Source organism: Rufibacter immobilis (assembly GCF_003721565.1).
Taxonomy (GTDB): Bacteria; Bacteroidota; Bacteroidia; order Cytophagales; family Hymenobacteraceae; genus Nibribacter; species Nibribacter immobilis.
The window spans coordinates 458,763-516,433 of the sequence record NZ_RJJE01000009.1 but is presented as its reverse complement, the minus strand read 5'-3'; the positions used below and the strand labels follow the sequence as shown (position 1 = coordinate 516,433).

The 57,671-nt window shown below is 51.3% G+C and carries 45 protein-coding genes (2 of these 45 cut by a window edge); 13 read left to right on the top strand and 32 right to left on the bottom strand.

Annotation, left to right across the window (positions count from 1 at the left end; translation table 11 throughout):
- The 5 genes from bglX to EFA69_RS09365 all read right to left on the bottom strand — a co-directional run.
- A protein-coding gene (bglX, locus tag EFA69_RS09385) for a beta-glucosidase BglX (protein WP_123132833.1) crosses the window boundary here: on the bottom strand, positions 1-1,449 show its 5' portion. Its footprint begins 825 nt before the window's first position; only the first 1,449 of its 2,274 coding nucleotides appear in the window; it begins with the start codon at positions 1,447-1,449; its stop codon lies beyond the left edge, outside the window.
- A gap of 88 nt (positions 1,450-1,537) precedes the next feature.
- Complete coding sequence (locus EFA69_RS09380) at positions 1,538-3,649, bottom strand: family 16 glycosylhydrolase (protein ID WP_123132832.1); 2,112 nt, start codon at positions 3,647-3,649, stop codon at positions 1,538-1,540.
- 65 nt (positions 3,650-3,714) lie between these two features.
- Complete coding sequence (locus EFA69_RS09375; protein WP_148041316.1) at positions 3,715-5,124, bottom strand: PKD domain-containing protein; 1,410 nt, start codon at positions 5,122-5,124, stop codon at positions 3,715-3,717.
- Between the two features lie 26 nt (positions 5,125-5,150).
- A complete protein-coding gene (locus EFA69_RS09370; RefSeq protein WP_183906734.1) occupies positions 5,151-6,728 on the bottom strand; it encodes a RagB/SusD family nutrient uptake outer membrane protein in 1,578 nt (525 codons plus the stop codon).
- Between the two features lie 10 nt (positions 6,729-6,738).
- Positions 6,739-9,831 (bottom strand): SusC/RagA family TonB-linked outer membrane protein, encoded by a 3,093-nt coding sequence (locus tag EFA69_RS09365; protein WP_123132829.1) that lies wholly within the window; start codon positions 9,829-9,831, stop codon positions 6,739-6,741.
- A gap of 281 nt (positions 9,832-10,112) precedes the next feature.
- Between EFA69_RS09365 and EFA69_RS09360 the strand changes: the two genes are divergently transcribed.
- Positions 10,113-12,986 carry a triple tyrosine motif-containing protein gene (locus EFA69_RS09360; protein ID WP_221175700.1) on the top strand — a complete coding sequence of 958 codons (2,874 nt, stop codon included), beginning with the start codon at positions 10,113-10,115 and terminating at the stop codon, positions 12,984-12,986.
- A gap of 116 nt (positions 12,987-13,102) precedes the next feature.
- Here the strand turns inward: EFA69_RS09360 and EFA69_RS09355 are convergent, their stop codons facing one another.
- The 5 genes from EFA69_RS09355 to EFA69_RS09335 form a co-directional block, all read right to left on the bottom strand.
- Positions 13,103-14,176 carry an NADH:flavin oxidoreductase/NADH oxidase gene (locus tag EFA69_RS09355; protein WP_123132827.1) on the bottom strand — a complete coding sequence of 358 codons (1,074 nt, stop codon included), beginning with the start codon at positions 14,174-14,176 and terminating at the stop codon, positions 13,103-13,105.
- Positions 14,177-14,360: 184 nt separating this feature from the next.
- A complete protein-coding gene (locus tag EFA69_RS09350; RefSeq protein ID WP_123132826.1) occupies positions 14,361-15,056 on the bottom strand; it encodes a hypothetical protein in 696 nt (231 codons plus the stop codon).
- Positions 15,057-15,123: 67 nt separating this feature from the next.
- Entirely contained in the window at positions 15,124-15,591 is a 468-nt protein-coding gene (locus EFA69_RS09345; RefSeq protein WP_123132825.1) for a MaoC family dehydratase, read from the bottom strand.
- Positions 15,592-15,894: 303 nt separating this feature from the next.
- Positions 15,895-16,890 carry an OmpA family protein gene (locus tag EFA69_RS09340; RefSeq protein WP_183906733.1) on the bottom strand — a complete coding sequence of 332 codons (996 nt, stop codon included), beginning with the start codon at positions 16,888-16,890 and terminating at the stop codon, positions 15,895-15,897.
- A 281-nt stretch (positions 16,891-17,171) separates the two neighbouring features.
- Positions 17,172-17,882: an OmpA/MotB family protein gene (locus EFA69_RS09335; RefSeq protein WP_123132824.1), complete on the bottom strand. Its 711-nt coding sequence runs from the start codon at positions 17,880-17,882 to the stop codon at positions 17,172-17,174.
- A 509-nt stretch (positions 17,883-18,391) separates the two neighbouring features.
- On the opposite strand from EFA69_RS09335, the gene accD reads away from it, so the two are divergent.
- The 3 genes from accD (at position 18,392) to EFA69_RS09320 (ending at position 21,038) form a co-directional block, all read left to right on the top strand.
- Entirely contained in the window at positions 18,392-19,258 is an 867-nt protein-coding gene (accD, locus tag EFA69_RS09330; protein ID WP_123132823.1) for an acetyl-CoA carboxylase, carboxyltransferase subunit beta, read from the top strand.
- A gap of 216 nt (positions 19,259-19,474) precedes the next feature.
- The gene (locus EFA69_RS09325; RefSeq protein WP_245964531.1) at positions 19,475-20,185 is read left to right on the top strand and encodes an OmpA family protein; all 711 of its coding nucleotides are present in this window, start codon (positions 19,475-19,477) and stop codon (positions 20,183-20,185) included.
- 244 nt (positions 20,186-20,429) lie between these two features.
- Positions 20,430-21,038, top strand: a complete 609-nt coding sequence (locus EFA69_RS09320; protein WP_148041314.1) for a hypothetical protein — start codon at positions 20,430-20,432, stop codon at positions 21,036-21,038.
- A gap of 68 nt (positions 21,039-21,106) precedes the next feature.
- Here the strand turns inward: EFA69_RS09320 and EFA69_RS09315 are convergent, their stop codons facing one another.
- Positions 21,107-21,754 (bottom strand): DUF2238 domain-containing protein, encoded by a 648-nt coding sequence (locus tag EFA69_RS09315; protein WP_123132821.1) that lies wholly within the window; start codon positions 21,752-21,754, stop codon positions 21,107-21,109.
- Between the two features lie 98 nt (positions 21,755-21,852).
- Complete coding sequence (locus EFA69_RS09310; RefSeq protein ID WP_123132820.1) at positions 21,853-22,572, bottom strand: MBL fold metallo-hydrolase; 720 nt, start codon at positions 22,570-22,572, stop codon at positions 21,853-21,855.
- 106 nt (positions 22,573-22,678) lie between these two features.
- Between EFA69_RS09310 and EFA69_RS09305 the strand changes: the two genes are divergently transcribed.
- The 5 genes from EFA69_RS09305 (at position 22,679) to EFA69_RS09285 (ending at position 28,880) form a co-directional block, all read left to right on the top strand.
- Entirely contained in the window at positions 22,679-23,386 is a 708-nt protein-coding gene (locus tag EFA69_RS09305; RefSeq protein ID WP_123132819.1) for an endonuclease III domain-containing protein, read from the top strand.
- Between the two features lie 408 nt (positions 23,387-23,794).
- Positions 23,795-26,242 (top strand): TonB-dependent receptor, encoded by a 2,448-nt coding sequence (locus EFA69_RS09300; protein ID WP_123132818.1) that lies wholly within the window; start codon positions 23,795-23,797, stop codon positions 26,240-26,242.
- Positions 26,243-26,686: 444 nt separating this feature from the next.
- Positions 26,687-27,667 (top strand): radical SAM protein, encoded by a 981-nt coding sequence (locus EFA69_RS09295; RefSeq protein WP_123132817.1) that lies wholly within the window; start codon positions 26,687-26,689, stop codon positions 27,665-27,667.
- Positions 27,668-27,943: 276 nt separating this feature from the next.
- Positions 27,944-28,471, top strand: a complete 528-nt coding sequence (locus EFA69_RS09290; RefSeq protein ID WP_123132816.1) for a gamma carbonic anhydrase family protein — start codon at positions 27,944-27,946, stop codon at positions 28,469-28,471.
- A 124-nt stretch (positions 28,472-28,595) separates the two neighbouring features.
- The gene (locus tag EFA69_RS09285) at positions 28,596-28,880 is read left to right on the top strand and encodes a hypothetical protein (protein ID WP_123132815.1); all 285 of its coding nucleotides are present in this window, start codon (positions 28,596-28,598) and stop codon (positions 28,878-28,880) included.
- A 47-nt stretch (positions 28,881-28,927) separates the two neighbouring features.
- Here EFA69_RS09285 and EFA69_RS09280 read toward each other — a convergent pair whose 3' ends face one another.
- The 6 genes from EFA69_RS09280 to EFA69_RS09255 form a co-directional block, all read right to left on the bottom strand.
- Complete coding sequence (locus EFA69_RS09280; protein WP_183906732.1) at positions 28,928-30,337, bottom strand: glycoside hydrolase 5 family protein; 1,410 nt, start codon at positions 30,335-30,337, stop codon at positions 28,928-28,930.
- 18 nt (positions 30,338-30,355) lie between these two features.
- A complete protein-coding gene (locus tag EFA69_RS09275) occupies positions 30,356-31,693 on the bottom strand; it encodes a DUF2254 domain-containing protein (RefSeq protein ID WP_183906731.1) in 1,338 nt (445 codons plus the stop codon).
- 196 nt (positions 31,694-31,889) lie between these two features.
- Positions 31,890-32,474, bottom strand: a complete 585-nt coding sequence (locus EFA69_RS09270) for a Pycsar system effector family protein (RefSeq protein WP_123132813.1) — start codon at positions 32,472-32,474, stop codon at positions 31,890-31,892.
- A gap of 170 nt (positions 32,475-32,644) precedes the next feature.
- Positions 32,645-33,202: an NUDIX hydrolase gene (locus EFA69_RS09265; RefSeq protein WP_123133435.1), complete on the bottom strand. Its 558-nt coding sequence runs from the start codon at positions 33,200-33,202 to the stop codon at positions 32,645-32,647.
- A 134-nt stretch (positions 33,203-33,336) separates the two neighbouring features.
- Positions 33,337-34,152 carry a TIGR04290 family methyltransferase gene (locus EFA69_RS09260; protein WP_123132812.1) on the bottom strand — a complete coding sequence of 272 codons (816 nt, stop codon included), beginning with the start codon at positions 34,150-34,152 and terminating at the stop codon, positions 33,337-33,339.
- A gap of 202 nt (positions 34,153-34,354) precedes the next feature.
- A complete protein-coding gene (locus EFA69_RS09255; protein ID WP_123132811.1) occupies positions 34,355-35,158 on the bottom strand; it encodes a class I SAM-dependent methyltransferase in 804 nt (267 codons plus the stop codon).
- Between the two features lie 285 nt (positions 35,159-35,443).
- Here EFA69_RS09255 and EFA69_RS09250 point away from each other — a divergent pair, with 285 nt between their 5' ends.
- Positions 35,444-36,190 carry a polysaccharide deacetylase family protein gene (locus tag EFA69_RS09250; RefSeq protein WP_245964530.1) on the top strand — a complete coding sequence of 249 codons (747 nt, stop codon included), beginning with the start codon at positions 35,444-35,446 and terminating at the stop codon, positions 36,188-36,190.
- A gap of 73 nt (positions 36,191-36,263) precedes the next feature.
- Here the strand turns inward: EFA69_RS09250 and EFA69_RS09245 are convergent, their stop codons facing one another.
- The 13 genes from EFA69_RS09245 to EFA69_RS09185 form a co-directional block, all read right to left on the bottom strand.
- Positions 36,264-36,833 (bottom strand): transposase, encoded by a 570-nt coding sequence (locus EFA69_RS09245; protein ID WP_123132809.1) that lies wholly within the window; start codon positions 36,831-36,833, stop codon positions 36,264-36,266.
- A gap of 96 nt (positions 36,834-36,929) precedes the next feature.
- Positions 36,930-37,805, bottom strand: a complete 876-nt coding sequence (locus tag EFA69_RS09240) for a 3-keto-disaccharide hydrolase (RefSeq protein ID WP_123132808.1) — start codon at positions 37,803-37,805, stop codon at positions 36,930-36,932.
- 20 nt (positions 37,806-37,825) lie between these two features.
- Positions 37,826-39,283, bottom strand: a complete 1,458-nt coding sequence (locus tag EFA69_RS09235; RefSeq protein WP_123132807.1) for a P-loop ATPase, Sll1717 family — start codon at positions 39,281-39,283, stop codon at positions 37,826-37,828.
- A 159-nt stretch (positions 39,284-39,442) separates the two neighbouring features.
- Positions 39,443-40,570, bottom strand: a complete 1,128-nt coding sequence (locus tag EFA69_RS09230) for a CgeB family protein (RefSeq protein ID WP_123132806.1) — start codon at positions 40,568-40,570, stop codon at positions 39,443-39,445.
- 520 nt (positions 40,571-41,090) lie between these two features.
- Positions 41,091-42,221, bottom strand: a complete 1,131-nt coding sequence (locus EFA69_RS09225; RefSeq protein WP_123132805.1) for a CgeB family protein — start codon at positions 42,219-42,221, stop codon at positions 41,091-41,093.
- Positions 42,211-43,350: a CgeB family protein gene (locus tag EFA69_RS09220; protein WP_123133434.1), complete on the bottom strand. Its 1,140-nt coding sequence runs from the start codon at positions 43,348-43,350 to the stop codon at positions 42,211-42,213. Before EFA69_RS09220 ends, EFA69_RS09225 begins: the two co-directional genes overlap by 11 nt.
- A 485-nt stretch (positions 43,351-43,835) precedes the next feature.
- Entirely contained in the window at positions 43,836-44,957 is a 1,122-nt protein-coding gene (locus EFA69_RS09215) for a glycosyltransferase (RefSeq protein WP_245964529.1), read from the bottom strand.
- Positions 44,947-45,993, bottom strand: a complete 1,047-nt coding sequence (locus EFA69_RS09210; protein ID WP_123132804.1) for a Gfo/Idh/MocA family protein — start codon at positions 45,991-45,993, stop codon at positions 44,947-44,949. The genes EFA69_RS09215 and EFA69_RS09210 overlap by 11 nt, the downstream gene beginning before the upstream one ends.
- Before the next feature lie 434 nt (positions 45,994-46,427).
- Positions 46,428-47,432 (bottom strand): MDR/zinc-dependent alcohol dehydrogenase-like family protein, encoded by a 1,005-nt coding sequence (locus EFA69_RS09205; RefSeq protein ID WP_221175699.1) that lies wholly within the window; start codon positions 47,430-47,432, stop codon positions 46,428-46,430.
- 4 nt (positions 47,433-47,436) lie between these two features.
- Entirely contained in the window at positions 47,437-49,506 is a 2,070-nt protein-coding gene (locus tag EFA69_RS09200; protein ID WP_123132803.1) for an SDR family NAD(P)-dependent oxidoreductase, read from the bottom strand.
- A gap of 45 nt (positions 49,507-49,551) precedes the next feature.
- On the bottom strand, positions 49,552-50,670 hold the full coding sequence (locus EFA69_RS09195) for an NAD-dependent epimerase/dehydratase family protein (protein WP_123132802.1): 1,119 nt from the start codon (positions 50,668-50,670) through the stop codon (positions 49,552-49,554).
- 27 nt (positions 50,671-50,697) lie between these two features.
- Positions 50,698-51,411: an SDR family oxidoreductase gene (locus tag EFA69_RS09190; protein WP_123132801.1), complete on the bottom strand. Its 714-nt coding sequence runs from the start codon at positions 51,409-51,411 to the stop codon at positions 50,698-50,700.
- 836 nt (positions 51,412-52,247) lie between these two features.
- A complete protein-coding gene (locus tag EFA69_RS09185; protein ID WP_123132800.1) occupies positions 52,248-53,558 on the bottom strand; it encodes a hemolysin family protein in 1,311 nt (436 codons plus the stop codon).
- A 222-nt stretch (positions 53,559-53,780) separates the two neighbouring features.
- Between EFA69_RS09185 and EFA69_RS09180 the strand changes: the two genes are divergently transcribed.
- A complete protein-coding gene (locus EFA69_RS09180; protein ID WP_123132799.1) occupies positions 53,781-55,997 on the top strand; it encodes a cytochrome c biogenesis protein CcdA in 2,217 nt (738 codons plus the stop codon).
- 88 nt (positions 55,998-56,085) lie between these two features.
- On the opposite strand, the gene EFA69_RS09175 is transcribed toward EFA69_RS09180, so the two are convergent.
- Positions 56,086-56,616, bottom strand: a complete 531-nt coding sequence (locus EFA69_RS09175) for a DUF4385 domain-containing protein (RefSeq protein ID WP_123132798.1) — start codon at positions 56,614-56,616, stop codon at positions 56,086-56,088.
- 68 nt (positions 56,617-56,684) lie between these two features.
- On the opposite strand from EFA69_RS09175, the gene EFA69_RS09170 reads away from it, so the two are divergent.
- Positions 56,685-57,242 carry a hypothetical protein gene (locus tag EFA69_RS09170; protein ID WP_148041313.1) on the top strand — a complete coding sequence of 186 codons (558 nt, stop codon included), beginning with the start codon at positions 56,685-56,687 and terminating at the stop codon, positions 57,240-57,242.
- Positions 57,243-57,536: 294 nt separating this feature from the next.
- A protein-coding gene (locus tag EFA69_RS09165) for an isoaspartyl peptidase/L-asparaginase family protein (RefSeq protein WP_123132796.1) crosses the window boundary here: on the top strand, positions 57,537-57,671 show its start. 909 nt of this gene lie beyond the right edge of the window; the window shows 135 of its 1,044 coding nt (coding positions 1-135); the start codon lies at positions 57,537-57,539; its stop codon lies off the right edge, out of view.

Genomic DNA, 57,671 nt, shown 5'->3' with positions numbered 1-57,671 from the left:
GGCGGCTACGGCCTCCGCGAACAGCGCGGTAGAGTTGCTGTAGAGTTCGCAGCCCTGGGCATAAGTCACCTGGGCGCCTTTGGCGTATTTCTGAATGCCCTCCAGAAAAGACACCGGGTGCTGCTCCTCCCCGAAGAACGACCAGGTACCGTTCATGTCTGCTTTACTGTTGCCCAGCGGACCAATCACAGCAATCTTCTTGGTGCCCGACGTAAGCGGTAACACGTTGCCCTGGTTTTTGAGCAACACAATAGATTTGCGCGCCATGTCAAAGGCGGCGGCCAGGTTCTCTTTGCTTCTGATCTCTTTTTTCTCGCGCTTGGTGTCTGAGTACAGGTACGGGTTGTCAAACAGGCCCAGCTTGAACTTGAGCCACAGCACCCGCCGCACCGATTCATCCAGGATTTTCTGGTCCAGCTTCCCGCTACGCACCAGTTCCGGCACAAATTTGAGGTAAGCCTCGCCCATCATGTCCACATCGGTTCCCGCGCGCAAGGCTTGTTCGGCGGCTTGGGCGTGGTCTTTGGAGTAGCCGTGGTTCACCATCTCGGTGATGTTCTGCCAGTCTGAGATCACGGCCCCGGTAAAGCCCCATTCTTTTCTCAGGATCTGCTGCATGGTGAACATGTTGCCCGTGGCTGGAACGCCGTTCAGTTCATTAAACGCCGACATCAAAGTAGCAGAACCCGCATCTAAGGCTGCTTTGAACGGCGGCAGATAGACATCGCGGAGCAGGTACTCAGACATATCAGTGGTATTGTAATCACGCCCGGCTTCGGCAGCGCCGTAGGCTACAAAGTGCTTTACGCAAGCCGCCATGGTTCTGGGATCAGCTAAGTCTTTGCCCTGAAAACCTTTCACGCGGGCAGCCGCAATCAAAGAACCCAAGTAGGTGTCTTCACCGGCGCCCTCGGCGGTACGGCCCCAGCGCGAATCACGGCTAATATCTACCATGGGCGCGAAGGTAAGGTTGATGCCGCCGGCTGTAGATTCAATGGCCGCCACCCGTGATCCGTTCTCAATAGCCGCCAAGTCCCAGCTGGCAGATTCGCCCAAGGGAATGGGGAACACCGTTTTGAACCCGTGGATGATATCAGCGCCAATCAAGAGCGGAATCCCCAACCTTGACTCTTTCACGGCCAGTCTCTGCAGTTTGCCAATGTACTCGGCCCCGTGGATGTTGAAGATGCCCGTGATCTGGCCTTTCTTGATGCCCTCGTTGAACTTGTCTGACTGCGACGTGCGTACGGTGGGACCGGTGTTGAACAGATCGCCCACCACAAAGTTGAGCTGGCCCACTTTTTCCTCCAGGGTCATTTTGGCCAGCAGGTCTTCAATGCGTTTTTCTATGGGTACTTTCTGGATTGGCTTAGAGGGAGGATTGGTGAAGGAGGTAAAAAAGAAAAGGGTAAACGCAAGTACTGAAAGGGTGACGGTAAATCTTTTCATGAGGTTGACATTTGGTACATAGATGAAAATACTATCCCTGTTTCTCCCGCAAAGGAGAAAGAGTAGGAGAGGGCAAGGGTTCTAGTGACTAAGGGAGGCGTTGCAAGAAGATCCGTTTTACCAGCAGAGCGTCTTCCGTCTGGATGTGGCAAAAGTAAAGCCCTTCCGCTAATGCGACGGCTGGTTGCACTTCAGCGGTGTTCTTTGCCACCTTCTGAAAAGAAACCAGCAGCGGCACTTCCTGCCCGGTTGTACTGAACAGGCGCAGTGATTTTACCTTGTATTGTGCCGGGTAGGAAACGGTGAACTTTTGCTGGGCCGGGTTTGGATACACTAAAAACTGTCGTTCCAGCCATTCTTCCTGCGCTGCGCTCAGAACGCCCGCAACAGTGGCGCTATTGGAGTAGTCAGAAACGCCAGCTGCATTATAGCTCTGCACTTTGTAGAAGCTTTCGCGGGTACCCGCTACATCTGTAAAGGTGATAGCATTGGCTGGTAAAGCAGCGATTTCTACATAGGTGCCCTTGAATTGAGAACTCCGGAAAACTTTAAAGCCTTCTTCATTGCCGGAGCGGTCTTGCCAGTCTATTTTAACGCCAGAAGCCGCCATGGAGGCGGCGGCATGGGAGGCTCTGTTGGGAGTGGCCGGTATGGCCTTGAGTACACTCAGGTGGTCCAGCCAAAGAGAGTCCTGACCCGGTTTCCCAAACAGGCCATAATTGATGAGTATCCTGATCTTATTGATAGATGCCGGGTCTACTTTTCCGGCTCCGGTTCCAAAGGCCTCTTTGAAATCAAAGTAGTAGGTGTAAAACTCCCCATCATCTATTAACGGCGACAGAGTGAACACCTGATTGCCGCCGGTGAGGTTACCGGCGGCATCTAATAGGTCTAATCGTAAGGCTACGGTTTTGCTTCTGTTCAGGGTTTTCACAGCGGCCGCCAACACAGGGTACTCCGTCATGTCCAATGGGTTTTCCAGGGTATAGACAATATTGGGCAAATTGGCAGGGGCTGTGATGTTGTACTTTATTCTAAGTGCATCCTGCGCCTGACTCATGTCAAAGGTGCCGCCAGTGGGGGTGAGACGATCTGCCGGGAACGGGGAAAACCCTTCAATAAGATAAGAAGAGCCAGATGGCACCGCTTTGGTTTTCACCTCCATGGTTTTGCTGTACGTTTGGCCGTTGTGCTGCATCTCTACCTTTACCTGCCCAGAGTTGGAGCCCCAGTTAATGATTACCTCAGGGGAATTATGGCCGTCTACCACGGTAGCGCCCGCTGGTAAGGTCCAGGTGTAGGTGGCGTTGGCCAGGCGGCTGGCTTTAAACGTGAGGTTCTGAGCCAACGGTTTCACCAGCGTGGGGCCTGTGAGCTTCAGGTCCTGGAACTGCTGATACACCCGCACATAGTCTACTTCCATTCGGGTATTGGTAAGCGACGGATCAACCCCGTTCTTCTGGCCATTGGTCTCCAGAGTGGGTTCGCTGCCCATGTTACCCCCCACGGCAATGTTCATGATAAGGAATTGGTCTTCCGTAAAAGGCCAGGTTCTGGCGTCTCTAACGGCTGGGGCGTAAGTGTAGTAAAGCGTGTTGTCTACATAGAACTTAATGTCCTTGTCTGTCCACTCTGCCGCGTACACGTGGAACGCGGTAGTGGCGTCTGGTACCTGGGTGGAACCTACATTCTGGGTGTTCCCATAACTGGAAGGAGTGTGCAGGGCAGCCTGTACCTTACCCGGCAGCCGGTCTATGTATTCCATTACGTCTACTTCGCCGCAGGCAGGCCAGCCTTTGGTGGTGATACTTTCGCCCAGCATCCATAGAGCGGGCCAGGTGCCAACGCCCGGGGCAAGTTTTGCTCTGAACTCTACCCGCCCATAAGTGAAGTTGAATTTGCCCTGTGTTTTCACACGTGCCGAGGTCCAGCTTCCGTTTTGTTTGAGGGCTTCAATGATCAGATTGCCGTTAGATTGGCGCACATTCGCCTGCTGGTTAGTATACGTTTGCAACTCTCTGTTGCCCCAACCATTGTCGCCGGTGCCTAGGTCAAAGCCCCACCACTGTGGGTCAATGGCGCCGTTCCCGTTAAACTCATCGCTCCAGACCAGTTCATTGAACTTGCCATTCTGCGCCAGTGTGCCAAAGGACACTAGAAGGCTAAGGCACATGAATGCCAGATATTTTACTTTTTGCATTTTAAAGGAGATTTAGGAAAAATAGCCCTAAACAGCATGTCTTGGGGCTATTCCCTTTTGAAATATTATGGCTCTAGTCTAAAGTCATCCAAAAAGAAAATGCCGGGGTTCCAGTGTGCTTCCCCACCAAACTGAATGACAATCCGGTCATAATCCTGGCGGGTGGCTGCGGCACCAAAATCAAAGGTAAGCTCTACCCATTCGCCCAACTGAGTAACCTGCTGAATCACTTCTGTTTGGGTGGTATAGGCATTACCTCCCAACTCAGAGTTCTGCAATTTGACAGAGAGCTGTTTCTGTAAGGTCTTTACTGGTGACCAAGATTCTGCTCCGCCCATAGTAGTATAGTCATTATAGCTGGGAACCAAAACTTTTATCTTGAATACATGGCGTTGCGACAAGTCTAGCTTATGGGTATATTGGATGTAAGCATTTCCATACTGATTGGCCTGTCCGCCTTGGCGGGTATACAAGGCCACTTTCTTAGAGGTATTAATGCCTGTTGGAGCCGGGTTGTCATAGCTCTCATTCAATAAAATGTTCTCTAGGTTCCAGGTGACATTGCCGTTGTCATCAAAGTTGTCATTGATATTGACAGACTTGATTGGTTTTGGGGTAACTGGCCGCTGGTAGCCTTTTCTAATGAAACGTTGATACCAAGCATTGGCGGGGGTTGCCGCGTCTAAATGGCGTACGTATAGTTCATCATTGGTAATGCTCAGAATCTCATATGTAGAGGTGCCGGTATAAAAACCCATAAATCCTCCTTTACTGATCACGATCTGGTTCTTAGCCCCTTCTACCAGACTCCAGTTCATATTGGCAGGAGGGGTATAGTCTAAAGTTACGTCATCGCCGGCTGTTCCTCCTAAGCCAGGTGCATTGGCACCGTTAGAGAAGCTTTTCCCATTATTATTGTAGATATAGCTGAAGCCTGCTAGTTTAAAGGTCATTTCATCATCATAAAGACCTTCACTGGCTTTGTCATTGGGAGGCGCTTGCCACCATTCTGGTGTAGTGCCGCCAACTGGGCCAACTCCCATGTGCCCGTAGGTGTTTCTGTCTACTATCCAGGTTTTTCCTTCCAATTGGTTGGGGCCGCCGGTTAACATGGTGTAGATTGGTCCTTCCAGCATAAGCGGGTTGGTAGTGGCAATGGTTACTTTCTGTGATTTAGTAACTACCCCGCCGTTGGTTAGGAGGGTAAGGGTAACGGTGTACTCATTGGCAATAGGGTAGGCGGCCTGAACCTCAGTGCCTTTGCCCTCTGCACCATTGCCAAAGTCCCACATGGCAATACCTGTTGAGGTAGACCTGAAGTGAAGAATATTAGAGTTCTCCGGATCTGGGGTAACTGTGAAATTTATCTGGTCAGCGGTAGGGACAGGATCTAGCTCTGGATCATCCATTTCGCACCCTGCCCAACTAAAGGTAAGCAAACAGAGGGCTGTTATATAGCTTATATATTTTCTCATGGTTAAAGTGTCAGTTAATTGGTGAATTAGTAGCCTGAATTTTGAGTTAATGTACCAGCAGACAAATCAATTTCGCTTTGCGGAATAGGCAGGAATCCTTTCCGGGCAGTGTTGAATTGGATGTTGAAGTCACTGAGAGAACCAACATAGTTAGCAGGTAATGAAGACCTGTTAACAGTAATTGCGGCATTGGCGTCGTTCAAGCCATAGCGGAGCAGATCCCAGTAGCGTATTCCCTCTAGTGCGAGCTCCAGCCTGCGTTCTTGTCTAATGTTCTCCAGAGTGGCGAGCACTGGGTCCAGGTCTACTCTTCTTCTTACCCTGTCAAGGTAATCTTGGCCATCTGTGCCAGTCAGGACACTTAATTCAGCAGCCATGAGCAGTACGTCTGAGAATCGGATAGAACGGTAATTGTTACCCCAGTTTAGTTCTAGCTGGCCATCCTCCCTGAGGTATTCTACAGAAGTAGTATATTTTTTGCTGAAATAGCCGGTGTGTTGGTAGCCTAAATTCAAGTTGCTCCGTCCGCCTACTTCCTCTTCGGTTAAAATAGTGGCTTCGCGTCTTGGGTCATCATTTGAAAAAGCGTTATACAGCTCTTGGGTAGGAGTAGCCGTACTCCAACCTGCCACATAATTTAAACCAGTGGCTTCTCTAATGCGTGGCCCTTGTTGCTGCGGTTGCATGTTACCTTCGCCGCCATGGATATAGCCCCAGTCCCACCAAGGATTTTCGTCTGAATATGAAATTTCCCACACAGACTCAATACTGAACTCATTGGCTCTAGTGAAATTGTCTGCGTAGTTATCCAGCAGGGCATGGCCACTCTGGGTAATAACTTCTTCTAATTGTTGGCGGGCGTACTGAGCGTCTACCGTAACATCACCAGCCTGCATTTCTTGGTTGTAGACACCTTTATAGAAAAGATAGGCTCTTGCTAGCAGAGCTTTCGCGGCCCATCTGGTGGCTCGTCCGCCGCTGGCTCGCAAATTAGAAGAAGGCAGATCTGCCATGGCTTCCACTAAGTCTTTGGCAATCTGGTTATAGACTTCTTTAGGGGTAGCGGCAGGCTGGTTATACTCACTAGGCGCCAGCGGTTCCAGGATCAATGGTACATTTTCATAGAAGCGCACTAAATCTAAATAGAAGTGGGCTCTCAGGAATTTGGCTTCGGCTTTGGTCCTCTTCTTGAAATCTTCTGGGGCTTCAATAGCGTCAATGTTTGAGAGTAGGGCATTTGCCCGGCTAATCCCTACGTAGTGTTTTTTATACAGGCCCCATACTTCACCATTGGTAGTGAGTACCCGGTGGCGGTCCATCTCTAGAAGAGAAGGTTCTGAGCTTGGCTGCCCGCCAGAGTAGGAGTCATCAGATAGAATGTCCAATACCAATGGAGTTGTATGATAGCCGCTCACAGTGTTCCATTGCAGTACATCATATGTACCAATCAATGCTTCTGTGGCCTGGGCCTGTGTTTTGAAGAAGTTATTTTCAGTTAAGTCTGCCAGGGGCTCTTTGTCTAGAAAATCCTCACAGCTCAAGGTGCCGTAGGTGAGCAGCCCCATTAGTAGGAATCTGGAAGTTTTTATGGCTATATTTTTCATGGAATTCACATTAGAAAGTAACATTGAAACCAAATCTGAAGGTTTTAGACTGTGGATACACACCTCTGTCTACACCAATGTCAATTGACCCTCTGGCACCAATCTCCGGATCAAAACCGCTGTAGTTGGTGAAGGTGAGCAAGTTGTCTGCTGATACATATACCCGCAGTTTCTGAATATGCAATTTGGTGAGGACAGAGCTCGGCAGGTTGTAGCCTAATTGCAGGGTTTTCAGCCGTACGAAATCTCCGTCCTCTATGTAAAGATCAGACGGTCTGGTGTAGTTGCCGTTGGTATCGTTTCTTGTAAATCTGGGATATTCATTGGTAGTGCCCTCGCCGGTCCAACGGTTAAGGAATCTGGTTTGCATATTGGCGTCAGGCAGATCATACCGGCGTGTACCGTTAAAAATCTGGTGGCCAAAGGCACCGTAAAAGAAGGCACTCAAGTCAAAGTTTTTAAAATCTAAACCCAGATTGAAGCCACCTACCACTTTAGGAGTTGGGTTTCCTATGCTCGTGCGGTCTTTGTCGTCAATGGTGCCATCATTGTTTAAGTCCACAAATCTGGCATCGCCGGGCTGGGCGAGTGGCTGGATCAAGCTTCCTTCTTTGGCGTGGGCTTCAACCTCTGACTGGTTCTGGAAGATGCCGTCTGTTTTATAGCCATAGAAGTAACCAATTGGGTAACCGGGTTCCGCTCTGGAAATAACTCCGTATGTGGAGTAGCTGCCACCAGTCAGTAGTTGCTCGGCATTGTTGATATAGAGAACCTCATTCTTGTTGAGGCTACCATTTAGCCCAAGTGAATAGCCTAGGCCTCCAACTTTATTTTGGTACGTAAGGGCCAGCTCAAGACCTGAGTTCCTAACGGCACCACCGTTAGCGGCATAAGGATCAAGCCCTACAGAGGCTCTGATGGGTGCGAAAATGAGCAGGTCTTTCGTCGTCTTTACATAATAGTCAGCGGTGAAGGTGAAGGCATTGTTCAGGAAAGAAAGATCAATCCCTACGTTGGTCTGCTCCACCGTTTCCCATCTTAAGTCTGGGTTTTCATTTCTTATCAAGGAAGAACCACTGATGTAGCCGCTACCATTTTCGGTATAGAAGGTATAGCCTCTGCCTACACCAACCGGTGATGACGTAGGATAATCCCCATTGAGCTCTTCATTGCCATTCTGCCCCCAAGATGCTCTGATTTTGAAAAAGTTAATTGAAGCAATTTGTGGGAAGAAAGGTTCTTCAGACAAGATCCAGCCTACTGAAACTGCTGGATAAGTGGTATATGGGTTGTTTTTTCCTACACGTGAAGAACCGTCCCGCCTTAAGCTGGCAGACAATTGGTATTTCTCTTTGAAGGAATAGTTTACCCTTCCAAATACCCCCACCAAAGATCTTTCAGAGGCTCCCCCGGTAGCTCGGGCACTCTCAGTGTCTGTGGCAAGGTTGAGGTAAGCTTTTCGTGGATCTGTGGTTACCAAGCCGGTGTTGGAGCCATACAACCCTTCGTCTCTTCCTTGAAGGAAGGTAGACCCAACGGTTGCTTCTACTTTGTGGTCGCCAAAGGTTTTGTTGTAGCTGAAATAGTTGTCGTTTTGCCAGGTGTAATAGCGATCTGTACTTCTTGAGACGCTGGAGGTAGAATTCTTCTGCGCCTCATTTAAATAGTAGATTGGGCTATAGCCAGTTGTATTCACATAGGCCAGGTCAATAGAGAAACTGGAGCGGAAGCTAAGGCCTTCTATGATTTTTATCTCAGCGTAGCCATTACCCACAAATTTATCTACTGTGGTTACGCCATTCATGAGATGCAGACGGGCCAGCGGGTTCACTACTTCCTGTGCCACATTGCGTGAAATAGCAAAGACACCATTCGCATCCCTCACTACCGGATTAGAAGAGTAGGGGGCATTGTTTAGAATATCGGGATCTGTCTCGTAGATTGGGGTAAGAGGGTCTAGATTGATTGCATTGCTTAAAATGCCCCCAAACTCCTGGTTAGCATCAAACGATCTGCGGTTAATATGAGTGTAAGACAGATTAGTACCCACCTTCAAAAACTCTTTTACTTGGTTGTCAGCATTGATGCGGGCTGTATAGCGTTTAAAATTAGATTTGTCTCCGCCTACAATGCCGTCTTGGTCAAAATAAGAGAAAGCTGCCGCATAGCCAGATTTGGCCGTACCGCCGCTAATAGTGAGTTGGTGGTTAGTGATCAGGGCATTTTTTTCAAAGACGGCATCCTGCCAGTCTGTGCCGCCGCTAAACTGATTGACATCGGGAAATTTTGGGGCTTGGCCGGCATTCATAGCACCCTCGTTCATCATGATGGCGTATTCACGGGCATCTAATAGCTTCAGTTTGCGCCATGGGTTCTGAATTCCCGCATATCCGTCATAGGAGACATGCATATCACCGTCCCGTACCCCTTGCTTAGTTGTAATCATGACCACTCCGTTACCAGCTCTAGCACCGTAGATAGCGGCGGCGGCGGCATCTTTAAGGACATCTATTTTCTCAATGTCGCCAGGGTTGAGGTAATCTATGCCTCCTACAATGAACCCATCTACCACATAAATAGGAGAGGAAATACCTGTAGAGCCAATCCCTCTGATTCTTATGGTAGGGGCATCGCCGGGCTGGCCAGATATGTTAGTGGTTTGTACCCCTGCTACACGTCCCTGCAACGCTTGTTCCACCCTAGTAATAGGAGTTTGGGTAATTTCTTCTGGGGTAACAGAAGAAATAGCTGTGGTTACTTCCCGTCTCAATTGGGTGCCGTAGCCTACTACTACCACCTCTTCCAAAGCTCTGGCATCTTCCTGTAACGAGACATTGACGGTAGTTCTACCATTGATAGGCTCTTCCTTAGAAATGAATCCTATATAAGAGAAAACAAGTGCTGTAGCGGAAGTGGGTGCCTGTATCTGGAAATTTCCGTCCACGTCTGTAGAGGCACCGGCCGTGGTTCCTTTTACCACCACACTCACACCGGGAAGGGGCTCGCCTCCTCTGGCCGAAGTGACACGCCCCCTTATGGTGGTCTGGGCGAGAGCTATCCCACAGAGGTGGAAGAGCAGAAATACTAGTAGATTTTTCTTCATGTGTTAGGTTGGTTATAGGTCATATGGCTTGCGGTGAAGCTGTGCTAAAAGTAGAAGGAAAGTCCCCGTTTCCGCTAATGAGGTACTACATCATTACTACATCAAAGGGCAGTTAACCACTACATCAGCATTACATCAACTGGTGAAAAAGCCGTTTTTGAGAGGGTTTGATAAGTTTTTGAAAATAAACAGCTATAAAATTAACTTTTAGCAATTACATCATTACATTTAGATAGTATTATGTGAATGTCATATTTATTATGCTCAGGGAAAAGGTTCTGATGCGTCTGGTTGTGCTGCTGCTGGGAGTCATTGCCTCTACAGCACAGGCACAACACTACTTCTTCGGGAACCCTATCATCCGGAACTACAAGCCCGAGGAATTCAAGGGAGGTATCCAGAGTTGGGGTATTGTGCAGGATGACCGGGAGATTCTCTACATCGCCAACAACTTCGGGTTGCTGGAGTTTGACGGTGCTACCTGGAATCTATACTCTTCTAAAAAGGGTACGAAAGTGCGCTCTGTCTACGTGGGGGGAGATGGCAGAATCTACATAGGTAGCCAAGCTGATTTTGGGTACTTCGCACCAGATGAACAGGGTACGCTTCAATATTTCTCCCTGGTGGATAGCCTGCCGGAGAAACACCGGAATTTTGACGAAGTATGGCGAATCTATGAACAGGGAGGCCGCATCTATTTCTTCACGTTCAAAAACATTTACTCCTATAAACCGGGCAAACCCATTGAAGTGATTGTGCCGGGTAACCCCTTAGAGTTTTCTTTTCAGGTCAACAAGGAACTATACTCCTTGGTGTGGGGGCAGGGGTTGTCTGTGTTGGAGAACCACCGGCTTAGGCTTTTGCCGGGAGGTGATTTTTTCGCCTATAAGCAGATAGCCTCCATTCTGCCTTTTGACAAGAACCAGAAGATTATCTTTACCATCAATGACGGTGTTTTTCTATATGATGGCCACAGCGTCACTCCCTTCAAGATAGATCAAAGGCAAATCAAGGAGAAGCTGATTATTAACCAGGCGCTGCTGTTAAAAGACGGAAACTATGCGCTGGCTACCCAAAACAAAGGTTTGGTGCTCCTCAACGCAGAAGGGCAACTGCTCCTGAACGCCACATTAGAGGATGGGCTGCTGGACAACACCATTCATACGCTCTATCAAGACACCCAGGAAAATATCTGGCTGGGTCTTAACAACGGTATCTCTATGGTGGAACTGAGCTCACCGTTTAGTCGCATAGATGGTACCATGGGTATATCTGGTACGGGGTACGCGGCCAATCAAAAAGGAAATACGCTTTACCTGGGCACCAACAGCGGCTTGTTCGTCACAGATCTTACGGCGCCAAAGCGGAGATTCTCGCTGGTGCCCAACAGTACCGGGCAAGTGTACCACCTCAACCAATTGGAGGGGCACATCTTCATGGGGCACCACAACGGGCCTTATTTCATCAAAGACGGCAAGGCTGGATTGATGAGCCCTGAGAACGGCGCCTGGGAGTTCGTGCCCGTACCTAACCAGCCCGACAAGGTGATCATGGGAAGCTACAAAGGCATCAGCCTGCTGGCGTCTTCTGAGGACGGACTGCATTTCCTGCACAAATTCAAGGGATTGGAAGAGTCTTCGCGGGTGCTGGAGTTTGACAAAAATGGGGAGCTCTGGATGGCACACGGTTACAAAGGCCTGTTCAGGATTATGTTTGACCCCAAATTGGAGAAAATCACCTCTATTAAATTCTATAATTCTAAACACGGTCTGCCCTCTAACCAACTGGTGAACATGGAGAAGATCAAGGGCGAGTTGATTTTCCCGGCTTTGTACGGCGTATATCGTTTTGATAAAAGCAAAGACAGGTTTATCCAGGACAAGGAATACTCAAAATTGTTTGCCCCAAATGAGCACATCATTGAGATGGAGGAAGATGTGCAGGGTAACATCTACTTCATCTCTGACCAGCGCGTAGGCAGAATCACTGTAGATAGGTTCGGGAAACTCACCCTGCAAGACCATCTGTTCCGGAACCTGCGCGAACAGTTGAACGATGACCTCAGTTTTATTCAAGTGCTGGATGTAAACAATGTGCTGTTTGGGGCTAAGGAAGGATTTATCCATTACAATGCCGCCAGGGCAAAACCTCTGCTGCCGTTCCATACCCGCCTGGCCCAAGTGCTCTCTATCTCCAATGAAGCAGATTCGCTTTTGCTGTCGGGCCGGAAATTAGACAAAGCCACTGGCACAGAGTTGCCTTACGCTTTCAATTCCCTGCGTTTTGTGTACGCTTCTTCTTTCTTTGAAAAACCTGAGAAAACACAGTACCAGTATTTCCTAAAGAACTTTGACACCCGCTGGTCAGACTGGACCACCAAAACCGAGAAGGAATACACCAACCTGCCCGAGGGAACCTATGTGTTCCACGTGCGGGCCCGCAACATTTACGGCACCATCAGCGAAGCCAAGCGCTTTGAGTTTGTAGTGAATCCACCCTTTTACCGCAGTAAGTGGGCATATACCATTTACACGCTGCTAGGCTTTCTACTGCTGGGAGCCGCTTTCTACCAAGTAGACAAGCGGTTTAAAACCGAAAAACGACGCATTCTCTTAGACAAAGAGCGCAAATTAGGGCAGAAGGAGATTGAGATCCGGCAGATCACAAACCAGAGCGAGCAGGAAATTGACCGGTTGCGCGGAGAGAAATTCCAAGCCGAGCTTGACCACAAAAACCGGGAGCTGACGTATTCCACCATTCACCTCATCAACAAAAACGAGCTGCTCAACAACGTAAAGCTGGAACTACAGGAAATCCTGAAAAACGGCGGGAGCATAGCCCCTCAGGAAGAGCTGAAGAAGATCATCAGGAGCATTGACCACAACATTACCAGCGAGGCCGATTGGAAGCAGTTTGAGCTGCATTTTAACCATGTGCATGGTGATTTTATTCACCGGTTACAAGACCGGTTTCCTAACCTCACGCCGCAGGAAATCAAACTCAGTACGTATCTGCGCCTCAACCTCACCACCAAAGACATCGCCCAGTTGCTCAACATCTCCGTGCGCGGGGTGGAGATTAGCCGTTACCGCCTCAGGAAGCGCCTCTGCCTGGACCGCAGCGAAAACCTCACGGATTTTATGCTGAAGTTCTAGTGTGCTTGTTCTAAAACTTTTGCTGATGGATGTGCAACCCATAAAATGCGTTTAGGGGCTCTTTTTAGAAAAAGAGCCCCTAAACGCATTTTATGGGTTGATAAGAGTCCTAAAAATTAGGACCTGAACTTAGCTCGTTCATACTGCACCGGCCACTCTACCTCGTCGTGTAGTTCATGCGCCGCCCGCAACGGGAAATTAGGATCGCGGAGCGACTGCCGGGCGATGAGTACCAGATCGGCTTGGCCAGTAGAAATAATGGTTTCGGCTTCCTGAGGGGTGGTGATGATGCCCACGGCACCCGTCATGATGCCCGCCTGCTTTTTGATGCTTTCCGCGAAGCGCACCTGGTACAGCGGCCCCACCGGAATAGGGGCTTTGGGTACGTTACCGCCGGTGGAACAGTCAATCAAATCTACCCCGTGCTCTTTCAGGAGAGAGGCAAGTTTAATGGAGTCTTCCTCCGTCCAGCCGCCTTCGGTCCAGTCAGTGGCGGAGAGGCGCACGGACAAGGGGTTTTCCGCGGGCCACACTTCCCGCACGGCTTTGGTTACTTCCAACAGCAGCCTTGCTCGGTTCTCGAAGGAGCCGCCGTAGGCATCGGTGCGGTGGTTGCTCAGCGGCGACAGGAACTCGTGGAGCAGATACCCGTGCGCTCCGTGCAGCTCAATCACTTTGAAGCCTACTTCCAGCGCCCGGCGGGCGGCCTCCCTGAAATCAGAGATCACTTTGTCTATGCCAGCTTGGTCCAGGGCCAGGGGCGTGGACTCGCTTTCCAGGAAGGGAACGGCGCTGGGAGCCACGGTTTGCCAACCGCCGTCGGCATCTGGCGGAATGGCGGCTCCGCCTTTCCAGGGGGACTGGTGGCTGGCTTTGCGTCCGGCGTGCGCCAGCTGAATTCCCGCCACTGATCCCTGGCTCTCTATAAACGAGACAATGCGCTGCAGAAACGGCATGTGCTCGTCTTGCCAGAGGCCCAAATCGTCTGGCGTGATACGGCCTTCCGGCGAAACGGCGGTGGCTTCAAAGATGATGAGCCCGGCACCGCCCACCGCCCGGCTCCCCAGATGCACCAAATGCCAGTCATTGGCAAAACCGTCCTGCGCTGAATATTGGCACATAGGTGAAACTACAATCCGGTTTTTCAGCCGGAGGCCCCGGATTTGCAAAGGGGTGAAGAGAGTGCTCATAGTGTTTGCGTTAACCAAAGCTTATCATACTGCCTCCGCTGCGCAATGGTTCTGAAAGGGCCTAACGCAGCACTTCCGTTTAGGGGTCGTTTTTCCAAAAACGGCCCCTAAACGGAAGTGCTGCGTTAGGCTAGAAAATTTTTGCTAGTGTTACCTGCCTAGGGTTAGAAAGCAATTTGTTTCTCTATAATGAATTGTAGAAAACAATGGCTTGGGCTAAGCCAGCGTCTTCTTTCAGATTAATCTTTTTAGAGGAGATATATGTTTCTAACTGTGTCACTTTTGCTTTATCTTGTAAAGCTTCTAACACTGATTTTTTGTCTTTCTTGATTTTAGAAAGTGTGTTGCCGTTGGCTAGGTAATATCTTTGGGTAGACCTGATTTGTTTTGTTTTGTAAGTGTTGCCGTCTGCCCGTTCTTCAACAATAGACTTAGTGGTCCTTTTCAGGAGAGAGACTTTCCCATCAGTGAGAATTTCATAAAACGACTTTTCTGAAGCTCCGTCAACAGGAACGTACCCATTTCTAAAAATCTTTTCATTGATGACCTGTTTATTCCCTGCCTCCCAGATAGAGAATTCTTTCACAGGGTACATAAAAGCTTTAGGGCGTGCATCTTCTAAACTAAAGATTAATTCATCTTTCAGTTGGTCATACTGTAGTTTTAATCCTTCATAGACAGTACCGTTCTCCAGTTTGACTTTCCCATCAGCCCAATTTTCAAAAAGATAAGGAGTGCCCTTTAAGCCATTATAAGTTTTGCCAACATAACGCACATCTTGTAGATCGGTGGATACGGTTACTCCCTGCGCTTTTAATTGGGAATTTAGAGCAAAGGAGAAAAGTAAAATGCCGATTCCCTTATTTATAATAAATTTCATCTGTTAACATGTTTTATAATGTAATTAATATAAACAATATAATACTAATTTACTTCCTTAACAAAGACTATTGATTAAAATGGTACAAGAACGTGATGACCCCAGTGAAGGCCGGCTTTTTGCTGTTCTCAATTTCCATGGTTACTTCCAGGCGGGCTTTGGTCACGCCGCGCAGGTCTTTAGCAGATAGCAGTTTCACGCGCAGGCGCAGCGCAGAGTTGACTGCTACGGCCTGGTTGAACCGCAGACTCTCAATCTCATAGTTTACCTGCATTTTAAGGTTCTCCATGTGGATGATCTGACCCCAAAGATAGGGCAGCAGGGAGACGGTGAGGTAGCCGTGGGCGATGGTGCTCTTGAACGGCGATTCGGTTTGGGCCCGCTCCGCATCCAGGTGGATCCATTGGTGGTCTAAGGTAGCGTCGGCGAATAGGTTGATCTGCTCTTGCGTGACGGTATGGTACTCAGAAACACCTATCTCTTTGCCTTCATATTGTTGCAATTCTTCAAAACTGCGGATAATGGTCTTGCTCATGGGGTAAAGTCCTCTTTAACTGGTAATGATGGGCACCGGGCGTAGATGCTCAACTGCCAAAGTAAAGGCTTGTTTCTGAAAGGTAATGCAGATAGTGCCAGAAAAATAAGCAGGACATCAGAAAAAATCGGCTTTGAGCATGATTATGCGTATCTGATTCTAGAGGTGTACTCGCTAATCCGTTCCGAAACTGCAACCCAGCGCGATAAAAAAACCGCCAGCTGTGTGGCTGGCGGTTTTACTCAGTTTTTGAAAAAACGGCCGCTAAACGGAAAGTTGTTCCTACTGGCCTATAGAGTTAGATTAATTAGCTTCCAGAATCTGGAACAGCTCATCTAATTTAGGCGTGAGGATGATCTCAGTACGGCGGTTTTTCTGGCGGGCCTCGGCGGTTTTGGCAGGATCTAGCGGTACGTTCTGGGCCCGGCCGGAAGGTGTGATTTTAGGCCCGGCTAACCCAGCGTTGGTCAGGATGCGGGTGATTTCGGTGGCACGGAGCACGCTCAGGTCCCAGTTATCTTGCATGCCGGCGGTACCGCGGGCCACGGGCACGTCATCGGTGTGCCCTTCCACCAGCACGTTCACGTCTTGTTGGTCTTTGAGGGCGGTGGCCAGTTTGCGCAGGGCGTCCTGGCCTTTGGCGTCTACCTTGGTAGAACCTGATTTGAAGAGCAGCTGCTCAGAAAGCGATACATACACTTTGCCGTTGCGCACGTCTACAAACAGGTCTTTGCTGTTGAAGCCTAGCAGAGCGTTGCTTACTTTGGCGCGCAGGGCGTTCACGGCTTTGTCTTTCTCCGCTAAGATGCGCTCCAGCTCGTTCAGGCGGGCTTCACGGGCTTTCAGGTCGTTGCTCAGCTGGTCTACCTGGGAGCGGTTCTTGGTGAGGGCCTCGTTGAGTTTGTTCAGTTCGTCATCGCGGCGGGCCAGGTCTTTAGACAGTTTGGAAGACTCCAGCGCGCTGTTGGCCATGAGGCGGTCATGGTTTTTGATGAGCTTGTCATAGGTGGCGCTCAGGTCTGCGTATAGCGCCTGGGTTTTGCGGAGGGTAGAACCCAACAGAGTAGTATCGGCGGCCAGCTGGGAGCGGTACTCAGTGAGGTCGGCTACCTGTTTGGTCAGTTCAGCGGTCTCCTTTCTGTTTTTGGAGAGTGCGCTCTGGCAATCGGCTTTGTCCCGCTCCAGTTTTACTTTCTGGGCCAAGAGGGCGTTGTATTTCTTGGTGGTGGTACAGGAACCCAGCAGGCAAGTGCTTAAAAGTGCTACACCGGCAAGCCGGAAAAAGGGTTGTTTTAACATGGCAGGGCTGCGTAAAATTAAATTATGCTGTTCTAAGGGTTTAGTCTGTTGCAGGTTTGGTTAAGTGCTTCTTACTGTTTAAATGTGTCAGAGACAGAGCCTCTACAGGTACCCAAAGACAGGGCCAGTGGGTGTGTGACTCAAACAAGCCTTTCTGTTTAGGAAGCTTTTTCGCAAAATAAGGCTAAAAACGGAAGAAGCCGGACTAAAAGCCCGGCTTCTTGTATAAATACTAAACTCTGTGAGGCTTGTCCAATGAACTGGCGCCTGGGCAGAGGAAATTAGTTTGTCTGAATCAGCTTCAGGATTTTGTCAAAGTTAGGAGCCAGGATGATCTCTGTGCGGCGGTTGCTCTGGCGAGCTTCCGGCGTACGGGTCATGGCTACCGGCGTGTACTGGCCACGACCGGCCGGCACCACCATTTGCGGAGGCACCCCGTTGTTGATGAGCAAACGGGTAATCTCTGTGGCGCGCAGTACGCTCAGGTCCCAGTTGTCTTTGTAGGTGATGTTGGCCGAAGCCACGGCTACGTCATCGGTGTGGCCTTCAATCACAATTTCCGTGTCGCGCTGCGTTTTGATGGCGTTCGCCAGTTTCCCCAGGGCCGACTGTCCGTTAGGGTTTACTTTGGTGCTGCCGGAGGCAAAAAGAAGTTTCTCTGGCATGGTCACGTACACTTTCCCTTCGCGGATGGATACGGTGAGTCCCTGCTCCTGGAACCCTTTCAGGGCTTCGTTTACAGAGGCTCTCAGCTCATTGAGGATTCTTTCTTTCTGGGCAATCTGTTGTTGGTATTGCGCAAGTTTGGCATCACGGTCACGCAGATCGGCGTTGGCTTGCTCCAGGCTGCGCTGTGCAGCAGTTTTCTCTTGTTCCAGCGCATTTTTGCTTGCTTCCAGTTCTTTGTATTTCTTAGACGAGACACAGGAACCAAGAACGGCTACTCCCAGAATCATAGCGGCGGCGGAAGAGGCGAATCGTGTTTTCTTCATAGGTGGCTTATTTGTTTTTTATTGTTTGTAGAGGCAAAGATAGCAGATCATTTGAGAAGCTTGTCCTTAAAGCGCAAACCTTGCCCTGCAAACGGTACAGGCGGCCCCAGAATTGCCCTGCGCCTTAAAATTAACCCATAAAATTTTTAAACCGTTGATTGTTAGTTGAATGCTTGCTCAGTGGGTATTTATTATAAATGATCGTTTCTTGGCATTGCCTTTTTGCGTTTAGGGGCTCTTTTTTCAAAAACAGGCGCTAAACGTAAAGGGCCGCTGCACCGGGTGAGCCCTCTCCAAAGAAGCCAACAGCCTTGCCTGTGCCACTGAGGAAAGTCTGTAGAACCATTGGCGCGCAAAACCGGTACTAGGCTTTGGCAGGGGGAGAGATTGGGTTTTAGGCGGTAAGCTAGGGCGCTTCCTTTTCTTTTCTATCTTTGCACGTTCAAAAGTAACTGCTTGCGGTTTTCCCGCTGGAGACTTCAATTGTTGAAAAACCTTTAGAGCATCATATGGCTTGGTTTAAAAGAGTAGAAAAAGGGATCGTCACCCCAACGGAGCAGAAAAAAGAAACCCCAGACGGCCTGTGGCACAAGTGCCCGGAGTGTAAAACCGTCATTAGCACGGCAGAACACCGGCAACAGCTGTACACCTGCCCTAAATGCGACCACCATGACCGCATCAACTCTCATGAGTACTTTGAGATCTTGTTTGACGGAAACCAATTCCAGGAACTGGATGAGAACCTCTCGTCTTCAGATCCGCTCCACTTCGTGGATACCAAACCGTACCCAGACCGTATTGTAGCCACGCAGCGCAAAACCAACCTGAAAGACGCCGTACGCACCGCCCACGGCACCATGAACGGGGTAGATCTGGTAGTGGCCTGTATGGACTTCAACTTCATTGGCGGTTCTATGGGTTCTGTGGTAGGCGAGAAGATTGCCCGTGCCATTGACTACAGCCGCGCCCACAAAATCCCGTTCCTGATGATCTCCAAATCTGGGGGAGCGCGCATGATGGAAGCCGGTTACTCTCTAATGCAGATGGCCAAAACCTCTGCCAAGCTGGCCCTGCTGGCCGAGGAGAAAATCCCGTACATCTCTTTGCTCACAGACCCAACCACCGGAGGCGTGACCGCTTCCTTCGCCATGCTGGGCGATTTTAATATTTCTGAACCGGGGGCGCTCATCGGCTTTGCCGGACCGCGCGTGATCAAAGAAACCATTGGCAAAGACCTGCCCAAAGGCTTCCAGAGCGCCGAGTTCGTGCTGGAGCACGGCTTCCTTGATTTCATTGTGCACCGTAAAGAGCTGAAGCAGCGTTTGGCAGATTTGCTCAACCTGCTGCGCCCAGAGGTAACCGTTGCTAATGCCTAGTGCTTAGGAAACCAACCTATAGCTATTGATAAGTAGCGCGAAATAACCGTTAAAGACCTGTTCTCACCCAGAGCAGGTCTTTTAAATTTTGTTCTGGCACGATTATTATTGCAGTAAATATAGATTGAGGACTATGTCTGAACATTTTGCGTATAAATCAGTATGTAACCCCAATTACTAAACCTTTTAAGCACACTTTAACCAAAAAACACAACTATGAAATTTCTAAAAGGAACATTGACAGCCATGTTAGCCGGAAGCTTGCTTTTCTCTTCCTGCCAATCAAGCCAGACGGCCAGCACTAGCGATACAACCCAGAAAAAAGGAATGAGCAAAACAGCCAAAGGCGGTATCTTCGGAGCTGGCGGTGGAGCGGTTTTAGGCGGTATCATTGGCAAAGCCACTGGTAACACTGCCCGCGGCGCTATCATTGGAGCAGCCGTGGGAGGCGCCACCGGTGCGGTGATCGGTCGCCGGATGGACAAGCAGGCCGCTGAGCTGGAGCGTGAAATGAAGAACGCCCAGGTGGAGCGCGTGGGCGAGGGGATCAAAGTAACTTTTGACGCCGGTCTTCTGTTTGCCACCAACTCCGCAGATTTGCAGGCTTCTTCCAGAGCAGATATCCAGAAACTGGCCGAGACGCTGAAGAAATACCCCGGTACCAACGTGCTGGTGGAAGGCCACGCCGATAACACCGGTAACGACGCCATCAACCAGCCCCTTTCTGAGCGCAGAGCCCAGTCTGTGGCCAATTACGCCATCTCTTTAGGAGTAGAGCCTAACCGCATCCAGACCCGTGGTTACGGTTCTACCCAGCCGGTGGCCGACAACTCCACTGCCGCCGGACGTCAGCAGAACCGCCGGGTAGAGGTAGCCATCTTCGCCAGCGAGGAACTGAAGAAAGCCGCTGAGCGTGGTGAACTTTAAGCATTAGAGAGTAGCTTCTCTCCACCAAAAGGCTAGCCGTGAGGCTAGCCTTTTTTTATGTTCAATCTGCTGTGAAAACTGAGGCTGGTTTTGCTCTAATTCTGGAAAAACAGCCCCTAAACGCGCGGTGGTATTAGCAGGAAATTGCAAGGGAAAACGTGCCTGGCACACGGGAAACAAGCACCGGAATTCAACCTCTGGGCGTGGCCTGCGTTTAGGGAAGCTGAATCAACCGTATTACCAAATGCAGAAAATGACAAGAATGCTCTTCGGGCTGATGATAGGGGGAATGGCCCTGGGCAGCTGCGAACGCGTGAAAGATAAAGAAGCCGTTGCCGATTTACCGGAGACATCCGTGGAAGATACCCTTGTGCTCACCCCAGATACCCTAGAACTTGACACCGTGCTCACAGACGCGCAATTAGCCGCCTATGGCAGTGACGAGAACGACGGGGACTATGCGCAACCTCTAGACGGAAGCGAGGCCTCGGGAACCGCTGGAACTAGCGCTGGCGCAGAGAGCCAGGCACAGGAAGTAGACAATTCCCCTATTGCCGCGGCTCCGGCCCCGGCCAAGAAAGTGGCTCCCGCCAAAAAGAAATATGTGCGGCCCACGCAGCGGCAGTTGCAGAGCGCATTGGCACAGGATGCCCGCCGCTCTACCAGAATGGATTTGCCGCAGCTGAAGAACTACTGGCTCAAGCGGCAGCACTATTACCGCCGGGCCACCAAAGAAGTGAAATTTGTCTCCGGAGACACCAAGATCAAGATCTCACCGGAGGAAACCAAGATTGAAACCGCCCGCGGCAAAGTGAAGATTGAGGGCAATGACATCAAAGTGAAATACGATTAAATCTTGCCGCCTCCGTGTGTGCAGCGCGCCCGCTTTCCGTTTAGAGCCTGTTTTCAGAAAAAGAGCCTCTAAACGGGAAGCGGGCGTTTCTCTTTTCTGGTGAGACCCACGGCCAGCATGGTAAGAATGGCGCCCAGCAGGGCGATGGCAATATCTTTCTGCGCATCCCAGACATCGCCTTGTGTGCCCAAGTAGGCCATGCCCTGGGCGGGAAAGAAAACATCGGCTACAGACCATTCCATCAGTTCATAGAACGCGCCCAGGCTTACGGTCAAGTCTACCGGCAGCACATAACTGAAGAAAGGCCGCATGTTGGTGAGGCGCCAGAAAAGCTCGTGCATGGGGTACGCCAGCAGAAACCCGAAGCTGAAATGCACCAGCCGGTCATAGTGGTTGCGCTCCAGGTTGAGCTGGTCCTGCACCCAGAAGCCGAAGGGGTTCTCTGCGTACGTGTACTGGCTGCCGTAGGTGTGCAGCAGCATGAACAGGAACATGCAGGTGTAGCTGAAATCTGAGAACCGGTAATACCGGTAAAACACCACCAGCAGAATAACCGCCGAGAAAGTAAGCGTGTTCTCCAGCCACCAGTTCTTGAGGTCTGGCGTGTGGAAACCGGTATAAGCCCAGAAAGCGGTAAAAATTACGGCATAGGCAATGAGAAGCGGGTTTTGACGGAAATGCTCATGGGTTTTATCTGTTGCGAAAGAAAAGGCCATACACGGGTAGGTCTTAAGGGCTTGGCAAGGGAAAAGGCCTCCTGCTCCCTATGAGGGAGGCACTGCCTGTCTAAAGGATGCCGGTTCAAAATATGGATTTAATGCATGGCCTCCTGCAACAGCGAAGACAGCATGAGTTCCGGCTGGTGGTACACCAACGGGAACGGGTTGTCTGTAGGGCTTTTGGTTGGGTCACAGTGGTAGCCATAAATGTGGTAATCCTGGGCCAGCGGAATCAACTTTTTATAGTAGGTGTGGGCTGTATTCTGCTCGGAGAACGTGATGTCATGGAATACTGTGGTGGCTTTGGGCGGCATGCCGCGCAGGTAAGCGAAGAGCGCCTCGGGTTGGCCAATGTCGCCGGAGTAAACCAGTCGTTCTCCGTGGTCCTCAAAAATGTAGGCGTAGGTTTGCAGACGTTCGGCGTGTAGGCCATACGTATCTAGGGCAGTAATGCCGGGTAGCTCAGAGAGCGGCATGAACTCAGCGTATTTTTCGGGCTTCTGGAGCTGGAGCCGCAGAAACTCGTACAGTTCATCCCGGAAATCATCGTCGGGGTACAGAATGGTGGGCCGGCAGTTGGGGTTGAAGTAGTGGCAATGCAGCAGCACGTTGGCCAGGCTGCCGGTGTGGTCATTGTGCAGGTGCGTGAGCAGGATGTAATCTATGCCGCGGGTAAGCTGGTGCTCCCGCAGGGTAGGGTAAACGGTAAAGCCACAGTCCAGCAGCAGGGTGTGGCCCTTGAATTCTACTAATGCAGCAGAGTTGCCGTAGGCTACGTCAAAGGCTCCGCCAGTCCCTAAAAAGGTGAATTTCATAGCAATGGGGTAAGGCTTATAACCATTCTTAATGCACGAAGATTGAAACAGCGTTCTTGCGTAAACTTTACCAAGGGGGGCGCGTTTAGAGGAAAAATCACAGACTATGGCTGACGCTCAGCAGCAACTTCCTCCGGCAGAAAAAATATGGCAAGTTCATATACGGTTAAATGAAGTTTTCGGTCATCTCTCGGGCCATCCGCGCCGCGACCCCATGCGCGAGCTCATTTCCACCATGCTCTCGCACCGCACCACCCACGCCAACGAGGAGAAGGCGTATTTCCAGATGCTGGAGAAGTTCCCCACCTGGGAAGAAGTGATCAATGCCCCCGTAGACGAACTGACTGAAGCTCTGGCCCCGGCCGAGTTCCCCGGTGCCAAGGCGCTCAACATCCAGAAAGCTTTAAAAATTATTCAGGTCGACCACCCAGATTACAATCTTGATTTTTTGCGGGAGATGGAGGTGGAGACAGCCATGGACTGGCTCATGGCGCTGCCCGGGGTGGGGCTGAAGACTGCCACGCTGGTGCTGCTGTTCAACTTCCATAAACCGGTGTTTCCGGTAGACACGCACGTGCACCGCATTAGTCAGCGGGTGGGGCTCATTGGGGCCAAAGTCACTCATGAGAAAGCCCACCAGATTCTGCTGGACCTGCTGCCCAAAGACGCGCTGGTGCTCTACAACCTGCACCGCCATATGCTCAAACACGGTCAGAAAATCTGCACCTGGCGCGCCCCCAAGTGCGAAGTGTGCGTGCTGCAGAACCTGTGTAATTATTATGCCGAGGTACGCAGCAAGGGGATTGACCAATGAATTCCGTTTAGCGGCCGTTTTTGCGAAAACAGACCTAAAACAGGAGTTGCCTTGGGAGCCGCATTATAGAGGTAGCTGTCATGGTGCTAATTGAATGCGCGCAAACCCACCCCACCCCCTCCCAGGAGGGGAGTTCTCCTGTAATGCGCTTTGAAATGAATGCGGTAAAAACGCCTCTAGATGTAGGATGAAGAAGAAGGTCGTTATACATTACTCGTGCAGGATTCCCCTCCTGGGAGGGGTAGGGGTGGGTTCTACATCAGCAGAGCAGATATGAGCATAAGGGCAGCCGTTTTTGGCGTCCTTTTCAGAATTAACGCCAAAAACGGCAATCATTCTTCCTCGTAAAACAAAACCAGGCGTTGCTGGTTTGCATCCTGAAACGTCAAGACCTTTCTTTACCGTAACATGGCTAAATTTTATACGCTTTTCTACACACTGCTTTTCTTCGTGTCATTTCAGGTGCAGGCCCAGAGCACGGGTAGAATCACGGGTGTAGTGCGCGATAGAAATACCCAGGAACCGGTCATTGGCGCTACTGTGGCGCTGGAGGCTACCACCATTGCCGCCGCTACCGACGCGCAGGGCCGTTACCGGCTGGAGAATGTGCCCACCGGCAGTTACAACATCAGGGCTTCTTTTCTGGGTTACGAGCCGGTGACCCGGTATAATGTGCCGGTGACTTCGGGCAACGCCCTCACCCTGAACCTGGAGCTTACGCCCAGCCAGAACCGGTTGCAGGAAGTGAACATTACCGTAGACCGTTCCATCAGGGCGGCTTCCATTGAAACCCCTTTATCCATTCAAAGTCTGAGCAGCGAGGAAATCAAGAGCAACCCCGGCGGGAATTTTGATATTTCCCGCGTAATTCAGACGTTGCCGGGCGTGGCCGGGGCGGGCAGCACGGGAGCCGGTTTTAGAAACGACATCGTGATCAGGGGCGGCGGGCCCGGCGAGAACGTCTTTTTCCTGGATGGAATTGAGATTCCGGTCATCAACCACTTCTCCACGCAGGGCAGCAGCGGCGGTCCGCAGGGTATCTTGAACGTGTCGTTTATTGAGGACGTGACCCTGAGCACCAGCGCCTTTGATGCCCGCTATGACAATGCCCTCTCCAGCGTGTTCCAGTTTAGGCAGCGTGACGGCAACCCCGACCGCCTGCAGGGCAACGTGCGCCTGAGCGCGACGGAGTTGGCCGCTACGCTGGAAGGTCCGCTCGCGCCTAAGACCACGTTCCTGGCTTCGGCGCGCCGTTCTTATTTGCAGTTGCTGTTCAAAGCCATCGATTTACCCATCAGGCCTAATTACTGGGATTTCCAGTACAAGGTCACGCACCAGTTGGATTCTAAAACCACCCTCACGGCCTTGGGTATTGGCGCTATTGACGATTTCAGTTTCGCGGTGCCCAAAGAGTCTTCGCCGGAGAAAGAATACGCGCTGCGGTCTAACCCGCTCATTAACCAGTGGAATTACACGGTGGGGGCGAGTTTGAAACGCTCTTTGGAGAACGGTTTTGTGCAAGTGTCTCTCAGCCGAAACGTGTTTGAGAACCGCCTGGACCGCTTTGAGGACGCGCAGTACGGGGATGAATCCAGGAGGGTGCTCAAGGCGCGGTCGCAGGAAAAGGAGAACAAGCTGCGGGTAGACGTGAACAAGTTTGTGGGCAGTTGGAAGTTCTCGTACGGTGCCATTGGCCAGTACGTGGGCTATACCAATGACTTCTTCAGCCAGATACGGCAGGAAGTGCGGGACCAGAACGGTGCCGTGGTGCAGCCCCGCGTGGTGCTGGATTTCGACACCGATTTAAATTTCTTCCGCTACGGCGTGTACGGGCAGGCCTCTAGGAGCTTTTGGCAGGACAAGCTGAGCCTTTCCTTGGGCGTGCGCTCCGATATGAACTCGTTCACCACCGATGGCAACAACCCACTGGAGACGCTTTCGCCGCGGGCGTCTGCCTCTTACGCCCTTGCCGAACGCTGGAAACTGAACGCCTCGGTGGGCACGTATTACCGGCTGCCTATTTACACGGTGCTGGGCTACAAAGATGCCGCCGGTGCCTACGCCAATAAAAACAGCGACTACATCAAGTCCACGCACTACGTGGCCGGCGTGGAGTTTTTGCCGTCCATTGCCAACCGCCTCACCGTGGAAGGTTTCTACAAACGCTACGGCAATTACCCGGTTTCTTTGCGTGACGGCGTTTCTCTGGCGAATCAGGGCATTGAGTTCGGGGCGATTGGGAACGAGGCCGTGGCGAGCTTAGGCAAAGGTCGGGCTTACGGGGCCGAATTCTTTTTCCAGCAGAAGCTCACCCGCGGTCTGTATGGGCTGTTCTCCTACACCTTGGTGCGCAGTGAGTTTACCGGCCTGAATAATGACAACTACATCGCCTCGGCGTGGGACAACCGGCATCTGGTGTCGGCGTTGCTGGGCTGGCAGTTCGGTAAAAACTGGGAACTGGGCGGGAAATACCGCTTCGCCGGAGGCTCGCCCTACACGCCGTTTGACCTGGAGGCCTCGCAACAGAACTACGCCTCGCTGGGCACCGGTCTGCTGGACTATGACCGCCTGAACACGCTTCGGCTGCGCTCCTTCCAGCAGCTGGACGTACGCCTGGACAAGAAATGGAACTACAAACGCACCACCCTGGACCTGTATGTAGACATCCAGAACATCTTCCGGTTCAAAGGTCCGTCCTTACCGCAGTACACGTTCAAGCGCACCGCAGATAACACCGGTTTCGCCACTACAGACGGCCAGCCGCTGCAACCCAACGGCAGCAACGCCATTCCATTGATTTTGGACGAGGATGACGTGACGTTTTTGCCTACCATTGGGTTTGTGCTGGAGTTTTAAGTTACCGTTTAGGGGCTGTTTTTCCGAAATCAGCCCCTAAACGCCTTGCTTCGGAGAGGGGATATTCTGCTAATGCGTTTTTAGGCTGGTGTTTTAAAAATAGGTTTAAAACGGAAAACAGATTTCACGCATTCCGTCCCCCTTTGAAGGGGGTAGGGGGATGACTACTCGTGCAGAGTTAAACATTCCCGAGGATCATTTTTTCTATTCCCCTTAGTTGAAGCTGATAGTTGTTCAACCGTCTTTATCATCCCCCTACCCCCTTCAATGGGGGACGCAGAAGCTCCTGCTGGTTTTAACTGTTGAAGGCATTTAGGGGCTATTTTTCTGAAAACAGGCTAAAAACAGGTGCGCTATTATAACAGGTGTACCATCCGCTTCGCCTTAATTCCGTAAGCAATGCGTACCTTGCAGGAGCCGAGGCATTCCGTTTAGAAAATTCGCATGCGCTTAATCCATCATCCCGTTCTGGCCAATTACTACGTGACGTACCGCTGCAACGCAAAATGCTCGTTCTGTGACATTTGGGAGAAGCCATCGCCGTATATTCAGCTGGAAGACGTGCGGCAGAACCTCACGGATTTGCGCAAGCTGGGCGTGAATGTGATTGACTTTACGGGCGGCGAACCCCTGCTGCACCGGCAGATAGACCAGTTTCTGGAAGTGGCGCAGGAATTGGGCTTCATCACCACCCTCACCACCAACGGACTGTTGTACCCCAAGTGGGCCGAGCGGCTGAAGGGCAAGGTAGACATGCTGCACTTCTCGCTGGACTCCGCCGATAAAACTGAGCATGACACCGGCCGGGGTGTGGCCTGCTTTGATTTTGTGCTGCAGTCTATAGAAGTGGCCAAAAGCCTAGGCGAGCGCCCCGATATCCTCTTCACCGTTTTCAAACACAACCTGTCCCAGATAGAGCGGGTGTATGAGGAGATCTGTGTGCCCAACAACCTGATGCTGCTTCTGAACCCTGCCTTTGAGTACAACCAGGTGGAGACCGGCGAGCAGCTTTCAGCGGAAGAACTGGATTATCTTGTCAAGTTCAGCAAACAGAAATTGGTGTACCTAAACGAAGCTTTCATTCAGCTGCGGAAAGACGGCGGCAACCACATAAACAATCCGGTCTGCAAAGCCGCCAGCACCACTCTGGTGATATCCCCGGAGAATGAGTTGGTGCTACCTTGTTACCACTTGGGCGCACAGAAATTCCCGATTAACGGAAAGCTGTACGCGCTGTACAAATCTGAAGAAGTAAAACAACTCATTGCCTTGGAAGGCCGCCTGCCCGCCTGCGAAGGCTGCACCATCAACTGCTACATGCAACCCAGTTTTGCGGTGGAGCTAAATTCTTACTGGTGGAAAGCCCTGCCCAGCACCCTCAAATACAACCTCCGCAAAGGCACCTGGAAGAAGATGCTGTCTTGAGGTCGTATCAGGTAGCGCATATCAAGTATCACGTAGCTCAAATTCAAAAGGCGAAGTTTGCATTTAGAGGGTGTTTTTCTGAAATCAAGCCGAAAACAGAACTTCAGATTTCATTCACTTAACTTTAAGGGGTTTCTATCCGGAAGGAGGGGAGGAATCCTTTCCTGTTTCGGGCCTGTTTTCAGAAAAACAGGCCCGAAACAGGAACCCGGCAAAGACAGCTTTTCCGCCACACTTCCTATCTTTGGTTCATTCCTAATTCCTAATTAAAAAACTATGGCGCTATTACTTCCTGTGAAAGGTATTCACCCCACCATTGGCCAAGATTGTTTTGTGGCGCCCAATGCTACCATTGTGGGTGATGTGGTGCTGGGCGACCAGTGTACTGTGTGGTTCAATGCCGTGATCAGGGGAGATGTGCACCGCATCCGCATCGGGAACAAGACCAATATTCAGGATGGGGCGGTCATTCACTGCACGTACCAGAAAGCACCCACCACCATTGGCAGTAATGTGAGCATTGGGCACAACGCGCTGGTACACGGCTGCACCGTAGAAGACAACGTGCTCATTGGCATGGGTGCCATTGTCATGGACAACGCGGTGGTGCAACAGCATTGCATTGTGGCGGCCGGGGCGGTGGTGCTGGAAAATACCGTCTGCGAGAGCGGCCACATCTACGCGGGTGTGCCTGCCAAGAAAGTAAAAGCCCTCACACCAGAACAAATCGCCGGAATGGCCAAAACCGCCGACAATTACGTGATGTACGCCAGCTGGTTTCAGGAAGGGGAAAAGGAAGAATAGTAATATTTGTAAAAGGAAGGTTCATTGCAGCTACCTTCTTTTTTAAAGCCTCTATTGCGTTTAGGAGCCGTTTTTCTGAAAACAGCCCCAAAACAGTTTTGCCGTTCTTCAGCGTATATGGGTTATGGATTTTGCCGCTTTTCAAAAGAGCATTAACAAGCAGACACTTCCTCAGGAGGCTTCGGTTTATCTGCAGGCTTTGTGGCAGGAGGCCCGGGGGCAATGGGAGAAAGCCCATGAACTTATTCAGGATTTGCCAGATACAAACGCCGCCTGGATTCACGCTTACCTGCACCGCAAAGAAGGCGACCTCTGGAATGCAGATTACTGGTACAGGCGCGCCGGTAAAACCAGACCTTCTGTTTCTTTGCAGGCCGAATGGGAGGAGTTGGTCCATGCTTTTCTGTAACCTTTCCTTCTTCAAGTTTCACCGCCAAGCGTTCAACCACCTACGCCTCAAGGGAGCTTGCTCACGGCCATGGCCAGGTCTGTTGTTACTTCTTTTACCGTAAAGCGGCAGATTGCCTCGGTTGCTTGAGTTTCAAACTGTTCCTGCTGATTCCCTAGCAATGTGTTCCAGGTGGTCACGCGGTAGCGTCCTGCCGCCAGGCCGGGAATCTGTACCTCTACCCAGAGCGGCGAGGCAGCAGGGTTCATGAGCCGTTTCCGCTGGTAAAGCGCATCGGTGCGTAAGAGCCACACCACAGCCTGCTGGTCATCGGCGGAGCCGAAAACCGCGAAAGCCGGTTCAGAGACTTTTATTTCATAGTTCAGGTTTTTACGCCGAAAGTTGGGCCAGTGAATCAATTCCAGAAAGCCTGCCATGTTCTTTTGGGCCATCCGCATGCCGGACGTTAAGGTGTGCGGGTGACGGTTAGGCCATCGCATACCACCGCCGGCCCCGCCGGAGGCCAGGTGCGCCCACTGGATGTGCCTGAAATATTCATCGTCAAACGCTGGGGCCAAGGTGTGCTTTCGGTCTTTGAACAGATGGATGGGGCCATGCTCACTGTCAAAGAAAGGACGGTTCTGGGGGGCGTGTTCCAGTGCTTCCCGTACCAGTTCCCCCACTTTTATGGCCGAGTCAATGGTGTTTTTAGGATAATCAATGGTGGTGGCATCATAGAAGTGCGTACTGGCAAAATCCAGCGACGGATGCCGGAAAATGGTGTCGGCCACGTCTGGGTGCGTGTGCAGGATGGGCCCGAAGATAGACACCGTCTGCGGATGGGAACGCCCGTACAAGCGTAGTTCCAATTCACGCACGTGCTGGCTTAACTCAGTGGCCACTTCAGAGAAACGCACCGAGCTGTTGCCCATGTGGGCGGGGTGCATCTCGTTCCAGAGGTCCCAGGCAAAGAGTACGCCGCTGCCACCCCAACGTTCTACCACAAAGCTGAGCCTCGCTTTAATGGCGGCCATGGTGTCTGGGCAGAGAAGCCACTGGCCGCGCGCGGCACAGGGACCCCCCAGGTTCTTGTTGTAGGGGTGGTGTTTCCAGCGTATCCACATCCAGAACGTGTCAAAGGGCGTGAGTAGGATGCGCAGCCCATGTTTGGCGCAGAGGGCGAAGAGGTCATCCCAGAGCCGTACCATGTTAGGCTGAAACTTTCCTACTGGTTTCTCAAAATACCTATTCTCCACCTGGGCATACTCCAGCATGAGGCGCAGGCAAGTAACCCCATGCTGGGAAAGGTACGCCAGGTATTCTTCTACGGCAGCCAGGTTTTTCCTTCGGAACAAGCCCTCCAGCTCGGGCCAGGTAATGGCGTCATTCTGCCCAACAGGTGTCCAGGGCAGACCATCTTCGGTCATGAAATAAGGAGCATTGGGGGCCACTTGCACCCAGGGGAGCGAGAAAGACATGGTAAATGGAGAAAGGAATTATGTTAAAAGCGTAATACCACTGGCCTGATCTGGAATCAAGGCATTGATGGCGGAGAGGACATGGTTTATTTCTGCCCTATCAGCTGGATTCTGAACGGTGCTGTGTGCATCATCTCTGATTACCTGGACCTGCTGCAGTAAGCTGTTGGTGTGTGCTTTCTGAAGCTGATCTGCATATAACATGTATTGAAGGCTCATGAGCAACTTACGCACTACCATCACGTCTCCTTTGCCATAGGTCCGAATGGGTGTGAGGAACTGGTAGAGCAATTTCGCAAGGGGAGTAGGGCGCTTGATGATTCGCAGTTCCTGTTTTTCGTCTAAGAGACAGCTAGGCGTAATGCTCTTCATGCGCTGGATAAGGAGCAAGGTAAGGAAGTCAAGAGCACCCATGGCGGTGCCAGGATCATTAATGCCGGGACTCAAGGCTTTTATCCCTACCTCGCTTATTTGCCGAAGTCCGTTTTCAAAGTCAGAACTTACCACTTCCTCCAAAGAGAACACAAAACAATCCTGTATTTCGTCCAGCAGTGCCTCTTGGTCCTGTATATCGCGGTTCGAGCGTAAAAACGGAAAACCGGGCACAATGAATTTCCCAATTGTTACCACCACCTCAAAAATAAGGTCTTCTCTCTGCGCCAGTTTGCTCAGGCTTTCCAGTTCTAGCAGGCGCAGATAGCCTCCTTCTTTGCTTTGCACATCAAACCAGCTCTCTGAGCCTTTGAAGTGTTTTAGAGCCTCATTTTCCTGAGTGGCTTTGGTTTCCTTCTCCAAGGCCGCCAGGGTAATGCCGTAAATACGGGTAAGAATAGTATCTGGCTTTATAGCGCGGGAAATGGAATGGATAAAATAGACAAAGAGGCCCACGCATGAAATGGAGAACAATACTCCCAGCAGAATACCTATCATGGGTACGCTGGCGTTATCTTCGCCCGGTTTGAAGCTCAGGAGAAGAATGAGGGTGTACAGAATGGTTCCTATATTCACCCCCAGCACTACCTGGTTCATTTTATCTGAGATAAGACCAGGCACTACCCTGGGGGTGAGGTTTGAGGTGGCTTGGCTTAACACAATCATCACCATTGAAAAACTGAATACCATTAATGTGATGGTGCCAGAGGCAATGGTGGTTAAGACAATACGGGCATTCTCCGGCTCGCTGTTTAACTGGGAAAGGAAGTGCCTCTCCAGGTAAATACCCCATGCGGTGCGCTCAAAATAAAGCGCGAAGAAGCCCAGAGACAGAAACCCTAAAGCAATAACTGAAGGCCAAAGAGCAATGCTGCCGGTAAGGGAAAGGTAGAGCTGGTTGAGCCTCTTATAGATCTTGTTCATGAACCCGGCAGGTAGTGGTTGTCCTGCAAGCCTAAACGTAAAGTATGCGGGCGTGGATGATGAATTAATACTGTAAATCAGGAAAGGCACATAATGGGTATTTTTCACCATTCCGCAAACAATTAGGCACGCCCATACTTGAACGCCCCGTTCAGGTACTGGCGTGCCAATGCTTTTTTGAATAAGAAAGTAGGGTCTAAAAGAAGAGCTGCGTAATCACGAAGGAAATAACGGAGATGATAAAGCCTACCATGAAGAACATGTAGGCAAACCGAAGGCTGGTGTATTTTTTCTGCAGCACCAGGCCCAGGTGGTAATTGTCTTTGATCATGCTCCCATACAAGGTCTTAGAGTCAGACATCAGTTCTGTGATACCGGCTTCATATTCCAGTAGCGTCATGCTATGATAGTCTCCGAAAAACATAAGGTTGAGCTTCTCGGCGGCGGGGTCTTTGCGAACTGGTGGGTTCTTCTTGATGCGCGGCATGGTCACCAGAATGGCCAGTACCATGGTGCTCAGAGAAGTGAACAGAAACAGAATGCTGGGGACCAGTAACTTGGGTTCTGAGTCCAGTTTCCGGAACAGCACAGAAAGCAGAATAGAAACAATGATGGAATTGATGGTAAGCAGAATGTGGGCTTTGTTGTCTGCCATGTCACTGAGCCGCATCTGGTTGGCCGCCGTGATCCTGAACATGGTTTCCACGCCTTTTCTGGACTTGTCAGATTTCTCTTTCTTCTTTATCTCCTCAGGGTATTGCCCTGCGTTCACGTCAGCCATTGCGCTGTTGCATTTAAAAGTAATGGAATGGTAGTGCCTGCGGTTTCTACGGAAGATGAGGAAGCCCGTTTAGCAGTTACCTCTCCTATACTTACTTTTGGCGCCGTGGTTGAGGTCTGGCAGCATTTTCTTTCCAAGAGAACAACTCTCCCTGCCTATGTCTTATTCTCTTAGTTGCTCTGCAGGTGGCGCAAGGCCAGAAAGCACAGTGCCACTGAGCCAGACACACAAATCTCGCCGTTCAGTACACGAGGCAGTACCTGATCCAAAGGAACACGCACCACTTCAATGTCTTCGGTGATGTCTAATACCTGTGCCTGCTCTACCCGCACGTTCTGGGCCAGGAACAGGTGCAGCCGGTTGGTGTCTTTGGCGGGGTTGTCATGCAGTACTCCCAGCGGAATAAGATCTTGGGTAAGCACGGCACCCGTTTCTTCCAGCAGTTCTCTTTGGGCAGCATCTTTGGCTTGTTCCTGGTCTGGGAAAAAGGAGCCGGCCGGTAATTCCAGAAATACATTTTGGGCAGCATGCTTGTACTGGCGCACAAACAGTACTTCGTTCTGCTCTGTGATAGGGAATACCAAAGCCCCGTCTGGCCGCTCACTCACAAAGAAGTCATCCACCTGGTGTCCGTTGGGCAGCTCTACTTCATCGCGGCGCAGCGTGTACCACTTATGTTTGAAGGCAATGTTGGAGCGCACTAAACGCCAGTGACGGGGAGAGGACATGGTTGTAAAAATAGTGTACGGCAAAGATGCTGTTTTTGGCCTGTTTTTGAAAAAACAGCCGCTAAACGGCAGCATCTTTTTTAGGGGAAGGCAGGGCAGGAGAAGTGATTTCTCTCCTGCCCTGCCTCTAAGGCTTACTGGGTAAGGGTCCGGTTTTTATCACTTACTTTGGCCGCCACGGCTTCTTGCCAGGCCTGACCGGTGGCAGACAATAACTCTGACTTGTTCCAAAGGTGGTGGTTGCTTAGATTGCTGGGGTCTGGCTCGCAGAGATAGACTTCATGGCCGGGTTTCTGGGTTACCTTAAGACCGCAGGAGCGCAGCATGGCTTCAATACAGGCATGGTTGGGGGCCCACCAATTGGTGACATCGCCGGCCAGTTTGTTTTCAATAAACGCCATCTTAGGGTAGCCGTTCTCCAGCATGATCTCGCGGCCGTGAAAATGAATGTCTTCGGGTAGCTGGGTTACTTCTTCACCGGGCATGGTCAGGGTCTGGAACACCAGGAGGCGCGTCACTTTCTGTGACAGGATGTCTAGCGACAGCAGCGGGTAACGCAGGTGGTAGAGCACGCCCATGTACCAGATCAGGTCAAACTTCTCCTGTAGGTGCGCCACATCGTAGACCTGTATCTGCCGGAACTCCACTTTGTCTTCCAGCCCGAATTGCTGAGCCACCCACTGGGCCTGCTTCAGGTAATGTGGGTCTACGTCAATGCCCAACACGGTAGCGCCCCGCTTGGCCAGCTCCACGGTATAGAAACCGGCGTTGCACCCCACGTCCAGCACGCGCCAGCCACTTAGATCCTGCGGAATGTAACTTTCTATCTGTTGCCATTTGAAGGCAGGAAAATCACCTAGTGTATGGTTAGGGGCAGTTTGGGTGCCGTCTGGAAGGTGCAGGTTATGAAACCAGGGGCCAAGATTGGCAATTTCCTGTGTTAAGTCCATGTGGTAGCGCTTGTGTTAAGGTTCATGCGCTTGTACGGAAAACAGGATAGGAAAAGTTATATGTTTCTGCGGAAGAGAGAAGGCTTGCCATGCAGCAGATTCAGAAGAAAGAAGAAAGCTCTGACTCGTTCATTGGGCTAAATCAGAACGGTTTTTGTAGAATTTTGGAGTAAGACAAACAATTCCCGAGGTAAAGAGGAGGTTATTGCTTTTTGATTATCCAAATGTCCTGCGGAATGCCTTTGCCTGGTTGAGGAAGTGGCTCCAGGTGTTCCAGTATTTCTGCTGGCGCGAATAACCGGTGCATGAAACCTGCCGGCTGGAACGCCGAAAAGGTTCTGTGCCCTTCCTTTACCTGGCCTCTCACCACCAGCTTCCCCGCCTCAAAGTTGGCTAGTTCAGGTTGGGTAAGTTTGCTTTTGAAGTTATTCCCCTGAGTGGTCAGGAACAGGATACCGCCAGGTTTCAATACGCGATAAAGCTCCGCAAACCATTCGTGGTGCAGGGGCTCAGAGAGGTGCGTGAAAATAGAAATCCCATAGATCACGTCAAAGAAGTGATTCTGGTAAGGCAGTTGAGCCGATAATGAGTTATGATTGAAGTGGATACCGGGCAAATGTCTGGTGCACCATTCAATAGATTTCTTGTTGTAGTCAGTGCCGAAAAATTCACAAATATGGTTCATGATCTCCGGCAAGTGACGGATGATTCTCCCTGGACCGCAGCCCCAGTCTAAAATCTTTTTATCGCTCAGGTCAACATGCCGTTGCAAATGGTCCGTCAACCATTTTGCTGTTTCTTGACCACCAAAATAGTATTTCTGGTAGTCTATCTGAAAGGACTCATAAATCAGGTAGTCGGGCGGAAGGGGTATCTGGGGATATGCCTTTTTGAACTCCTGATTGCTTTTCCGGTTCTGGTATGCCTGCATGTAAAAACGTACCCAATCTGTGAGGTACATTAACCCAAACCGTCGCAATAAATTAGAAATCTGTCCTTTTTTCATGCCGGAGCTGTGTTACAAGTCAATTGCCATTTCATGCCACTAAAACTCCGGAAGCCTGAGATAAACAAGAGGAAGGTTAGTTATGAGCTACCCATGGCAAGAGCTTTTATGCAAGCTAGGCAGTTTTTTAAAGAACCACATACCTGTGATGGTGGCCTTGACTAACTTGGAGGCTTCTGTCTAAATGATGTTAAAAATAGTTACTTTAGTGGAGATTGTACTTAGCAAAAATGCCTGCAAATGCTCCTGAAACGAATACCTGTCCTTTTGCTCTGTTTGTGGAGCTTGTCTTTGTCCGCGCAAGATTGGAATAAAAAGAAATGCGCCGTGGTGTTAACCTATGACGATGCCCTCCATGTGCATTTGAACAACGTGGTGCCCGCGCTGGACTCACTCAAACTGAAGGGAACGTTCTTTCTAACTGCCGCCGCACCGGCTTTTGCCAAACGCCTGCCTGAGTGGAAGAAAGTAGCCGCCAAGCATGAACTGGCCAACCACACGCTGTTCCACCCCTGTGAAGGCAACCGGCCCGGCCGCGAATTTGTGACCGAAGATTACAACCTAGCCACCTATTCTGTGCGCCGCATCATGGACGAGATAAAAATGACCAATACCGCGCTGGAAGCCCTGGACGGAAAGAAGGAGCGTACCTTTGCCTACCCCTGCGGTGATACCAAAGCCGGCGGCGTGTCTTATCTTGAGGGTCTGCAAAATGACTTTGTAGCGGCCCGCGGCGTACAGACCGAGATGGTCTCTCTGCAAACCCCCACTAATCTACACTTAATTGGGTGCTACGGCGTGAACGGCCAAACCGGTGACGAGTTGATTGCCCTGGTAAAACAAGCCATGGAAACCAACCGCATGATCGTGTTTCTGTTTCACGGCGTGGGTGGGGAGCATGGCCTCAATGTTTCGCTGGAGGCCCACCGCCAACTGTTGCAGTACCTGAAGCAGCACGAGAAAGACATCTGGAACCCCACGTTTCTGGAGGCCGCCCAATATGTGAAAGCGAAAGGGACTGCTAAGAAGTAACGCCTGTTTTCAGCGCTTCCGTTTTTGGCCTCTTTTTGGAAAAACAGGCCAAAAACGGAAGTGGTACTATTTCTTATTTGAGCCTATCAGTATCCCAGTTCAGCGGATTGTTTTGGATGTAATCTGCAAGGTGATGGTACTCCTTTTCATCTCTGATGATACGCTCCCAATAATTACGCTGCCATAGTCTCTGGTTGAAAGGAGGCCAATTTTGTGTCGTCACCCCGTGCGTATATTTCAACGTTGAGATAGACTTAAAAGCGCTGATGAGTAGGGGCAACCCTTGTGGTTGCCCTTGCGCTGGCAAACTGTCCTTAGCTTGCTCGTTAGCCGCTGCCATCTCTACCGCGTTTTGGGCAACCACAAGGGTTGCCCCTACAATCTCAATAATGCCATGGAAAAGGTTGGGCATGATGATATAGTCATGTAGCTTAATATTAGGGAAACGCATAGGTAGAGCTATCCATTCTTTTTCCACCATTTTACCTGCTGCATTTAGCACCATTTTGGATTCTATAATTCTCCCAAAGAGATATTCCTTCCCTTGCGTGCAAAGAGTGATGAAATAGAAGCCCGCCTGCCTATAGTCAAAGCCTCTGAGCCTGATGGATCTTCTATGATGTTGTAGCGGATCGTAAGTCATATTCCGGTATAGGGGCAATCCTTGTGGTTGCCCTTTATACGCTTGCTGCCGCCTTAGGCAACCACAAGGGATTGCCCCTACAAATCGTTACGCGTTTCAGAAGTACTTGCTATACTCCTTCGGCATGGCCGAAACGGGTTTGATCATGATGTCTTTGAAGTACGTCTCGGCGGCTTCGCTCTGTATCTGGATTTTGCCTTTGGTAAGAGGCGTGGCTTTGCCGTTCTCCACGTAGCGCGAATTCTGCAGCACCATGACCACGTGGCCGTTCACAATGTGCAGGCTTTTGTCTCCGAACGTGATTAATTCTATTTCTGTCCAGTCGTTGTTTTTGCTTTCACGGTTCTCGGTGCGCAGGCAGAACCCGTCACGGCCCGAGCCGGTGCCAATGGGCAGGAACGGCTGCCCGTGGTCGGCCACGGAGTTCATCATTCCCTCGGGCAGAAACGCCCTGATGTCCATGGCGGCGTTGGCGATGTTCCAGTAGTCTCCCGTGTGGCCTTCCATGATCTGGAACTCCTGCGAGAGCATCCAGGCGCGCCAGTAATCTACGCCCGCCTTGCCTATGCTATGGTACAGCACCCCCGAGTCTTTCAAGAGGTTTTTACGGGGATCAAACTTTTTCTCGCCCCACTTGTATTTGAGTTTGAGGTGGTAGTTCTGGTACTCCTGCTTGGTGAACACACAGCCATAGACCTCGCCGCTCACTTTGAGTATGGGCTCGCCTTTTTCCTCCAGCACCGTGAATACCTGCTGCCCCTTCACGTTGTAGCCCAGTGGCGCTATCTCCTTGCCCTGCGCATCTGTAGGTACCTTCCCGTTGTAACCCACTTGGTGGCGGTAGCTGAGATAGGTTTCCCACTGCGAGAGGTTCTTATCCAGCAGGGGCGTCCATTCTGGTTTGGGGAGGAAGGAGGTGAGGGCGAAGTAAAGGATAGACGTGCAAAAAACAATTATAAGTTTGATTTTCATTTGGAATTAGGTCTAAAGACTTACATTGATAATTGCTCTCTTAGTGCTAAGTGAACTACTATTTGTTTGTCAAAGTCTATTTCAGCTTTTGTGTCTCGATGAGACCAAGTGTAATATTCTTTATTTTTAAAGGAGTTATGCCACTTATTTCCAATGACATTAAATTTGAAGAATGAAATTAATAATTTTTCTAAGTCTATGTTAGGGTAATGCTTTTTTTGCCTTTCGTAATAAGTATTGAGTTCGTCGAAATGGAAAAAGTGTTTATTGAAGTTTTTTAGTAACCTTAGGCCTTGGTCAATTTCTTCTTGTGAAATATGTCCAAGCATTTCATTTCTTATTTCATCATAAAAATATTCTGAATATTTTGCTTTAAGTTCTACAAAACCTTTCCAGCCAAAGTAATTTGAAAAAGGGTATTTTTCTATAATCAAATTTAAAAACGTTATTATATCTCTAGGTCTAAATAGGGTTCTTTCTAAAATGAATCTGTCTGGAGAAACACCTTTGATATTTTGAGGAAATAATGTTTCAAATATTTCTTTGTCAGAAAATTGATTCAAATATTGCGTAGAGCGCTTTGCTTTTTGTACAATTAGATGAATCAATGGAGAGTCTGGGCTAACTTTGTCTCCCCAATTTATTGATACTGTATTAGTGAGTTTAATCTTGTTTAAATCTGTATCATTAAGTATTGAAAATATATCTGAACGAATTAGTAGAATGACTTTTGCTTTGATTCTTTTTTCAAGTATAGCGCAATTTAATGAGTCTGCAGTTTTTATTAGGCTAATTATTGAATTCTTATAAAAACTATCATTTTGGAACCTGTCATCTAATTCGTCATAAATCAGAGTATAGTTACTATTTGAATTGTTTAATAGCTTAATTACGACTTTTTCTAAATCTTCTAGGTAAGTCAAGTAACTACTTTCAGTAAATTTAGTTTGTTTGTTTACTTCAGCACCGACATCTAAAATTTCTTTAAGTATTTTGCCGTTTATTTTTCCTCCCTTAGTTATTTCAATTACCTTTTTTGCGTCTATATCTAAAGAATAGTAATTTTCTCTAAAGAACTTTTCTAATTTCCTTTTGTTTTCAGTATCCTGAATACCATTATCTTCAATAATTAATTTAGCAAAATCTATAAGAACAATCCAACGCCAAATTGAAGTATATTCATTTGGAGATATGTCATTTGTTTTAAAATTTACTAATTCATGAAATCTAAAGTCTTTATAGGATTTTATTTCACAAAACCAAATTGGGTCACTTTCAGATTGTTTCTTTATAAATTCTGCAAGTATTGTCTTTCCAGAGCCTTTTCTTCCTAATATAATGTACTTTTGTGGTTTTAAAATATCAGCATAATTATTGTTGTAATCAACAAAGAACTTCTCAAAGTCGTTTCTGTAAAGAGCTTCTTTCTTTCCATCATTAACTCCTAAATAAATATCGGACAATCTAATTTGTGTCATTTTTTTAATTAATTGTTTTATAGATGAATACTTATTTTGCGAAGCTAGATATTTAAATTAAATATAAAAACTTTAATATAAGTATTTCTTTTAAACGTTTTCGGCCTGTTTTGAGAAAAACAGGCCGAAAACGGAAATCACAAATACGTTCAACTACAATCAACTCCCCAGCTCCACTTCCTCATTGGCACTTAGAACGCTAGACTCAGAACTCAGGACTTCCATTACATAGCTCTCCAGCTCCTGCGCGCGGTGGGCGGCGGTGTGTTGGGTGAGCACTTTCTGGCGGGCGCGTTCCCCAATGGCGAGGCGTTCTTCCTCGGGTAAATCTATCAGGAAGTTCAGGGTGTCCTCAGCCGAGTAGGAGACCAGAATCTCTTTTCCAAACTCAAATATTTCATCCAGCCCGTCCCAGTAGTCGGAGATGATGGGCGTACCGCAGGCGGCGGCTTCAAAGAGGCGCACGCTGGGCGAGTAACCGGCCTTGATCATATCGCCGCGGGTGATGTTCTGTGTGAAACGCTGGCGGTTGTAGAATTGGCGGTGCTCAGCGGGCGGAAGGTGGTGGATGTACTCGCAGTTCTCGGGCCACTGGATGGTGTCTGGGTACTGCGGACCGGCCACTACAAAGCTGCCCAACGGCCATTGGCGCGCGGCATCCAGCATGAGTTCCTCCAGCGGCGGCTGGCGGTCATCTGAGTAGGTGCCCAGGTAGCCTAAGTCCCATAGTTTCTCCTCGTTGGGTTCGGGGAAGTACAGCTCCGGGTCAAAAGAGCAGTACAGTGGCCGCGCCATAGGCGACCCGAATTCCTTCTCCAGTTTCTCCAGCGTAGGGCCGCCCGTGAACGACAGGTATAGGTCATACATCGGGATGAGGCGCGGGTGCAGGTACTCGTAATCTTCACGGGCCAATTTGGCCAGGGTCACCGGCGTGTCAATGTCATAGAAGCCTGTCACGCCCTGCGCGGTATTGATGGCCCACTCACCCACGGCCACGCCCTCGGGCACGTAAGACCCAACCATCACAAAATCCGCGTCGCGCACCTGCTCCGTGAAGCGGGCCTGCAAATCATCTAAGGATTGGTACAGCTCCAGTTGGCAGTATTCAGGATTGGGTAAATCGCGGTTAGAGGCGTACCACGGCACGTCGCGCTCCAGGAACAGGATGTGGTGGCCGCGGTTCCGCAACTCGCGCACCAGCCCTCTAAACGTGGTGGCGTGCCCGTTCCCCCAACTGGAGGTGATGGACAAACCTAGGATGACGATGTTCAATGGTTTTTGAGACATATTTTTAAGACACAAGTATCAAGACGTAAGACACAAGACTTTTCTATTGCTCTCGCTCGCGTCCCGCGAGTGTGGGATACCTTCGGCCTCTGGCCGAGTTAAGGCTACTATTTCCAGCGGCGGGACGCCGCCAGGAACTCACACTCGCGGGACGCGAGCGAGTGATGTTTTCCGTTTAGGGGCTGTTTTCTGAAAAACAGCCCCTAAACGGAAGTAGAAAACTGCTTTTGCTCAATTCACTCTTACTTTTTCCTATAAGATTTACTTCACTCTTTCGGATTTATCAATCCGAAAGTCCTCTGTCGGGGATTTGTAATCCCCGTGCCTGCCAATTCTGCTCGTGGTTCACGGCGGATTGATAAATCCGCGACAAAGTGGTTCGGGATTGCAAATCCCGAACAGCAAAAAAGGACACGAGCTGTATGTTCGCGCCAGCGGTGTGCATCCAAACAGCCTCTGCTAGCGATTCTTTTTCCGTTTAGGGGCTGTTTTTCAAAAAATAGCCCCTAAACGGAAAATACTAGGAAACCACGGCGCCTGCCTCGGCTGCCGATGGAGCAGCAGCGGTGCGCGGAGTGGTCAGGAGCAGTTGCTCCAGTTCATCGGCGCGGTGCCCGTAGGTGTGCTTAGCCAACACTTTTTTGTAAGCGGCTTCGCCGATGGCTTTGGCGCGTTCCGGAGTTAAGCCTTGCAGCAACTTTGCCACTTCTTCGCCGTCTTTGGCTACTAAAATTTCCGTGTCTGGTTCGAAGAAGAAGTCAATGCCCTCCCAGTAATCAGTGATGAGGCAAGCTCCGGCGCCGGCGGCCTCAAACACGCGGGTAGCGGGGGAGAAGCCGTAGCGGGCCATGCTCTCGCGGCTGATGTTTAAAACAGCTTTGGGGGTGCAGTTGAAGGCGTTGTGCTCGTTGGTGTACACGTGCCCGATGTAGTTCACGTTGGCACTCATAGGTTTATCGCCCCAGCCGCTGCCTCCTATGATGAATTTCTGTTCTGGTAATTTGGCGGCCACGTCTAAGAAGAACTGCTCTACGCGGGTTTCACGGTCGGGTAGGCGGTTACCTAAAAACGCGAGGTCACAGGCAAACTTCGCCTCTGGCGCAACGGGGTAATGGGTGGCGGTGTCCAGGGCGTTGTAGATGGGCACACATTTCTTCGCTCCTAGTTTGGTGTAGGCATTTACCACGGGGTCGCCGCCGCCATAGGTCAGGATTAAGTCATACTGCGGAATGCAGGGGCGGAACGGATCGGCGGGGTCGCTTTCCACGCGGTCCAGGGTAGCGGGGGCGTCCACGTCCCAAAAAATCACGAGGCGGTCTTTGCTTTGCAGTTTCAGCACCTCGGCCTCCAGCAGTTCGTCAAACACGCCTACGCCGCTGGCTTTCACTACCACATCGGCGGTAGCCGCGTCTTCCAAGGCATTATAAACTGCTTCCTCGGTGGCTTGGTACACCACTACTTTGGCGTACTCAGGGTCTGGGATGTCGCGGTTTTCCTGGCGCTGGTAGGCATCTGGCTCATAGAAAGTAACCTGGTGGCCGCGGGCATGCAGGGCCCGCACAATACCGCGGTAATAGGTGGCGGCCCCGTTCCAGTACGCTGATACTAAACTTGATCCGAAGAAGGCGATGTTGAGCTTTTTATTCTGCATATGCTACGGGGGAATTAGACGTGGAGGAAATTTTAGTGGGGGCAATGCCCAGTTCTGCGCAGATGGCTTCCAGTTCATTGACCCGGTGGGCGCAGGAATGGCGGCGGTTGATGACGCGCAGGCCGTTGCACATCAAATCCATGGCGCGGCGCTGGTCGGTGAGCACGGTTTGCAGGTGCTGTTTCATTTCTTCGCCGTTGCGGGCCACCAGAAAATCTTTACCCGGGGTGAACAGGTTCTCAGCGTCTTCCCACGGCGCTGAAATAAGCGGAATCCCGCAGGCCATGGCCTCAAACGGACGGATGGTAGGAATGCCGGGCAGCGCCTCTACGTACGGTCTGCGCGGCACGTGCACCGTTACTTTGTACCTGGCAAATACCTCGGGCGCTTTGTAATTGGGCAGCCACTCACCATACTCAATGCCGGCTTCGGCTAAGGATTTAATGGCGTGGTCTGGGTAACGTACGCCATACACTTTGGCCTTCAGGCCGAGTTCTTTCACTGGATTTAAAAGGAATTCGTGCAATTCAGCGGTACGCTCTTCGTCGCCCCAGTTGCCAATCCAGACCAGGTCGCCGTCAAAGGAATCTTTGGTGTGGGGGTAAAAAACGCGGGTATCGGCGGCCTCGTGCCAGGTCCAGGCTTTTTGAGTCCAGCCTTCTTTGAGGTACAGTTCTTTGATAACTTCGCCGAAGGCCAGCACCCCGTCATAATGAGTCAAATCATAGGCGGCCATGCTTTCGCGCTCCGTCACGGCGCGGTGGTGGGTGTCATGGAATAGCAGGCGGTAATTGTTCTGCGTTCTGTGCTCACCCACGCGGCGCACTAGTTCATGGTCGTTCCACTCGTGCATGAGCACCAAATCGGCACCCGCCAGAACTTCGTCTAAATTGAGCGAATCCAGCTCATAAAAATTTGTTTCCAGATCCGGATAATACTGTTGCAGTTCCTCCAGTTTTTGCTCGCCGTATTGGCCAATCAAGTTGCTCAGGCTCCAGCCGTTTTTGGGTTCATAGACCTGCACGTCATGGCCTCTGGATTTCAGTTCCGTCACCACGCCGCGCAGGAAGTGGGCGTTGCCATGGTTCCAGTCTGATAGGAGGGAGTGGTAGAATAAGACAAGTTTCATAGGCATTTTTTGGGACATAAGACTCAAGATGTAAGACTTAAGACTCTTGGTTTCTAATTTTTATTCTGGTTCAAGTCTGGGACTTGGACCTAAAATGGCAGGAAGTTTTCAACTTCCTGAGGCCACAGCCTCAAATTTCTTTTGCTGGTGGTCCCCCTTTGGAGGGGGGTAGGGGGAGGATTACACAGGAGAGCCAGACATTGCTGATTCTTTTTCAATTGTAAACATCCCTCTTTATCTCCCCACAAGGGGAGAATCTGCTTCTTCAAACGTTCACTTACTAAGACGCGGATTTACTTCTGTGCCTTTCTGATACTCCCCCTTTGAAGGGGGCGAAGGGGGATGTTTACACCTGCAGGTCCACGCATTGCTGATGTTTCCCTGTTTTGTTCTTAACAAGAGCTGCTCCTATCAGCATCCGTCTTTATCCTCCCCCTACCCCCTCCAAAGGGGGACGAGATACACGCAGTTCTCTCGTTACAACTTTAAGTCTCCACAGGCTTTGCCTTTTTGGTATTCACGCGTTTGGGCAAATCAGCGTAGGCTTGCAGGTACTCCTGCGCCATGAGGGCGGCGGTGTAATCCTGGGCTTTCTTCACGGCACGGCAGGCCATGATGTTGCGGAGGAATTCATCATCAATCAGTTTCTGCAAAATGGCGGTGAGGCCTTCTACATCGTTTGTTTCCACGAACTCTGCGGAACGGTCCCAGACTTCCTTGAGGCTGTCAATCTTGCCCAGCACCAACGCGCAACCCGAAAACGCGGCCTCCAGAATGGATAATCCGAACGGCTCGTATTTGGCGGGCAGCACATACAAAGAGGCGCGGGAAAGCCAATCAGAAATTTCCCTTTGGGAAAGTTTGCCCAGGAAGTGCACGTTCTTGAAAAGCTTGTTTTCGCCTGTGGCGGGGTGGGTGGCGTCACCGGCAATGTAAATAGGCCAGTCCACGGCATCGGCCACCTGGGTGAGAAGGGCGATGTTCTTGGCCTCGTCCCAGACGCGGCCCATGCTGAAGATGAACGGTTCCTTTCGCCCGAAGCGGAAGGCATGTGGGTCGCGGCCGTTGTTTATGACCTGTTTTTGCGAAAACGTGCCATAAACGGCTTCGGCCTCGGTGAGCATGGCTTGGGTAGGGGCTACTACCACATCGGCGGCATGCAGGCCTTCGCGTACGCGCTCAAAGTAATAGTCTCGGCCTGCGGGGGCTTTCTCGTTTTTCACGGCGCGCCACCAGGTCTGCACGCACGAGTGGATGACCATGAGCACGGGTTTGTTCCAGGGCAGTTGGCCGTGGCAGAAGTTGTTCAGGTGGATGAGGTCTGGATTGAGTTCGCGGCTGAGTTCCAGGAGCCACTCGCCCGCGGCGTCCACATCGTCCCAGGGGTAATCCATCCATTCCAGCTGATATTCACTTTCGTACACCGTCACGTTAGAAAGGGCGGTCAGTTCCTGGCGTTGCTGCAGGGTAATGGCGGCACCCATGGTGGCCAGGTAAAAGTGCACGTGGTGCGGCGCCATAGCCCGGATGAGCTCCAGGCTGTACGTCCAGACGCCGCCCACGGTGTCGGTGGTCATGAGAACGGTTCTGTGCTGCTTATCTACCATAGATGCGGTCTAAAACGGTGGCTACTTTTACAAACTGCTCTGCTTCTTCATTGAATTTCTCACCGTTGGCTACGCGTTGCGCCCACTCTACGGCGGCACGTCCGCCCCAGGTGTCTGGAGGTGAAACCAGCGTTTCGGTCTTGGTGCCCCAGAACCGCTCGGCCACGAAATCATAGAAAGAGCCGTTCACGTTCTTGAATGAGGCACCGCCATTGGTACCGTAGAAGGTGGCACTGATGAGGGCTTCCTGTCCCGCGGGTAGATTCCAGGAACAGCTCAACTGCACGTGCGGACCCGTGGCCAAGTGAATGCTGGCGGTGGCGTAGTCTTCTACCTTGCCATCGGCGGGCGTAACGCGTTTGCCTTTGGAGAAGAGGCTGCTGGTCACGTTTTCCACTTCAGGGAAATCCAATGTCCAGAGGGCTAAATCAACTAAGTGTACACCCAGGTCAATCACGCAGCCGCCGCCCGACAGTTTGGGGTCATAGAACCAGGCCTTGTCGGGGCCATAGGCGTTGTGGAAGACTAGCTCCACGCCGTAGATGTCGCCCAACTCCCCCGATTTTACCAGTTCATAGACTTTGCGCATGGCCACGGTGCTGCGGTAGGAAAGGTCCACGCCCAGTAAGGTATTGGCCTGGCGGGCGGCCTCTACCACGCGCTTGGTTTCCTCGGCGTAGCGGCCCAGCGGCTTCTGGCAGAAAACGGCTTTGCCGCTCTCTAACGCAATGATGGATTGCTCGGCGTGAAAGGCGCTGGGAGTGGCGATGACCACGCCCTCAATGTCTTCCTCTAACAATTCATTGATGGTTTGGCAGACTTTAGTGTTAGGCGCGGTTTTCTGGGCCTCCTCCACGTTTTGCGGTACAGGGTCGGCCACGGCGGTTACTTCGCCCACGCCCGAATTGGCAATGGCTTCCATGCGGTTACGGCCAATCCAGCCAATGCCCAGAAAGCCGAGTTTTAAAGTATCAGTAGGAGCAACGGTAGGGGCCGCTGCGGCTTTGGTAGGTTCTAGTACAGTCTCTTCCGCCATAGTGTAAAGGGTTAAGATGGTATGTTTGGTGCTTCTTGTTGGAAGCTGTTTTTGGCCTGTTTTTCTAAAAACAGGCCAAAAACGGGAGTTATTTTTTCTGTTGCTACTCTACCCGATACTCCCCCTTTGAAGGGGGCGAAGGGGGATGTTTACACAGGAGAGCCACGCATTGCTGAACCTTAATATTGGCCCTCTATGCTGTTCGGGATTTGCAATCCCGAACTTTTGTGGCTGGGGATTTGTAATCCCCTTCTTTTGCTGAATCACTTCTGCCATGCGTGTCGGATTGCAAATCCGACGAGTAATAACTTCTGGATTATAAATCCAGAAGAGCGGTTCTTATGGGAACGCCATGACCTGCTGGTGTAAACATCCCCCTACCCCCTTCAAAGGGGGAGTATCGGGAATTTGTATATTTCTACAAAACGTGACAATTACATCGTCACCAACGCCTTCATGAATCCGTCAGGTCTATTGGTCAAGGCTTGAAACGCCTCTTCCATGTTTTCCAGCGGGAAGGTGTGGGTGTAGAGTAGGTCTGGTTTCAGGCGGCCGCTTTCTAAGGCTTCCACCGCTTCTTGTATGCCGTCAAGGTACATCTGCGGGTCGCGCTCATGGGCGTTGATGACGTCCAGGCCGCGCCAGTTCCAGAGCTGGATGTTTACCTGGCGCATGCCGTCTTGGTGGAAACCGGCAATGATCAATCTGCCGCGCTCTTTACACAATTCACCTGCTAGGTTCAGGGGCCATTCCTTGCCGGTGCACTCAATCGCGCGGTCGCAGAAAACGCCGCCGGTGAGGTCTTTCACCTGCTCAATGATTTGGTAGTGGTCATTCATAGGAATGAGTTCATCGGCTCCGCATTGCTGGGCAATGTCCAGAGAGAACGGACGCTGGGAAATGGCAATAACCCTGGCGCCCGCCTCTTTGGCCAATTGAACCAGTAAAGCGCCCAGAAACCCGATGCCCAAAATGGCCACGGTCTGGCCCGCTTTGATGTCGGAACGTTTGAAGATGTTCATCGCGCAGCCTAGAGGTTCACCTGGGAACGGTTTGCCTGCCAAGGAGGCTGGCAATTTTACCACAGAAGTAGCCTCGGCCACGTCATAGGCGGCGTAAGAGTTGTAAGAAAGAGCCGCCACACGGTCACCTACTTTCAGCTCTTTCACTTCTTCGCCCACGGCATCAATGATTCCCCAGCCTTCGTGGCCCGGGTTTCCGGCGGAAATGGGGTAAGTGAACCAGTCACGGCCTTCCCACACGGGAATGTTGGAGGCGCAGAGGCCACAGCCTTCCAGCTTAATGCGCACTTGCGTGGCGGTAGGCTCGGGCAGGGCTACTTCTTGTATTTCAACTTGCTTGGGCGCAGTCAGCACCGCCGCAGCCATGGAGGTGGCGACGGCGGTGGTTGGGGTGTCTTGGAAAAGATCAGTCTGCATAAAACTAAGCGACGGCTACGTTATCGGTTTCTTGTTCAACGGCGGTGGCAACGGGGGCGGGCAAAGACACTTCAATGCCTCTGGTTTCGCAGAGCCACTGGTACAGTTTGGCCACGCCTTCCTGCACACTATTTTTAGGGTACCAACCGGTAGCCTCGTGGAACTTGCGGATGTCAGACACATAGTAGTGCTGGTCGCCGGGACGCCAATCACCGAAGCTCAGGTTCACTTTCTTGCCGCGGTAGGTGCCAATCAGGTCTAACAGTTCTAATAGGCTGGTGGTGTTTTTTACGCCGCCGCCAATGTTGAACGCCTGCCCCGACAGGTCTTTCATGTTCTCCTGTGCCAGCAAGAACGCATCTACCAGATCTTCCACGAACAGGATGTCGCGGACCTGTTTACCGTCGCCGTAAATGCTGATGGGTTTGTTTTCAATGGCGCGTATGGCGAAGTGGGCTACCCAACCCTGGTCTTCGTTGCCGTACTGGTGCGGACCGTAGATGCAGCTCATTCTGAACACCACGGCAGGAATGCCATAGGTTCTGGCATAATCCACCACGTATTGGTCGGCGGCGCCTTTTGAGCAACCGTAGGGGCTGTGAAAATCCAGCGGACGGGCCTCAGAGATACCGCTGGCCAGAATGTTTTTATCTGACGGGTTATACCGGGTTTTGTCTGGCAGAAACTGTAAATCTTCCAGGCCGCCATATACCTTATTGGTGGAAGTGAACACCAGTGGCGGCGGATTGTCCTGGGCTCTGATGGCTTCTAGCACGTTCACCACGCCGCGGGCGTTGATTTCAAAGTCCTGGATAGGGCCCGTGAGCGAAGTGGTCACGGCAACTTGTGCCGCGAAATGGAACACCTCATTGGCATACTTCATCACCCGCTTCACTGACTGCAAATCACGGATATCGCCTACATAGACTTCCAGCTTGTCGCCGTAGTTTTCGTGCAGCCATTGCAGGTTGCGCTCTACGCCGGTGCGGGAGAGATTGTCAAAAATGAGCACACGCTTGCCTTGCTCCAAGAGGCGCTTAGCCAGGTTAGTGCCCACAAACCCGGCTCCACCGGTTACTACGGAATAGCGCTCCTGGTTGGAGAAATCCGTTTTGCGGCGGATGAAGTTGAATTTGTTTAAGCCTTCCAATCCGTTCTCGGCCCAGAGGCGGTACAGGAGTTTAGGCGAGCCGTCGGTTTGCTTCAGCCCGAAGTAATATTCGCGGTCATCTACGTGAAAGCCGCCCACGGTAGAACGCTCCAGATCAAGGTCATGCAGGCTGTACCAGAATACTTTATTTACCGGTGTCTGGCACACGTTCCGGAACTCCTGCAGTTGCTTGAATTCATCGTGCTGCCAGGTGGAGAAACCAGCCTCGGTAATCCAGAGTTCGGCCTTGCTTCCGTTGCGGTCCAGGACTTCGCGCACGCGGCTGATGTTGGTTTCCCAGCCTTCCCACATCTGATCGAAGACATCGGGGAAGCCATGGATGCCCACGGCATCAATGTATTGCATCACGCCACGATCAAACATGAGTTGCAGCCAGTTAGGGTCTATGGGGCTCATGCCGCCCAGCACGGTTTTCTTGCCACGGTGCTTCGCCCAGTAGGCCGCGCCGCCAATCATCTCCGCAAACTTGTCCCAGCTATGGTCCAGGGTGTAGTCGTATTCTACTTTGTTGTTGGGTTCGTTCCAGAGTTCTACCCACTCAAAGTGCTGGCCCAGGTCGGTGATGATCACGTCCAGGAAATCGGCGAAGGCCTTTAGGTCTCTGGGTGGGGAAGAGGTTTTGGCAACCTCGCCTAGAGATGGTGGCGTGTACAGGAAACATGGCAGCACCTTCACCTGTTGGGCGAGGGTGGGGATTAACCAGGCGTACCAGTCTTTGCCGCTGGGGGTGTAATAGTCAGCCCAGGAGATGCCGGTTCGCAGCTCGGTCACGCCCAGTTCCTTCAGTTCCGCGAGCACTTTCTCCACGCGGGCGTGCTCGTTGGGCTGGAACCATTCAACCAAGCCGATGGTAGGGGCGGCGAGGGGAGTATGTATAGGTTGAGTTTTAGCGATTTTAGTCATAGCGTTTTTAGCTTCTTTTGGGAAAAACAGGTCAGAAACGCAGCGTTAAACGGTTAAGCCTCTGGCCGCCAGTTCGGCGCTGGCCTCATTCACGCGGTCGTACGCAATCTGTCCCTCCAGCCAGTCGGCCAGCTCGGTTAAGCCGCTGTTGAACTCAACCTGCGGGTAGAAACCGAGCACTTTATTGGCCAGGCTGATGTCGGCGTAGCAGTGCCGGATGTCGCCTACGCGGTACTTGCCCGTAATCTCTGGCATCAAGTCTTGCTTGCCCATTACCTCGGCCAGACGCTCGCCAATCTCTCTAATGGTGTAGTTGTTGCCGCTGCCCACGTTGAAGACCTGCCCATTGGCTTCTTCTTTCTCCATGGCCAGACGGCAGGCCAATGCCACATCGCGCACGTGCACGAAGTCGCGCTGCTGGTTTCCGTCCTCAAAAATCATAGGAGCATTGTTGTTGAGGAAGCGCGACGCGAAGATGGCCAGCACGCCCGTGTACGGGTTGGAAAGCGCCTGCCGCGTACCATACACGTTGAAGAAACGCATGGCTACGGTGGGGATGTTATAAGCGCGGCCTACCATGAGGCAAAGGCGCTCCTGGTCATACTTAGACAGCGCGTACACCGACGAAAGTGACGGGATTTTAGACTCTGGCGTAGGTACGGGCTGCAAGGTTCCGCCTTGGCCGTCCTGTAGCTCCCAGTTGCCGGCTTTCAGTTGCTCCAAGCCGCGTTCAACGGCAGTGACGGTCTCGCCGGAAGCTGATTTATATAGGCCCTCACCGTAGATGCTCATGCTGGAGGCCACCACCAGTTTGCTTACGGGTTTCTCAATGAGGCATTCCAACAGAACGGCGGTGCCGATGTTGTTCACGTCTGTGTACTCCTTGATTTCATACATGCTCTGGCCCACACCCACCATGGCCGCGAAGTGGAACACCGCATCTACCCCGTCCAGGGCTTTCATGACGGCGGCTTTGTCGCGCACGTCGCCAATTTGTAGTTCAACGGCCGGATTCAGGTACTCGGGGCGCTCACAGTCTTTGCCGTGCACCTGCTCAGAAAGGTTGTCCAGCGCGCGAACTTCATACCCAAAGTTGATCAGTTCATCTGCCAGGTGCGAGCCAATGAAGCCTGCACCGCCCGTAATCAATACTTTCTTTTTCATCGTCATTCGTGGGTGTTTTTTAGGGGGTTAAAAAGGTTGTGGCGTGGGCCGAAGGGTGAGGTAGTTCAGCGAGACGTGCCGGGGTTGCTGCAACGCAAACAGCACGGTCTCGGCTACCTCCGCAGGGCTCAACGCGCCATACCCGATAGATTCAACAGTGTTATATCCAGAAATGGTGTTTTCAAAGAAGGAGGTATCCGTGACACCCGGGGCGATGGTGGTGACCCGCAGTTTGGGCAGCGTCTCCTGCCGGAGCGTCTCGGCAATGATGTTGAGGGCGCTCTTGCTGGCCGCGTAAATGCCACCGTACGGGTATGCCTGTCCCGCCGAAACGGAACTCATGATGACCACATCGCAGGCTCCTTTCTCCAGCATACCGGGCGTAAAGGCCCTGATGAGCCGCAGCGTACCCATGATGTTCAGGTCCAGCACCTTCTGCCATTTGGCGGGATCGCCCTCCGTAAGTTTCTCATGAATGCCTTGCCCGGCGCAGCATACCAGTACATCTGGGTGACCGTAGGTCTGGGTCACGTGGGCATAGAGCGCGTCAATGTCCTCTGGTTGGGTGACATCACAGGTGACATGATCAACTCTTGTGCCTGTTGGGCCAGCCGCCACATCGGCTGTAATGACGTTCATGCCTGCTGCGGCCAGTTTCTCCGCGATAGCTTTCCCAATTCCAGACGCTCCGCCACTTACCAGGGCAATGGGAGTCTGAGTATGGGAAGGAGGAACAGTCATAGAAGAAGATGCTGATAAATTCCTATATAGTTTTTTTACTTTTTAATGACAGGAAACGGGAAAAAGCCCTTGAAGGTTATGCCACAAGTAATTCTGTAGAGCAGCAGAAAGAGTACCTGTTCATCTTTTCTCTGTCTTTTAAGAGGATGATGAGTAGGATTTTGCTTGAATTGTAGTATTGAGATTTTGGCTGAAGGTGGTTGTTAACTAATTGATGAATTGAATCTTGGTGAAAAGTTTACCCGTGCGTTACAGAAAGGGCTATAGTAAAATAATGGGATGTGTTAAAACACGCCCCAAACCTGCTGAAAGGAAGAAGTCATAGAAGAAGAAGCTCAAAAAAGGCTGAAAAAAAGTAAAAGCCGCTTTCATTGCTTTACGTCCGATTCTGGAAAAAGAGCCTCTAAACGCACTTAATCATGTGGCTAATCTTTCCCTTCCCCTATTATCTCTGCTAGCCGGAGACTCACGCCATGTTTTGCCTCAAGCTGTAACAGCCTTTGCTAGCCGCAACTCTTCCAGTCTTCCCATCGAGCGCCTCGCTAGTGGCCAAAGGATAGCAGAAAATAAAGGCCAACTGCATTGGCTTGGCCGCAAGGGCTTGCGAGAGGGGAAGACGAGGCCCCGCGGCCGTGAGCGCATAGCGGAAACTATGGAACAACAAAGCTTATAAAGCCTAGACAAGCCAGCATTCCAATAGCATTAGCGGAATGCGTGCACAACAAGGCCTCCGGCTGAGATCAAGACCCATATAAAACAATAAAAGCGTTTAGGGGCTGTTTTTCCAAAAACAGCCCTTAAACGCTTAAAGATTTCCTAATCTAAAATGAGGTGTACTACAAGATGTCGTCGCGTTTGTCTTCCGTTACCGTCAACAACACCGATTCTACATTCCGTTCGGTTTTCTCCAGAATCCGGAACTCATAGACGCCGTGCACTACGGTTTCGCCTATCTCCGGAATGCGGCCGTAAATCATGTTGAGGTACCCGCCCACTGTTTCATAGTCCTCGCCCTCGGGGAGCGGATAAGGCAGGTCGTCGTTGGCATCCTGAACGGAGACGGAGGTGTTTACCTTGTACTCAAAATCACCGGTTTTCTCAATGAGCGGTACTTCCTCATCGTACTCGTCCTGGATTTCGCCTACCAGTTCCTCAATGATGTCTTCAATGGTGACAATACCCGAGGTGCCGCCAAATTCATCTGACACTACGGCAATGTGCATGCGGTTGCGCTGGAAATCTTTGAGCAGGCGGCTGATCTTCTTGGTCTCCGGCACAAAGTAGGCTTGGCGCATGAGCTTCTCCAGGTTCACCTGCTCGCCGGCGCGCAGCACCACCAAGAGGTCCTTCACGTACAGGATGCCCACAATGTTGTCAATGGAGTCGCGGTAAACGGGCATGCGGGTGTAGCCTTCGTTGAAAACCACGTCAAAAATTTCCTGCTCGGTAGACTCCAGGTCCAGGGCCACCAATTTGGTGCGGGGCACCATGATCTGCTTGACCATGCGCTCATTGAACTCAAACACGTTCTCAATAAGCTCCTGCTGGCTGCCGCCAATCTCGCCGCTCTCGGCGCTCTGCTCAAACAGAAGGCGGAGCTCCTCGGCGGTGTGCACCTCAGAGCCGTGCATGGGCGTGATGCCTACGCGCTTTAAGATGAAGTTGGAGAAACCGTTCAAAATCCAGATGAACGGCAACAGCACGTAATAAACAATTCTAAGCGGAATGGCCACTGCCAGGGTGGTAGACTCGGGGCGCTGAATGGCCAGGGACTTAGGTGCCAGCTCCCCAAATACAATGTGCAGCACCGTGATCACGGCAAACGAGATGGGCAACGCAATCTGATGGGCCAGCTCCGGATCGGCGGCCACGTTCATGGCGTGCATGATTTCAATGATGATTTCAGAGACCACGCCTTCGCCAATCCAACCCAGGCCCAGAGAAGCCAGGGTAATGCCCAACTGGGTGGCCGAAAGGTAAGCGTCCAGGTGCCCAATCATGTGGTGGGCCACTTTGGCCAGTTGGTTTCCGGCCTGCGCCCGGAGCTCAATCTGGGAGGCCCTTACTTTGACAAGCGCAAATTCAGCGGCTACGAAGAAACCATTAAGTGCTACCAGTAGAATGGTAAATAAGATATTTAGGATCATAGGGTATACCAGCTCTCTAGGTACAAGAGACCAGTTAGAGTCAAATTTAGTGGTTTATTGGCACTATCAAACAGTTCAGGTGCGTTTGGTCTACGAAGATGGCCGTAGAAAGTAAATGCCCAAAGCGCAATCTGCGTCTGGGGCTTTGCTCGTAACTATGCTGCTATGTGGGGTATTTGTAGTAATTTGCCCCTTTATTACAGACAAAAATTTAAGACAAACATGGCAATAAAACGCCTTTGGATACTGCTGCTGCCCCTCTTGCTGCTAGGAACCGTGGGGCAGGCGCAGGTACTGAAACCCGCCTCCTGGAGCTACGACGTCTCCTCCACCGAGGTGAAAGTGGGCGAAGAGGTGGACCTCATCTTTAACGCGAAGATTATCCCAGAGTGGTATTTGTATTCCTCAGACTTTGACCCTGATCTGGGGCCCATTGTCACCACCTTCACCTTCCAGAAGCACCCTTCTTACGCGCTGGTAGGCAAAATAAAACCCGTAAACCCCAAGAAGAAGTATGATGAGATGTGGGGCGGGGAGTACACCTATTTCACTAAAACCGCTCAGTTCAGGCAGCGCGTGAAAGTGTTGCAGCCCACGCTGGTGATCAAAGGAAGCTATGAGTATCAGGTGTGTTCTGAGATTAACGGGCAATGCATCCCTGGTGAAGACGATTTCCAGTTCAACCAAATCAAGGTAGTGCCGGGAGGGGGTGTCCCTGCCGCCACACCTATGCCTGCCACGGGTACCACCGGCGGCAGTGCCAATGACGCACCTTCGGCTACCACCGGCGCCGTGGCCCCTATGTTGGGCACCACGCAGGCCGCCACGGGTTTAACGGGAACCGCCGCAGATACTGCCTTAAGCACAGCCAAGGCCGCGGATGATTCTTCTGCCGCCGCCGGTTTGGCTGCCGGAGACTCTTCTCTGACCACGGCGTCTAATACGGCCACCGTGGCTCCTGCTACTGCCGGCCTAGCGGCGGGCGTACCTACCGAAACCCTCTGGGAATTTATGCTGGGCGCTTTCCTTTCTGGAGTGGTGGCGCTCCTGACCCCCTGCGTGTTTCCCATGGTGCCTATGACGGTGACCTTTTTCACCGGCGGCAGCGCCAGTAGGGCTCAGGGCATCTTCAAGGCCTTGGTGTATGGTTTGTCCATCATTGCTATTTACACGCTGATCGGGACTATTTTTGCGAAGGTATTTGGTCCGGAGGCCGCCAACTTCTTGAGTACGCACTGGGCGCCTAACCTTTTCTTCTTCTTTATTTTTCTGCTGTTCGCCATGTCTTTTCTGGGCATGTTTGAGATCACGCTGCCGCACTGGCTGGTGAACAAAGCCGATGCACAGGCAGACAAAGGCGGCTATTACGGCGTTTTCTTCATGGCTCTTACCCTGGCGCTGGTGTCCTTTTCCTGTACCGGTCCCATTGTAGGATCGCTGCTGGTGATGTCGGCGGGCGGGGAGACGTTGAAACCCATTGCCGGGATGTTCGCCTATTCCCTGGCCTTCGCGCTGCCGTTCACTTTGTTCGCCATTTTCCCCAACTGGCTCAGCAGTTTGCCTAAATCCGGAGGCTGGCTGAACTCGGTGAAGGTGTGTCTGGGGTTTATTGAACTAGCGCTGGCCCTCAAGTTCCTGAGCGTGGCCGACCAAGTGTACCACTGGCGTTTGCTGGACCGGGAGATTTACCTGGCCCTGTGGATCGTGATCTTCGGGCTGATGGGCGTGTACCTGCTGGGGAAGCTCAAATTCTCCCATGACTCAGACCTGCCGTACCTGAGCGTGCCCCGTTTGCTTCTGGCGGTTGCCACGTTTTCATTTGTGGTGTACCTGATACCAGGCATGTTTGGTGCGCCCCTCAAGGCCATGGCCGGTTACCTGCCGCCGCAGTCTACCCATGATTTTGATTTAACGGCCAGCAGAGGTGCCGTGGCATCTGCCCCCAACACCCTTTGTGACACCCCAAAATACAGTGAGTTCCTGCACCTGCCCCACGGGCTGCAAGGGTACTTTGACCTGGAGCAGGCCAAGCGTTGCGCCAAGGAGCAGGGCAAACCCATTTTCATTGACTTTACCGGGCACGGCTGCGTGAACTGCCGCGAGATGGAAGCCAACGTATGGTCCCACCCAGAGGTGCTGAAGCGCCTGAAGGAAAATTTCGTGATTGCCGCCCTCTACGTAGATGACAAAACCGAACTTCCGCAGAGCGAATGGTACACCAGCACCTACGACCAAAAGCAGAAAACCACCTTGGGTAAGAAATACGCCGATTACCAGATCACCAAGTTCAACGTGAACGCCCAACCCTACTATGTGCTCATGGACGAAAACGAGAACTCCTTGGTGACCCCGGTGGCGTATGAGAAAGACGTGCAGAAATTTATTCAGTTCCTGGATGCCGGCGTGGCCGCTTACCAAGCCAGAAAACAAGCGCAATAAAAATAGATACAGTGCACCAAACCAGAGCCTCGGGGAACCGGGGCTTTTTCCGTTTAGGGGCCGTTTTTCCCAAAAGAGCCGCTAAACGCTACTTCTCATAATACTGCTCTTTGAACGCCTGTTTCTGCCTGAGGTACTCCGGGTGATCTTTGGCCCTGAACCAGAACTCCTTGAACACCGCCGCCGCCTGCGCCTTCTCGTTCGTGAGGGCATCGTCTTCCTGCGGGAGAATAGCATTGCCTTTATGGGCGCTGCCCGAGGAATAGGGGTAAGGCTTATCCGCCGAATGGTCTGTGCCTGAGGTTTGGTACTTGCGGCCTCCCTTGTGGTTGGCGTAGCGGCGGGCGCGGGTAAATCCCATCTGCAAAAACTTGCGGCCCATGTCTGCGCCCACAAAATCCTGCTGCGCAAGGTACTCCTCAAACAAGCTGTAGATTTTCTGGGCTGAAGCCAGCGCCACCTCAGCGGTCTTGAAGCGCCAGTGCGGCAGAATCTCACTTTTGTACGGCTCCACCAGCAATACTCCCTGCTCGCCCACGCCTATCCGGTACAGATGGGGCTGTAGCCTGAAATTGGTGGAGGTAAAGTCAAGGGTGTAGTTGAAACCGTTCTTGGTCATAGTTGCGGAGAAATGGTACCCAAGCGGGGCATCTGTACGTATGGGGGGTGTTATCTTTTGTTTATACTATGAAACAAGCACACCTGTTTCCAATTGCCGTTTTGGTTTTGTTCACGGCCATTCTGCTCTGCACGGTTTCCTGTGACACCACTCCCCGGGAGCGGAAAGAGATGGCGGCCAACGAACTGGAGAAACTAGATGAAAAAGCCAGCCAGGCTGCCACCAAGTCTAAGGAAGAACTCAAAGAGGCGGGCCGGGCCTTAGCCAGGCAGCGGGAAGAACGGAAAAAGCGGGAAGCCCGCGGACCAGTTCCCGGCAAGCAGGCCCAAATGGAGAGAGAACTCCTGGGCGATTACCAAAACCTGTCTGACGTGACGGCCCAAAACCTGCGCGATGCCTACGTGCACTTCCTGCAGCAGGTACGTGACCGTAAGAACGTCTGGACCGCCGAAGACTGGGACTACGCCAACGCCATCTACAAACGGCTGAACGAACGCGAGCGAGCCCTGCATGACGACATCATCCTTCGGCACGCCACCAAAATAAAAGCCCTGCAGGCCGAGTACGTAGCCCTAGAGAACCGCGCCGATCTTCAAGATTACCAGCGTATCAAGAAAGGAGAATAGAGTCCGCATGTCCAACGCCGCTGAGGTGCAGTTGGGCATAACGTTTTACCATAGGAAAGCACGGGCGGTGGCCGGTGCTTTTTCCGTTTAGGGGCTCTTTTTCCAGAAACAGGCAAAAACTGGCATGACCTGAAGGGGCTGTAGTGCGGCGGCGGGTCTTTCTGTTTGCGCTTCAACCATCCACATGCCAATTTCAGGGTTTTGAAATTCCAGCTGCGGCGGTGCCGCTCCCAGTCACCTGAATTTTGCTTACATTAGCACATCTTCACACCGCTCAACAAGCACAACACGTCAATGAAAAAGCCGTTTCTTTTCGCCTGGTTCTGCCTTTGCCTAGTGGCCACAGGGTGGGCCCAGCAAGCCAAGCAGGACTTCAGTAAGATTACCCTGGTCATCCATGGCGGGGCAGGTACCATCACCCGCAAAAAC

Coding starts and splice junctions, on each gene's coding strand:
- EFA69_RS09245 (WP_123132809.1), bottom strand. CDS start 36,833: ATGACTTACGATCCGCTACAACATCATAGAAGATCCATCAGGCTCAGA.
- EFA69_RS09380 (WP_123132832.1), bottom strand. CDS start 3,649: ATGCAAAAAGTAAAATATCTGGCATTCATGTGCCTTAGCCTTCTAGTG.
- EFA69_RS09260 (WP_123132812.1), bottom strand. CDS start 34,152: ATGGACTTAACACAGGAAATTGCCAATCTTGGCCCCTGGTTTCATAAC.
- EFA69_RS09290 (WP_123132816.1), top strand. CDS start 27,944: ATGGCGCTATTACTTCCTGTGAAAGGTATTCACCCCACCATTGGCCAA.
- EFA69_RS09360 (WP_221175700.1), top strand. CDS start 10,113: ATGCGTCTGGTTGTGCTGCTGCTGGGAGTCATTGCCTCTACAGCACAG.
- EFA69_RS09300 (WP_123132818.1), top strand. CDS start 23,795: ATGGCTAAATTTTATACGCTTTTCTACACACTGCTTTTCTTCGTGTCA.
- EFA69_RS09350 (WP_123132826.1), bottom strand. CDS start 15,056: ATGAAATTTATTATAAATAAGGGAATCGGCATTTTACTTTTCTCCTTT.
- EFA69_RS09285 (WP_123132815.1), top strand. CDS start 28,596: ATGGATTTTGCCGCTTTTCAAAAGAGCATTAACAAGCAGACACTTCCT.
- EFA69_RS09240 (WP_123132808.1), bottom strand. CDS start 37,805: ATGAAAATCAAACTTATAATTGTTTTTTGCACGTCTATCCTTTACTTC.
- EFA69_RS09195 (WP_123132802.1), bottom strand. CDS start 50,670: ATGAAAAAGAAAGTATTGATTACGGGCGGTGCAGGCTTCATTGGCTCG.
- EFA69_RS09345 (WP_123132825.1), bottom strand. CDS start 15,591: ATGAGCAAGACCATTATCCGCAGTTTTGAAGAATTGCAACAATATGAA.
- EFA69_RS09205 (WP_221175699.1), bottom strand. CDS start 47,432: ATGCAGACTGATCTTTTCCAAGACACCCCAACCACCGCCGTCGCCACC.
- EFA69_RS09200 (WP_123132803.1), bottom strand. CDS start 49,506: ATGACTAAAATCGCTAAAACTCAACCTATACATACTCCCCTCGCCGCC.
- EFA69_RS09365 (WP_123132829.1), bottom strand. CDS start 9,831: ATGAAGAAAAATCTACTAGTATTTCTGCTCTTCCACCTCTGTGGGATA.
- EFA69_RS09225 (WP_123132805.1), bottom strand. CDS start 42,221: ATGCAGAATAAAAAGCTCAACATCGCCTTCTTCGGATCAAGTTTAGTA.
- EFA69_RS09305 (WP_123132819.1), top strand. CDS start 22,679: ATGGCTGACGCTCAGCAGCAACTTCCTCCGGCAGAAAAAATATGGCAA.
- EFA69_RS09355 (WP_123132827.1), bottom strand. CDS start 14,176: ATGAGCACTCTCTTCACCCCTTTGCAAATCCGGGGCCTCCGGCTGAAA.
- EFA69_RS09230 (WP_123132806.1), bottom strand. CDS start 40,570: ATGTCTCAAAAACCATTGAACATCGTCATCCTAGGTTTGTCCATCACC.
- accD (WP_123132823.1), top strand. CDS start 18,392: ATGGCTTGGTTTAAAAGAGTAGAAAAAGGGATCGTCACCCCAACGGAG.
- EFA69_RS09325 (WP_245964531.1), top strand. CDS start 19,475: ATGAAATTTCTAAAAGGAACATTGACAGCCATGTTAGCCGGAAGCTTG.
- EFA69_RS09215 (WP_245964529.1), bottom strand. CDS start 44,957: ATGGTAGATAAGCAGCACAGAACCGTTCTCATGACCACCGACACCGTG.
- EFA69_RS09280 (WP_183906732.1), bottom strand. CDS start 30,337: ATGTCTTTCTCGCTCCCCTGGGTGCAAGTGGCCCCCAATGCTCCTTAT.
- EFA69_RS09275 (WP_183906731.1), bottom strand. CDS start 31,693: ATGAACAAGATCTATAAGAGGCTCAACCAGCTCTACCTTTCCCTTACC.
- EFA69_RS09170 (WP_148041313.1), top strand. CDS start 56,685: ATGAAACAAGCACACCTGTTTCCAATTGCCGTTTTGGTTTTGTTCACG.
- EFA69_RS09180 (WP_123132799.1), top strand. CDS start 53,781: ATGGCAATAAAACGCCTTTGGATACTGCTGCTGCCCCTCTTGCTGCTA.
- EFA69_RS09370 (WP_183906734.1), bottom strand. CDS start 6,728: ATGAAAAATATAGCCATAAAAACTTCCAGATTCCTACTAATGGGGCTG.
- EFA69_RS09375 (WP_148041316.1), bottom strand. CDS start 5,124: ATGAGAAAATATATAAGCTATATAACAGCCCTCTGTTTGCTTACCTTT.
- EFA69_RS09265 (WP_123133435.1), bottom strand. CDS start 33,202: ATGTCCTCTCCCCGTCACTGGCGTTTAGTGCGCTCCAACATTGCCTTC.
- EFA69_RS09320 (WP_148041314.1), top strand. CDS start 20,430: ATGCAGAAAATGACAAGAATGCTCTTCGGGCTGATGATAGGGGGAATG.
- EFA69_RS09340 (WP_183906733.1), bottom strand. CDS start 16,890: ATGTTAAAACAACCCTTTTTCCGGCTTGCCGGTGTAGCACTTTTAAGC.
- EFA69_RS09220 (WP_123133434.1), bottom strand. CDS start 43,350: ATGAAACTTGTCTTATTCTACCACTCCCTCCTATCAGACTGGAACCAT.
- EFA69_RS09315 (WP_123132821.1), bottom strand. CDS start 21,754: ATGGCCTTTTCTTTCGCAACAGATAAAACCCATGAGCATTTCCGTCAA.
- EFA69_RS09270 (WP_123132813.1), bottom strand. CDS start 32,474: ATGGCTGACGTGAACGCAGGGCAATACCCTGAGGAGATAAAGAAGAAA.
- EFA69_RS09185 (WP_123132800.1), bottom strand. CDS start 53,558: ATGATCCTAAATATCTTATTTACCATTCTACTGGTAGCACTTAATGGT.
- EFA69_RS09190 (WP_123132801.1), bottom strand. CDS start 51,411: ATGACTGTTCCTCCTTCCCATACTCAGACTCCCATTGCCCTGGTAAGT.
- EFA69_RS09255 (WP_123132811.1), bottom strand. CDS start 35,158: ATGAAAAAAGGACAGATTTCTAATTTATTGCGACGGTTTGGGTTAATG.
- EFA69_RS09295 (WP_123132817.1), top strand. CDS start 26,687: ATGCGCTTAATCCATCATCCCGTTCTGGCCAATTACTACGTGACGTAC.
- EFA69_RS09235 (WP_123132807.1), bottom strand. CDS start 39,283: ATGACACAAATTAGATTGTCCGATATTTATTTAGGAGTTAATGATGGA.
- EFA69_RS09175 (WP_123132798.1), bottom strand. CDS start 56,616: ATGACCAAGAACGGTTTCAACTACACCCTTGACTTTACCTCCACCAAT.
- EFA69_RS09310 (WP_123132820.1), bottom strand. CDS start 22,572: ATGAAATTCACCTTTTTAGGGACTGGCGGAGCCTTTGACGTAGCCTAC.
- EFA69_RS09335 (WP_123132824.1), bottom strand. CDS start 17,882: ATGAAGAAAACACGATTCGCCTCTTCCGCCGCCGCTATGATTCTGGGA.
- EFA69_RS09210 (WP_123132804.1), bottom strand. CDS start 45,993: ATGGCGGAAGAGACTGTACTAGAACCTACCAAAGCCGCAGCGGCCCCT.